At 61.3% G+C, this 57671-nt stretch carries 50 protein-coding genes and 1 pseudogene (1 of these 51 running past the window's edge); 17 read left to right on the forward strand and 34 right to left on the reverse strand.

Translation table 11 applies throughout. The features are described from left to right. The 5 genes from PH605_RS17925 to tssH all read right to left on the reverse strand — a co-directional run. Positions 1-269: contractile injection system protein, VgrG/Pvc8 family (locus PH605_RS17925; protein WP_271040155.1), on the reverse strand; the 269-nt coding region annotated here is incomplete at its 3' end. A gap of 13 nt (positions 270-282) precedes the next feature. After that, positions 283-783: a type VI secretion system amidase effector protein Tae4 gene (locus PH605_RS17930; RefSeq protein WP_059761067.1), complete on the reverse strand. Its 501-nt coding sequence runs from the start codon at positions 781-783 to the stop codon at positions 283-285. 11 nt (positions 784-794) lie between these two features. After that, positions 795-1184 (reverse strand): Rap1a/Tai family immunity protein, encoded by a 390-nt coding sequence (locus PH605_RS17935; RefSeq protein ID WP_142845608.1) that lies wholly within the window; start codon positions 1182-1184, stop codon positions 795-797. Between the two features lie 109 nt (positions 1185-1293). After that, a complete protein-coding gene (locus tag PH605_RS17940; protein ID WP_003504561.1) occupies positions 1294-1770 on the reverse strand; it encodes an Hcp family type VI secretion system effector in 477 nt (158 codons plus the stop codon). Between the two features lie 57 nt (positions 1771-1827). Further along, on the reverse strand, positions 1828-4482 hold the full coding sequence (tssH, locus tag PH605_RS17945; RefSeq protein WP_142845609.1) for a type VI secretion system ATPase TssH: 2655 nt from the start codon (positions 4480-4482) through the stop codon (positions 1828-1830). 220 nt (positions 4483-4702) lie between these two features. Here tssH and tssA point away from each other — a divergent pair, with 220 nt between their 5' ends. The 14 genes from tssA (at position 4703) to PH605_RS18015 (ending at position 23387) form a co-directional block, all read left to right on the forward strand. Next, complete coding sequence (gene tssA, locus PH605_RS17950; RefSeq protein WP_142845610.1) at positions 4703-5758, forward strand: type VI secretion system protein TssA; 1056 nt, start codon at positions 4703-4705, stop codon at positions 5756-5758. A 67-nt stretch (positions 5759-5825) separates the two neighbouring features. After that, positions 5826-6335: a type VI secretion system contractile sheath small subunit gene (gene tssB / locus PH605_RS17955; RefSeq protein ID WP_035263819.1), complete on the forward strand. Its 510-nt coding sequence runs from the start codon at positions 5826-5828 to the stop codon at positions 6333-6335. 99 nt (positions 6336-6434) lie between these two features. Next, a complete protein-coding gene (tssC, locus tag PH605_RS17960) occupies positions 6435-7916 on the forward strand; it encodes a type VI secretion system contractile sheath large subunit (protein ID WP_035263814.1) in 1482 nt (493 codons plus the stop codon). A 55-nt stretch (positions 7917-7971) separates the two neighbouring features. After that, a complete protein-coding gene (gene tssC, locus PH605_RS17965; protein WP_135398345.1) occupies positions 7972-9366 on the forward strand; it encodes a type VI secretion system contractile sheath large subunit in 1395 nt (464 codons plus the stop codon). Then, a complete protein-coding gene (locus PH605_RS17970; RefSeq protein WP_125146542.1) occupies positions 9363-10187 on the forward strand; it encodes a type VI secretion system accessory protein TagJ in 825 nt (274 codons plus the stop codon). Before tssC (PH605_RS17965) ends, PH605_RS17970 begins: the two co-directional genes overlap by 4 nt. Then, positions 10180-10689, forward strand: a complete 510-nt coding sequence (gene tssE / locus PH605_RS17975) for a type VI secretion system baseplate subunit TssE (protein WP_142845611.1) — start codon at positions 10180-10182, stop codon at positions 10687-10689. Before PH605_RS17970 ends, tssE begins: the two co-directional genes overlap by 8 nt. After that, on the forward strand, positions 10682-12463 hold the full coding sequence (gene tssF / locus PH605_RS17980; protein ID WP_142845612.1) for a type VI secretion system baseplate subunit TssF: 1782 nt from the start codon (positions 10682-10684) through the stop codon (positions 12461-12463). The genes tssE and tssF overlap by 8 nt, the downstream gene beginning before the upstream one ends. Positions 12464-12472: 9 nt before the next feature. Further along, complete coding sequence (gene tssG, locus PH605_RS17985; protein ID WP_142845613.1) at positions 12473-13477, forward strand: type VI secretion system baseplate subunit TssG; 1005 nt, start codon at positions 12473-12475, stop codon at positions 13475-13477. Between the two features lie 4 nt (positions 13478-13481). Beyond that, positions 13482-14687, forward strand: coding sequence for a type VI secretion system-associated FHA domain protein (locus PH605_RS17990; protein ID WP_161987941.1), 1206 nt, complete (start codon positions 13482-13484; stop codon positions 14685-14687). Next, complete coding sequence (tssK, locus tag PH605_RS17995) at positions 14677-16017, forward strand: type VI secretion system baseplate subunit TssK (RefSeq protein WP_078052839.1); 1341 nt, start codon at positions 14677-14679, stop codon at positions 16015-16017. Before PH605_RS17990 ends, tssK begins: the two co-directional genes overlap by 11 nt. After that, entirely contained in the window at positions 16014-17516 is a 1503-nt protein-coding gene (gene tssL, locus PH605_RS18000) for a type VI secretion system protein TssL, long form (protein ID WP_142845615.1), read from the forward strand. The genes tssK and tssL overlap by 4 nt, the downstream gene beginning before the upstream one ends. Next, positions 17513-21004, forward strand: a complete 3492-nt coding sequence (tssM, locus tag PH605_RS18005) for a type VI secretion system membrane subunit TssM (protein ID WP_142845616.1) — start codon at positions 17513-17515, stop codon at positions 21002-21004. The genes tssL and tssM overlap by 4 nt, the downstream gene beginning before the upstream one ends. 84 nt (positions 21005-21088) lie before the next feature. Beyond that, positions 21089-22495 carry a type VI secretion system-associated protein TagF gene (tagF, locus tag PH605_RS18010; protein WP_142845617.1) on the forward strand — a complete coding sequence of 469 codons (1407 nt, stop codon included), beginning with the start codon at positions 21089-21091 and terminating at the stop codon, positions 22493-22495. Beyond that, positions 22482-23387: a protein kinase domain-containing protein gene (locus tag PH605_RS18015; protein WP_142845618.1), complete on the forward strand. Its 906-nt coding sequence runs from the start codon at positions 22482-22484 to the stop codon at positions 23385-23387. Before tagF ends, PH605_RS18015 begins: the two co-directional genes overlap by 14 nt. A gap of 11 nt (positions 23388-23398) precedes the next feature. Here PH605_RS18015 and PH605_RS18020 read toward each other — a convergent pair whose 3' ends face one another. Beyond that, entirely contained in the window at positions 23399-24535 is a 1137-nt protein-coding gene (locus tag PH605_RS18020; RefSeq protein ID WP_125146534.1) for a polysaccharide biosynthesis/export family protein, read from the reverse strand. 275 nt (positions 24536-24810) lie between these two features. Here PH605_RS18020 and PH605_RS18025 point away from each other — a divergent pair, with 275 nt between their 5' ends. Then, a complete protein-coding gene (locus PH605_RS18025) occupies positions 24811-25107 on the forward strand; it encodes a PRC-barrel domain-containing protein (RefSeq protein WP_003522015.1) in 297 nt (98 codons plus the stop codon). 95 nt (positions 25108-25202) lie between these two features. Here the strand turns inward: PH605_RS18025 and PH605_RS18030 are convergent, their stop codons facing one another. The 10 genes and pseudogenes from PH605_RS18030 to PH605_RS18075 form a co-directional block, all read right to left on the reverse strand. Further along, complete coding sequence (locus PH605_RS18030; RefSeq protein WP_142845619.1) at positions 25203-25928, reverse strand: SDR family oxidoreductase; 726 nt, start codon at positions 25926-25928, stop codon at positions 25203-25205. Positions 25929-25985: 57 nt separating this feature from the next. Beyond that, entirely contained in the window at positions 25986-27596 is a 1611-nt protein-coding gene (locus PH605_RS18035) for an FGGY-family carbohydrate kinase (RefSeq protein WP_142845620.1), read from the reverse strand. Positions 27597-27685: 89 nt separating this feature from the next. Then, the gene (locus PH605_RS18040; RefSeq protein WP_004438213.1) at positions 27686-28417 is read right to left on the reverse strand and encodes an SDR family oxidoreductase; all 732 of its coding nucleotides are present in this window, start codon (positions 28415-28417) and stop codon (positions 27686-27688) included. A gap of 39 nt (positions 28418-28456) precedes the next feature. Beyond that, positions 28457-29434 (reverse strand): ABC transporter permease, encoded by a 978-nt coding sequence (locus PH605_RS18045; RefSeq protein ID WP_065654941.1) that lies wholly within the window; start codon positions 29432-29434, stop codon positions 28457-28459. Next, positions 29424-30926, reverse strand: a complete 1503-nt coding sequence (locus PH605_RS18050) for a sugar ABC transporter ATP-binding protein (RefSeq protein WP_142845621.1) — start codon at positions 30924-30926, stop codon at positions 29424-29426. Before PH605_RS18050 ends, PH605_RS18045 begins: the two co-directional genes overlap by 11 nt. A 72-nt stretch (positions 30927-30998) precedes the next feature. Next, positions 30999-31909: pseudogene (locus tag PH605_RS18055) on the reverse strand (ABC transporter substrate-binding protein). Between the two features lie 97 nt (positions 31910-32006). Beyond that, positions 32007-32891 (reverse strand): helix-turn-helix domain-containing protein, encoded by an 885-nt coding sequence (locus PH605_RS18060; RefSeq protein WP_142845674.1) that lies wholly within the window; start codon positions 32889-32891, stop codon positions 32007-32009. Positions 32892-33260: 369 nt separating this feature from the next. Continuing rightward, positions 33261-34313: an NAD(P)-dependent alcohol dehydrogenase gene (locus tag PH605_RS18065; RefSeq protein ID WP_080857800.1), complete on the reverse strand. Its 1053-nt coding sequence runs from the start codon at positions 34311-34313 to the stop codon at positions 33261-33263. A 260-nt stretch (positions 34314-34573) separates the two neighbouring features. After that, a complete protein-coding gene (locus PH605_RS18070; protein WP_142845622.1) occupies positions 34574-35023 on the reverse strand; it encodes a DUF1801 domain-containing protein in 450 nt (149 codons plus the stop codon). A 130-nt stretch (positions 35024-35153) separates the two neighbouring features. Then, positions 35154-35747 (reverse strand): TetR/AcrR family transcriptional regulator, encoded by a 594-nt coding sequence (locus PH605_RS18075; RefSeq protein WP_020812322.1) that lies wholly within the window; start codon positions 35745-35747, stop codon positions 35154-35156. 121 nt (positions 35748-35868) lie between these two features. Here PH605_RS18075 and PH605_RS18080 point away from each other — a divergent pair, with 121 nt between their 5' ends. Further along, positions 35869-37098, forward strand: coding sequence for an MFS transporter (locus PH605_RS18080; protein WP_142845623.1), 1230 nt, complete (start codon positions 35869-35871; stop codon positions 37096-37098). A 77-nt stretch (positions 37099-37175) separates the two neighbouring features. On the opposite strand, the gene purU is transcribed toward PH605_RS18080, so the two are convergent. The 6 genes from purU to PH605_RS18110 form a co-directional block, all read right to left on the reverse strand. Next, entirely contained in the window at positions 37176-38060 is an 885-nt protein-coding gene (gene purU, locus PH605_RS18085) for a formyltetrahydrofolate deformylase (RefSeq protein WP_142845624.1), read from the reverse strand. 122 nt (positions 38061-38182) lie between these two features. Continuing rightward, the gene (gene glyA, locus PH605_RS18090; protein WP_142845625.1) at positions 38183-39451 is read right to left on the reverse strand and encodes a serine hydroxymethyltransferase; all 1269 of its coding nucleotides are present in this window, start codon (positions 39449-39451) and stop codon (positions 38183-38185) included. Positions 39452-39468: 17 nt separating this feature from the next. Next, complete coding sequence (locus PH605_RS18095; RefSeq protein WP_161987942.1) at positions 39469-40023, reverse strand: sarcosine oxidase subunit gamma; 555 nt, start codon at positions 40021-40023, stop codon at positions 39469-39471. A gap of 116 nt (positions 40024-40139) precedes the next feature. After that, positions 40140-43130: a sarcosine oxidase subunit alpha gene (locus tag PH605_RS18100; protein WP_142845627.1), complete on the reverse strand. Its 2991-nt coding sequence runs from the start codon at positions 43128-43130 to the stop codon at positions 40140-40142. Further along, positions 43127-43447 carry a sarcosine oxidase subunit delta gene (locus PH605_RS18105; protein ID WP_003504489.1) on the reverse strand — a complete coding sequence of 107 codons (321 nt, stop codon included), beginning with the start codon at positions 43445-43447 and terminating at the stop codon, positions 43127-43129. Before PH605_RS18105 ends, PH605_RS18100 begins: the two co-directional genes overlap by 4 nt. Before the next feature lie 10 nt (positions 43448-43457). Continuing rightward, entirely contained in the window at positions 43458-44711 is a 1254-nt protein-coding gene (locus tag PH605_RS18110; RefSeq protein WP_078052863.1) for a sarcosine oxidase subunit beta family protein, read from the reverse strand. Positions 44712-44796: 85 nt separating this feature from the next. Here PH605_RS18110 and PH605_RS18115 point away from each other — a divergent pair, with 85 nt between their 5' ends. Next, on the forward strand, positions 44797-45843 hold the full coding sequence (locus PH605_RS18115) for a GlxA family transcriptional regulator (RefSeq protein WP_161987943.1): 1047 nt from the start codon (positions 44797-44799) through the stop codon (positions 45841-45843). A 16-nt stretch (positions 45844-45859) separates the two neighbouring features. On the opposite strand, the gene PH605_RS18120 is transcribed toward PH605_RS18115, so the two are convergent. The 12 genes from PH605_RS18120 to PH605_RS18175 all read right to left on the reverse strand — a co-directional run. After that, a complete protein-coding gene (locus PH605_RS18120) occupies positions 45860-46192 on the reverse strand; it encodes a cytochrome C oxidase subunit IV family protein (RefSeq protein ID WP_080857789.1) in 333 nt (110 codons plus the stop codon). A 14-nt stretch (positions 46193-46206) separates the two neighbouring features. Next, on the reverse strand, positions 46207-46932 hold the full coding sequence (locus PH605_RS18125; protein WP_078052865.1) for a heme-copper oxidase subunit III family protein: 726 nt from the start codon (positions 46930-46932) through the stop codon (positions 46207-46209). 12 nt (positions 46933-46944) lie between these two features. After that, the gene (locus PH605_RS18130; protein ID WP_142845629.1) at positions 46945-47649 is read right to left on the reverse strand and encodes a cytochrome c oxidase subunit 3; all 705 of its coding nucleotides are present in this window, start codon (positions 47647-47649) and stop codon (positions 46945-46947) included. Further along, positions 47646-49424, reverse strand: coding sequence for a cytochrome c oxidase subunit I (locus tag PH605_RS18135; protein WP_142845630.1), 1779 nt, complete (start codon positions 49422-49424; stop codon positions 47646-47648). The genes PH605_RS18130 and PH605_RS18135 overlap by 4 nt, the downstream gene beginning before the upstream one ends. 54 nt (positions 49425-49478) lie before the next feature. After that, complete coding sequence (locus PH605_RS18140) at positions 49479-50294, reverse strand: cytochrome c oxidase subunit II (protein WP_142845631.1); 816 nt, start codon at positions 50292-50294, stop codon at positions 49479-49481. A gap of 290 nt (positions 50295-50584) precedes the next feature. Beyond that, entirely contained in the window at positions 50585-51400 is an 816-nt protein-coding gene (locus tag PH605_RS18145) for a DUF2189 domain-containing protein (protein WP_142845632.1), read from the reverse strand. Between the two features lie 142 nt (positions 51401-51542). Next, positions 51543-52988 carry an FGGY family carbohydrate kinase gene (locus tag PH605_RS18150; protein ID WP_142845633.1) on the reverse strand — a complete coding sequence of 482 codons (1446 nt, stop codon included), beginning with the start codon at positions 52986-52988 and terminating at the stop codon, positions 51543-51545. After that, entirely contained in the window at positions 52988-54208 is a 1221-nt protein-coding gene (locus PH605_RS18155; RefSeq protein ID WP_142845634.1) for an NAD(P)/FAD-dependent oxidoreductase, read from the reverse strand. The genes PH605_RS18150 and PH605_RS18155 overlap by 1 nt, the downstream gene beginning before the upstream one ends. Beyond that, complete coding sequence (locus PH605_RS18160; protein WP_142845635.1) at positions 54205-55602, reverse strand: NAD(P)/FAD-dependent oxidoreductase; 1398 nt, start codon at positions 55600-55602, stop codon at positions 54205-54207. The genes PH605_RS18155 and PH605_RS18160 overlap by 4 nt, the downstream gene beginning before the upstream one ends. Before the next feature lie 144 nt (positions 55603-55746). Continuing rightward, a complete protein-coding gene (locus PH605_RS18165; RefSeq protein ID WP_080857782.1) occupies positions 55747-56541 on the reverse strand; it encodes an ABC transporter permease in 795 nt (264 codons plus the stop codon). Positions 56542-56553: 12 nt separating this feature from the next. Next, positions 56554-57432, reverse strand: a complete 879-nt coding sequence (locus PH605_RS18170; protein ID WP_003521979.1) for an ABC transporter permease — start codon at positions 57430-57432, stop codon at positions 56554-56556. Continuing rightward, a protein-coding gene (locus PH605_RS18175) for an ABC transporter ATP-binding protein (protein WP_142845636.1) crosses the window boundary here: on the reverse strand, positions 57429-57671 show its end. 831 nt of this gene lie beyond the right edge of the window; the window shows 243 of its 1074 coding nt (coding positions 832-1074); its start codon lies off the right edge, out of view; its stop codon occupies positions 57429-57431. Before PH605_RS18175 ends, PH605_RS18170 begins: the two co-directional genes overlap by 4 nt.

The following is a 57671-nucleotide window of genomic DNA, read 5'->3' on the forward strand; positions in this document are numbered from 1 at the left end:
ACCAGGCCGTTGAAGGGGCGGCGAACACCGCCGCCATCGCCGTCGCCCTGGCTGATCTCGATGGAGATATCGACCAGCCGTCCGATCAGCTCTTCGGGCTTGACCGCTTCCCTCTTGGCACGCACCGTCAGACGAATGTCGAAGAGCTGCGATACGCCCTCCTCGACGGACAGGCGCTCCGGCAGAAGCTGGTCTTCGCCGAGTGGCGAAGACACCTTCAGAACGCGGCTCGCCTGAACGAAATCGGAAAAAGACGGCTGGTCGTTCATGAGATACTCCTAATCAGGACCCGCGGCTGGACTGCAGGGGCCAGAACCAGATCGTTTCCGAATTGTAGTAGCAGGCCGAAGCGCATTGGGTGGCTTCGGAGCCACCCCGCACAAGATCGATATGACCGCCGCCGGTGTAGCCGGGGATATTGTTGAACGCCACGACACCGTTGCGCGCGCCGATGCCGTTGCGCGCCGTCGCGGGGGTGAAAGGCTCGGGTTCGCCAAGATAGCTCGTCCGCTTCATCAGGCTGGCAAGGCGGCGCATGTTCACCTCTATGCCCTTTCCGGCATAGGGGCCCTTCTGGATGCGGTGCGAGGCGGGCACGATGTTGATGCCCGACTTCACGAAAGCGATGCTGACGCGGATGGCGCAGGTATTGTGATAGTTCGGATTGCCGATGAAATCGTCCCAGCCGATTTCCGTGAACAGATCACGCTGGCTGAGATAGTTCGGATGCGACGGGTCGCTGCTCGGATAATTCTTATAGAGAGTGTCAAAGTTAACGCGCATGGTTCGTCCCACTAGTTACTTTTCTGCTCACAGGGAAAGGAGACCTTGAGCGCCTCCCGCACGAGAGTGGCTGCCTGTTCATCCAGTTTTTCAGCAGGAAGATCGCCGAGATAGGTGTAGATCCGGTCGGTGAGTTCATGGGGCGCCACGGCGCCCGCACCGCACCAGTCCGATCCGCTTGTCAGATCGGCCACACCGGCGATATAGGCGCTCGATTTTGCGACGGAAACCAGCCGCCGCATTTCCGGATCAGACACTTCCGGGGCAAGTTTGCCCTCGATGGCCTGCTTGAGTTCAGCACCGGAGAATATCCAAGTCCGTTCCTCGGCACCCGCCTGCGAAAGACCGGACAGAGCCAGAACAACCGGCACGGAAACAAAAAACGCATATAGGGAGCGCATGAAAAACCCGCCTCGTCCAACGTGGATGAGAAACATCACGACGTGAGCCGCAACACTGCAATGAAAACGTTCCGGTGCCGGCAAATACCGGCACCGGGTCGCGTCGCTATCAAGCGGCCTTCGTCGTCGCCAGATCGTAAGAGGCGATCATCGGAGACTGCGGCGAGTTGTTGTCGTCGAACGGCGTGTACTTCACTTCCATCTTGGTGAAGTTGAGCTTGATGGTTTCCACCGGACGGTCACCGCTGGAATCCACCGAGTAGCTCGCGATGAGCGTGTTCGTCAGCAGATACTCGATATAGGTGTTGCCCGGATTACCCGTAGTCACCAGATGGATGGTTGCGAGCTTGCCAGTGCGGCCGGCGCAGGCTTCCTGGAAAAGCTTGGTGGAAGAAGAATCGCTAACCTTGGTCAGAATGACTTCCGAAATGGTCGGTTCGGATGCTTCGCGGTTTGCAGCAGAACCGGCAGAGGTGTTCATGTTGCGCGCTACGTTCCAGTGAATGGCTTCGATGTCCATCCACTTGCGGTGTTCCTCATGCGTGGCGTCGCCCTGGATACCGTCAATCTGCAGATAAATTGGCATGCTGTAAGCTCCTGTAGCTGAAATGACCTCTTGCTTCGAGGCCGCGTTACCCTTCGTTTAATGCCGCATGCGTCGGGTAGCCCCTTCCGACGCGGCAACTTCATCCACCCCACCCTCTTCGGGCGCGGCGAATTCATCTGTTTCCCCAGCCGCTTCGGCACGAATGCCGAACCTGTTTTCACCAACATCGACGACGATCTTGCCCACGCGTTCTCCCGCGATGAATTTTTCGAGGAAAAAGCTGGAAAGAGGCGGCAGGAGATCCTTGCCGATCATGATTTCGATGGCGCGTGCGCCAATTTCACTTGCACCGGCGCGCGCCACCAACGCATCGCGCGCGGCATCGGAAAGGGTCAGGTCGGCGCCGTATGTTGCGAGCACGCGTTCCCTGATCTTGCCGATCTGCATATCCACGATCCTTGCAAGTTCTTCCGCACCGAGCGGCATGAAGGGCAGGATGATCGTGCGCCCGAGGAATGCGGGCTTGAACTGTCTGGTCAGCTCCGGCATCAGCAGCGCTTCCAGCGCCTCGCCTTCCGGCATCGTATCCGGATCGGCGGAGAGCGCGGCCAGCAGTTCCGAACCGGTATTGGCCGTCATGAAGATCGTGGTGTTCTTGAAATCGACATCGCGGCCTTCGCCATCGCGCAGCACGCCCTTGTCGAACACCTGATAGAAAATATCCTGGACGCCGGGATGGGCCTTGTCGATCTCATCGAGAAGGAGAACGCCGAACGGCCGGCGGCGCACCGCCTCCGTCAACACGCCGCCTTCGCCGAAACCGACATAGCCCGGCGGCGAACCGAGAAGCAGCGAAACCTTGTGCTCCTCCTTGAACTCCGACATGTTGATCGTCGTCAGATGGCTGTTGCCGCCATAAAGCAGATCGGCCAGCGACAGCGCCGTCTCGGTCTTTCCCGTTCCGGACATACCGACGAGGAAGAACACGGCGGGCGGGCGGCGCGGATCGGACAATCCGGCACGGGCGGTGCGCATGGCATCGGCAATGCGGGTAATTGCAGCATCCTGCCCCACAACCCGCTGGCGCATGCGCGCATCCAATGTGCGCGCGCTTTCGATCTGGTCGGCCAGAAGCTTACCGAGCGGAATACCGGTCCAGCGCGATACGACGGATGCAATCGCTTCACGGTCGACCACCGTCGGCACGAGTCTTTCGGCATTTGCCGGTTTGGTCTCAGCCGCAGGCCGCAGGCGCGACACATTCGATGCGCCGTTTTCAACGGGCTGATCTTCGCTGAGTTCAGCCATTTCCGCATCGTAACGGCCGCGCAGATCGTCGATCCCGCTCTCGAGCTTCTCGACTTCGTCGCGTATCGACTGGATACGGCTCTGCACCTCGTCATCCTGCGGTTCACGCAGAAGCCAGTTCAACTCATCGGTCAGAAGACGCCGCTCGCTTTCCATGGCGCGCAGCCGTTCCGGCAGGGTCTGCCGCGCCAGCGAAACGGCAGCCGCGGCCGTATCGAGAAGGCTGACGGCCTTGTCCGGCAATTGCCGCGCCGGCATGTAACGCGCCGATAATTGCACCGCCGCCACAATCGCCTCGTCACGAACCACAACGTTATGATGGCTGACGAAGCTGTCGGCGACACCACGCAACATGCGGATCGCTGTCGTCTCATCCGGCTCGCGCACATGCACGGGCTGGAAACGACGCGTCAGCGCCGCATCCTTTTCGAAATATTTCTTGTATTCGCTCCAGGTCGTGGCCGCGACGGTGCGCACTTCGCCGCGCGCCAGAGCGGGCTTGAGAATATTGGCCGCATCGCCCTGTCCGGCTGCACCGCCGGCGCCGACAAGGCCATGCGCCTCGTCGATGAACAGGATGACCGGCTCGGCCGAGCGTTTTACCGCATCGATCACGCCATGAAGACGGCGCTCGAACTCGCCCTTCACGCCGGCACCGGCCTGCAGCAGCGAAATATCGAGGTTCAACAGGCGGACGTTGCGCAATTTTTCCGGCACATTTCCGGAAGCGATTTCGAGCGCCAGCGCTTCGGCGACCGCCGTTTTGCCAACGCCGGCCTCACCCACCAGAATGGGATTGTTCTGACGACGGCGCGTAAGAATATCAACGAGTTGGCGCAATTCATCATCGCGCCCGATCACCGGATCGACCTTGCCGTTCCGGGCGTCGGCTGTCATGTCCTGGGTGTAAAGGCGCAGAAAATCGTTCTGGCCGGCGGCCGTCGCGGCACCCGCCGCCGCGGCAGGAACTTCTCTTCCGCTGCTGTCTTCAACCGAACTGCGAAGGCGTTCGAGAGCCGCGCGATCCATCGCCTTCAGCGACGGAAATGCCGAGCGGACGAAAGAGCGAAGCGAGGTTTCCTCGTCCATCGCCAGAAGCAGATCGCAAAGCGTCACGCGGTCGCGCCCGGCCTCCAGCGACGCGAGAACCCATGCCTCACGGCCCGCCGTCAGAATGTTCTGTGAGAGCGACAAAGCCTCGCCATCGCCGATCACGGCCTCTTCCAGGCTGCGGCCGATTTCCGCCTGCAATACCGGAAGTGGAATTTTTAATTCCTCGAATGTTTTCGCATAGATACCGGCATCTACAACCGCCAGCAGCCAATGCGGGATATCCACGTACCTGTGCCCCATACGCACCGCAACGGAAGCCGCAGCTTCAAGCGTGACGCGCAGGTCAGGCTCAAGCGCTTCAACGAGGCGATTGAGATCGATATGCGACATGCAATGAGCCTCCTGCCCGGGTTCATTCCACAACGTGACGTGGAATAACTATGATGATGAAACCGGGTTGTCCACCCCGAAGTTTATTTTTTATCGGGTTAGATTAGGCAGTAGACGCCACAATTTAGACACATTTTGAATAAGTCTGTCTGAGGAATAGCCTTACGTAAGGGAAGTAACTACGAAAAATCCATTACTATTTTCTGGGGATAGACTGCTCTTGAACGCGCCGCATGTTAAAAGAGATATAGAGTTTTTTGGAGATTGCGGAGAAAACATCCGCATCGATTCAAGAACGCGTGAAATATACTACAGAATTAAGGATGAAAGAAACCAGGCACGCACAGAAGAGCGCGCCGCGTCCCCACAGGATAACTTAAAGATTTCCAGTAGCTGGGACAGTGTCAGCAATCTTGGATTGCAGATTATATATTCCGAAAGCAAGGACATAGAAATATTGGCGTGGCTTGCCGAAGCAAGCCTGCGGCTGCGCGGCTTTCCTGGATTGCGAGAAATCTATGAGCTTTGTGGCGATCTTTTTTACAACCACTGGGACTCATTGCGCTCCATCAGCGACGATAATGATGAGGAAAAATTTGCACCTTTTGCGGGATTGAACGGCATCGGCACCGAGGGAACGCTTGTGCAGCCGCTCCGGCTTGCGCCGCTGATCCCCGGAGGGAAATTTGGAGAGCACAGCCTCTGGGATTTCCAGCTGGCGCAGCGACCCAACGAGAGCAAACGGCGCGAAGAACTGTATCGGCTGGCGTCGGAAGCAGGCGTTGCCGCCATGTCTTCCCATCTGGCCGAGGTCAACGCCTGTCTCTCGAGCTTCGACGCCATCATGGCGGTTCTTTCCGAACGCTGCGGCCAGTCCGCACCCCCCAGCTCCAACATCCGCAACACGCTCATCGAAGCTGCTGCGGCCATTCGCACGCTGGGCGGGCGCGAGCAGGAGCCGGCACCGGTCGAGCAGGCGGCAGCCGCGGTTCCTGGAACCAACGACAACGGACAACCGGCGATACGAACAGCAGCGACGTCACCGGAAGGCATATCTTCACGCGATGAAGCGTTTGAAACTCTTCTTTCGGTTGCGCGTTACTTTCGCCGGACCGAACCGCATTCGCCGATCTCGCTCTCCATCGAAACGCTGGTTCGCAGGGGACGCATGGATTTTTCCGAACTGCTGGCGGAGCTTTTGCCCGAGGCACAGGCCCGCAATGCAGTTCTGACGGCCGCAGGCATCAAGCCCGGCGGAGACAACAACGGAAAATAACGAGGCAAGGGACGGAGACACCGTCCCGTAACAGTCAGCCATGCCAAGGGGCATCAAGGAGGTTGAAATGGCAAGTGTACACGAAAAGCTGGAACGGGTTCGCAAGCCCCGCGTCCACATCAAATACGAAGTCGAAACCGAAGGCGCGATGGTGGTCAAGGAATTGCCCTTCGTCGTCGGCGTTCTCGGCGATTTCTCGGGCAATCCGACCCAGCCGCTGAAGCCGTTCGGCGAACGTAAATTCGTTCAGATCGACCGCGACAATTTCGATGAGGTGATGCGCCGCATGACGCCTGGCCTCAACATTGCCGTTGCCAACACGCTGCAGAAAGACGGCACGGACATGCAGGTCAACCTGAAGTTCGAAAGCATGGACGATTTCGAACCCGGCGCCGTGGTGCAGCAGGTTCCCGCCCTCAAGGCGCTTCTGGACGCCCGCAACGAGCTGCGCGACCTGCTTTCCAAGGCCGACCGTTCGGAAGATCTGGAGCGGATGCTGGAAGATATTCTGCAGAACAAGACCGATCTCGCAACGCTGGTTTCCGAACTCAAGGAAAAGAACGGCGCGAGCAAATAATCGCCTGTGCGGAGGAAAACCTCCCCGAACGGCCCCGACTGCGGGGCTTCAACTGTTCAAGCGGCATTTTTTCAAAGCCGCATGTGGAAGGACTGAAACATGAGCGCTGAAAGCCTGCTGAAAAACGAAGCACAGGCAACGACCGCCGAAGATCAGGGACTGCTGTCCAAGGTGGTTGCCGCAACCCGCCAGACCGAACCGGACCGCGCGCAAAATCTTCTGCGCACGCTGACAGACCAGGCGCTGAAAGGAACGGTCAAATACGACCGCAACCTCACCGTCACCCTCAACCATGCCATTGCCGAACTGGACCGGACGATTTCCGAACAGCTCGCCGCCATCATGCAGGCGCCGGAATTCGCCAAGCTCGAAGGGACCTGGCGCGGGCTCAACTATCTCGTCAAGAATTCCGAAACGAGCGTCAACCTGAAGATCCGCGTCATGAACGCCGGCAAGCGGGAACTGGCGCGCGATCTGGAAAAGGCCGTGGAATTCGATCAGTCCCGCCTCTTCAAGGCGATCTACGAAGACGAATTCGGCACCCCCGGCGGCGAACCGCTCGGCGCGATCATCGGTGATTACGAATTCGACAATTCCTTCGATGACGTACAGCTGCTTCAGGGGGTTTCATCGATTGCGGCGGCCGCTTTCGCACCTTTCATCTCGGCGGCAAGCCCGCACATGTTCGGTTTCGAGGATTATCGCGATCTCGCCCGTCCGCGCGATCTGGAGAAGATTTTCGATACGGTGGAATATGCCAAGTGGCGCAGCTTCCGCGAAAGCGACGATTCCCGTTTCGTCACGCTCGCTTTGCCGCGTGTTCTGGCGCGCATGCCCTATGGCCCGAAAACCAACCCGATTGACGATTTCGCCTATGACGAAACCAGGGGTGCGGTGAATGGCGATCTGCAACATGACGAATATTGCTGGATGAACGCCGCCTATGTCATGGGCACGAAGCTGACCGACGCTTTTGCAAAAAGCGGCTGGTGCACGGCTATCCGCGGTGCGGAAAATGGCGGCCGGGTGGAAAATCTGCCCATGCACGTCTTCTCCAGCGATGACGGCGATCTCGATCTGAAATGCCCGACCGAAGTGGGCATCACCGACCGCCGCGACGCGGAACTGGGCAAGCTCGGCTTCCTGCCGCTCTGCCACTACAAGAACACCGATTATGCGGTATTCTTCGGCGCCCAGACCGCACATAAGCCGAAGCTCTACGACAAGCCGGAAGCCACGGCCAACGCCGCCGTTTCAGCCCGCCTGCCCTATATCATGGCCACGTCGCGCTTCGCGCATTACCTCAAGGTGATGGGCCGCGATAAGATCGGCTCCTTCATGGAGGCGTCCGATTGCGAAGTGTGGCTCAATCGCTGGATCGCCAACTACGTCAACGCCAATGACGAAGCGGGCGAAGAAAGCCGGGCGAAATATCCGCTGCGCGACGCCAAGGTGACCGTGCAGGAAGTGCCGGGCAAACCCGGCGCCTACAATGCGGTCGCATGGATGCGGCCCTGGTTGCAGATGGAAGAACTGACGACCTCGCTGCGCATGGTCGCCCGTATTCCGTCCAAGAACTGAGCCCGGACCGGGGTGGTCCGCCACCCCGGCCCCGTTCGTCACCCGGAGCCCGCTCATGGCGCATCAGTCCTTTCCGGATGCCCGCATTTTCGCCGACCAGCTCATCGCTCTCATCGACGATGCGCTGACCGGCCAGGTGAACGCCATTCTGCACCACCCTGATTTTCAGGCGATGGAAGCGAGATGGCGCGGTCTGGCCATGGTCGTGCGTGAGGCTGGCCGCGGCGCAGACGTCAAGGTGAAGCTGCTGAACGCCAGCTGGCGCGATCTTGCCCGCAACACGGAACGCGCCACCGACTTCGACCAGAGCCATCTTTTCGAGGTCGTCTATAATCGCGAATTCGGCATGCCGGGCGGCGAGCCGGTCGGCCTGTTGATCGGCGACTACGCCTTTTCCCCCGACGATCTTCAGGGCGCCGATTCCATCACGACGCTGTCGCAGATCGGCATGGTGGCTGCGGCCGCCTTCTGCCCCTTCGTCGCGGCGGCAGCACCTTCCGCCGTCGGCCTGCAGGACTTCGCCGAACTCAGCCGGGTTCACGACTTTTCCTCTCTGAAGCAGGATAAATCGCGGCTGCGGTGGAATGCGCTTCGCGCACGCGACGATTCCCGCTTTGTCGGCCTTGTCGCGCCGCGCGTTTTGCTGCGCTCGCCCTACAGGCCCTATGCGCGGGGGCGGGATGACGGATTTCCATTCCGCGAGCATGTGGCGGAAAGCGGCGAGACCCTGCTGTGGGGCAATGCCGCCTTCGCTTTTGCAACGGTAGTGGTGCGCAATTTCGTCGACTCCGGCTGGTTTGCGGATTTGCGCGGTGTGACGCAGGACGCCGTGGATGGCGGCATGCTCTCTTCCCGGCAATTGCCGCCGCTCGATCTCGGCATCGAAAGCAACGGCCTTTCCGCACAGCCGCCCGTCGAAGTGCAGCTGACGACCGGACAGGAACAGCAATTTTCCGATCTCGGCATCGTACCCGTCTCCACCACCTATCTCTCCGGCATGGCGATCTTCAACGCCAACCAGTCCCTGCATGCGCCCGGCCATTATTCCAGCGAAGCGGCAAGACAGAACGCCCGCCTCGCGGCCATGCTGCAATATGTGCTGTGCGCCTCCCGGTTCTCGCATTACCTCAAGGTCATCATGCGCGACGATATCGGCCAGCTGAGCGATGCCTCGACGATAGAGCGCAAGCTGGAAGGCTGGCTTTCCTCTTACACGCTCGGCAATGACGATGCGGAAGCGGCGCTGCGCACGCGCTACCCGCTGCGTTCTGCCGGCATCAACGTCTTCGAGGTTCCCGGCAAGCCCGGAACATTCTCCTGCACCGTGCGCCTTCAGCCGCATTTCCAGCTCGATGACGTCTCCACGAGCTTCCATCTCATTGCCGAAACCATGATGCCGCCCGCCGCCGCATCCCGGTCTCCGGCCGAGCCGCAAAGGATACCCGCATGACGCTGCGCGACGATATTTCCCGCCTTCTCGACGATGACCGGCTGCAAGAGGCAATCGGGCTTGCGCGCGAACACGTCAAGACGAAGCCCACCGACAAGGATGGCCGCCATTTCTACATTGACCTGCTAGTCCTTGCCGGCGACTACGAGAAGGCCGATGCGCAATGCAATCTGGCCGCAACATTCTCGCCGCAGGAAAGCGTCGGCTTTTCTCTCTTTCGCCATCAGCTCCGCGCCATGGCCGCACGCAATGCGTGGTTCGAAACCGGCGCGGTGCCGGATTTCCCCGGCGGTCCGTCCGAACTCGATCAACTGGCCATCCGGGCTAATATCGCTGCACGCAGCGGCGATGCGGATGCCGCCAGAACCGCACTGGCTGAACTCGATGAAAAACGCGGCAATGTACCAATCGGCCGCAACGGCAAAAGCGCCGGCGATATTCGCGATCTGGACGACCGGATTCCGCATGCGCTGGAGGTGCTGACCAATGGCGGCCGCTACCTGTGGATCGACTACGGCCGCGTAGAAAGCCTCGCCATCGACCCGATGAGCCGCCCGCGCGACCTCGCTTTCCGCGGGGCTGAGCTGACGTTGCGCGACGGCGCGGTCGCCTCCGTGCTGCTTCCGGCCATCTATCACGGTGCGAAGGACGATGTCGGCCTCCTCCTCGGCCGGGAAACCCGATGGAGCGAGGAAGACCAGCCTTTGGCAACCGGGCAAGGCCAGCGCTGCCTGCTGATTGGCGACGATGTGGTGCCGTTCCACGAGATCGGCTCCCTTTCCGCCGCCTCCGACGATGAAAGGCAGATCGCCCGTGGTTGATCCGCTCGAGCAATATCGCGCGCGGCAGAGAACGCTGTCACGCTCCGTTCTGGACCGGCTGCTGGATGACGCGCCGGATGCGGAAACGGATATGCTCGTCAGCCTGAAGGATCAGGCGCGCGAGATGCGCGAGGTGATCCGCCGCGATCTCGAGGCATTGCTCAATACCCGTCGTAACCCCGCCGGTCCGCCGGCGGCGCTGAAGGAACTGTCCGATGCGCTGGTGAGCTATGGCGTGGACGGCATTCTTTCGGCCAATCTGGTGACGGATGCCTCCAAGGCGCGGCTTGCACGCAGCATCGAGCGGCGGATTTCCCTGTTCGAAACCCGCCTTGACGATGTGCATGTGACGATCCTGAAAAACCGCACGGATGGCGACCGGGCGCTTCGCATGCGCATACAGGCAAGTTTCCGCCTTCAGGAAGGCATGCCGCCGATCAGCTTCGAATCCCGGATCGATCCGTCCACGCAGCGTTTCCTGGTGGAGGCGACGAATGGCTGACGGCTTTCTCGAAAAATACAATGATGAACTCTTCGCGCTCCGAAAACGCGCATCGCGTTTTGCGGCGGCGTTTCCGAAGATCGCCGGCCGGCTGCGCATGACGGGCGATGTCGCCGACGATCCGCATGTCGAGCGGCTGATCCAGAGTTTCGCCTATTCCGCCGCCCGTGTGCGCCAGAAGCTGGACGACGAGTTTCCGGAACTGTCGGACAGCCTCCTGGAGACGCTCTACCCGCATTATCTTGCGCCGATCCCGTCCATGAGCGTGGTTCAGTTCACCCCAAGCACGGCGCTCGCAACCGTGCAGACACTTCCCCGGCACAGTGAAATCCTTGCCGAGCCTGTGGGTGGTGAAAGCTGCCGTTTTCGCACCACGCAGGCGGTGGAAATCGCGCCGCTGCAAATCGCAGCCGCAACGCTGTCCGGCCAGCCGATCGACGCGCCTTTTTCGGCCTCGTTTGCCGGCGCCGCCAGCTGCCTGCGGCTTTCGCTGCGCAGCACGGCGCCGCGCGGCGGCACTTTCCCGGAAATGGGCCTGACGAAGCTTCAGATTTTCCTGGCTGCCGCATGGCAGCAGGCCACGGCGCTTTACGAGCTTTTGACCAATCATTGCGTGGGCATGGCGCTTGCGCGGCACGCCGAGGACAAGGAAGCCGTTTTCCTGCCCGCCGGCAATCTCACGCCATCGGGTTATACGCGCGATCAGGCCATGTTGCCCTATCCGGCCAACAGTTTTGACGGATACCGGCTTCTCACGGAATTCTTCGCGCTGCCGCAGAAATTTCTCTTTCTCGATATCGACGGGCTACAAAAATGGAGCGGCGGCGATTGCGAACTTTACATCTATCTGGATGCGGCGGACACGCAGCTTGAGCGCATGGTGTCGGTCCGGGATTTCGTATTGAACGCCTCGCCGGTCATCAACCTGTTCAAACAAAGCTGCGAACCGCTCAGCCTCGATGGTACGCGCACGGAATATCGGCTGCTGCCGGATGCACGGCGGCAGCGGACCCGCGAAATCTATGCCGTCGAGAATGTTCAACTGACCAGCCGTTCCGGACAGACGGAAAAGACCTCCCCGTTTTTCGGCCGCACCCAGCGCAATAACGGCGCGAACGTTTTCTGGCAGATACAGCGCCGTTTCGATGACGACGGTTCTTCCGATACGGACATCGCTTTCGTGGATCATAAGCGCGGACCGCTTGGACCGCTCGACATGGTGGCGAGCATCGATACGCTGTGCATCAATCGTGAACTGCCGAGCCAGCTTCCCTTTGGGGGCGGCCACCCCTTCCTGCTGCTTTCGTCCGGCAATGAGGCTATAAAATCCATCCATGCGCTGATGCCGCCGACGGCGGCGATCCGCGTCAACGAGCGCTCGGCGCGTGAATGGCGGCTGATCTCGCATCTCCTCCTCAACCATCTCTCCCTCACCGACAGCGGCGGCGCGCCGCTGAAGGACATTCTTTCGCTCTATTCCTTCAGGGACAGCCCGGAGACCCGGCAGCTGGTGGAGGCGATCAGCAATGTCGAGGCGCAGAATTCCCACGCCCGGATCGGCTCGGCCATGGTGCCGGGAACGGATATCACCGTGGAGTTCGACCCCGCGCTGATAGCCCGGCCCGCCGCATTTGTTTTCGCCAATGTCCTCAATCATTTCTTCGGGCTCTACACGTCGATCAACAGTTTCACGCGGCTGACGGCAACGATGCGCGGCCACTCCAAACCGATTGCCCGCTGGCCGGCCCGCGCGGCCGACCGGCCGCTGCTCTAGGAGACCGGGATGGAACAGCAGACGCCAACCATGAAAGACCGGCAGGCGGCGCTTCTCAGCGACGATCCCGGCCGTTTTGAGCCCGCCACCGCGTTTCGCGTCGCCCAGCTGGTTTCGGCGGATGACGGGATTGTCGTCGGCGCTCATGGCGGAACACAGCCGACCCCGCTGGCGATCAGCGGTTTCAACCACAAACGCGGCCAGGCCGAACTGAAATCCGCCTTCGCGCCCATTGTCGGGCCGCTCGGTTCGCTGCCGCCGGCCTATGGCGAATTGCTGCAGCGGGAAGAGCGCAATCGCTCCGGCGCGCTGGCGAGCTTCTTCAATCTGTTCGCCGCAAGGTTCAGCGAACTGTTCGTATCCGCGACGGAAAAATACCGCCTTGCAAGGGGATTGCGCTGGTCGGCCGAGCAGAGGGAGAACGGTTTTCGCAAAACCCTGCTTGCACTCACCGGGTTCCGCACAGCCGGTCTGGTGGAAAAGGCGGGCGTGAGCGAAGATGCGCTCCTGCGGTTCAGCGGCCTTCTGGCCGGCCGCAACCGCAATGTCTCGGCCCTCACCTCGATGCTTTGCGAATTCACGGGACTTCCGGTCAATGTCGAACAGTTTCGCCGGCGATGGGTGGCTTTGCCGCTTCACGAACAAAGCCAGCTCGGACAGGCATCCGGGCTGAGGCTCGGACAGAACACGACGGCGGGAAGCGCTGTCGAAGATATGAGCGGCGGCTTCCGGATCGTGATCGGTCCCGTCGCCTATGCGGATTATCTGGCTCTGACGCCCGGATCGAAACGGCTTGCGGAGATATTTTCGCTGACACGCCTGTTCGTCGGAAGCGCCTTGCATTTCGATGTGCAGGTGATCCTGAAAAAGGAGGACATTCCCTTTTGCCGCCTCGGCCAGTCCGATGCCCCCGCCCGCCTCGGCTGGAATAGCTGGGCTCGCGTGGCGCCCGCAGAAAAAGACAGCGCCGATGCTGTGGTGACCGAGCGGGAAGGCTCGGCGATTTCCGCGTGAGGGCATGGATATGAAGCTTGCACTCAAGGACACACGAAATATCGGAGCCGCAAGAGCCAGTCAGTGGAGCTTCGAGCGCGGCCGCCGCGTCATCGGCCGGTCTCGCGATTGCGACTGGCAGATCGACGACAATGAGCGGCGCGTTTCCAAGCTGCACTGCACGCTCAGCCGCGATGGCGAAGGTTTTACGATCCTTGACCAGAGCGCGAACGGCACGCTGGTCGATGGCCGCCTGCTGCTGGAAGGCGAAAGCGCGCGTCTGCGCGACGGTTCGCAAATCAACATTGGCGGGCAGGTTTTCCAGGTCGCCATCAGCGGCAATGCCGAGCTGGATTTTTCCGATCCCGACGCTTCCCTGCGCATGAGTGACGAGCCGCTGACCATTTCGGCGATCCTTGCCGACATCGCCCCGAATGGCCGCTCGGCCGGCGGCGTGATGGGCAACGCCGCCTCCGCCGACGACTGGTCCGAAACATGGCGCGAGGGCGCGAAGCGGAAGGCGAAATCCATTTCGCGAAATGTCGAGATCGGCTGGAGCGAACCGCCCGCAGCGCGCGCAATAGGCGCTGTTCTGCCTGATAACTGGGACGAGGAGCCGGTTGCGAGCAGCGAGCACGAACATACCGACGCGCTGAACACGCCGGTGATGATCTCACGTCCGGTTTCGACCTCAGGTAGCGAGGATTTCGACAGCGTTTTCCCGGAAGCAGACGAAGAGCTGACCCCAGAGGGTGCCTCGGCTGCGGGCGCTTCGACCGCGCAGGAGATCGGCGATCTTCTGACCGCGCTGGAGCAGGAAAGCGCCGATTGTCTGGCCATTCTCGACATTGAAGGCGAGCGCACCGGCCACGGTTCGTCAGCCTCCCTGAGCGAGCGGGTGGAAACACTCATCCGCCAGCAGCGGCGGCTCGCTGTCTCGCTTGAGACCCTGATCCACGGCTGCACGCAAAAACTCGAGCCGAGGCTTCTCGAAGCCTCCGTCGATGCCGGCAACGATCTTCGTGCCAAAATCGAGCGCCGCGACTGGCAGGGGCTGATCATGAAGACCGATTACTGGTCCACTTACAAAAAGCAATTTGAGGAAAACGGCCGTCCATTGCCGGTCAGGCAGTTCCTGCAGCGGGCAGCGCGCGGTGAAGCCGCGCCCACGCAGGAACCTGACGCGATAACGGCCGATGCAAAGGGGGTAAACAACCACGATGAGACATGAGAACCGTGTTGCCTGGAGCGAGGGCATGTTTCTTCGCGTTCAGCATTTTCAGCAATCCGACCGATGGACCGAACGGCTGGTGCGCAACACCACGCGCAACCTCTCGCCCTACCCGTGGGGCATCGCCGAAATCGGCGTGGACCGTAGCGCGCTGTCGATAGGGCAATTCGCCCTGTCGAACCTGCGCGGCGTTCTTCCCGATGGAACGCCCTTCGAGGCGCCGGAGGATTCCGACCTGCCGCCGCCGCTCGATCTCGACGAAAGCGTCAAGAACGCCGTTATCTATCTCGCCCTGCCGGCCCGGCAGCCGGGCAAGGCGGACATGTCCGCCAGCGGCCGCAACGATGCGAACAATGTGCGCTTCACCGCCTCAAGCTATGAGGTCTCCGACACCAATATCGAGACGGACTTCGTGGCCCCCATCGATGTCGGCCGTCTCAGCCTGAAATTCCTGAAAACCGGCGACGATCTTTCCGGTTACGATCTCATCGGCCTTGCAAGGGTCATCGAGGTCCGCTCAGACCGCGCGGTCATTCTTGACCCGGATTTCATTCCTCCGAGCCTGAGCTGCGCGGCGGCGCCCCGCCTCAACGAATTGCTGACGGAGCTTCTGGGGATCGTGCGCCACCGCGCCCAGGCGATTGCCGAACGCATCGGCGATCCGACGATCAGGGGAACGGCGGAAGTGGGCGATTATTTCCTGCTGCAAATCCTCAACCGGGCCGATCCGCTGCTGGCGCATCGCTGCGCCAACGCCACGCGTTTTCACCCCATCCGGTTTTACGAAGACTGCATCCAGCTTGCTGGCGAGCTTGCAACCTTCACCACGGACAAAAAGCGGGCGACGGATTTCCCGCCCTATCGGCACGAGGACTTGAAAGCCACCTTCGCGGCAGTTTTCGACGATCTGCGCACATCGCTGTCAGCGGTCCTGGAACAGGCGGCCGTTGCGATCGAGCTGGTGGAGCGCCGCCACGGCGTCCGCGTCGGCACCATCCACGACCGCACGCTGCTGCGCGATGCCGGCTTCGTGCTTGCGGTGCGCGCGGATATGGCCGCCGAAGACATTCGCCGCCGCCTGCCGGCACAGATCAAGGTTGGGCCGGTGGAGCGGATTTCCGAACTGGTCAACGTGGCGCTGCCCGGCATTCCCGTGCGCTCCCTGCCGGTCCTGCCGCGGCAATTGCCCTATCGGTCCGGCACCGTCTATTTCGAGATCGACACGCAATCACCCCTCTGGAAGCAGCTTGAGACCTCCGGCGCGATTGCCCTGCATCTGGCGGGCGAGTTCCCCGGGCTTGAGATGGAAATGTGGGCGTTACGCGAATGAGCAAGGAAAACCCCTCTTCCTGGCAGGATTTGCCGACGGTGGTTGAAATCACCGAGGAAAGCCGCAGACGCAACCAGAACGCCCGCAACATGGCGGCGATCCTCGAAGACATTGTCGAGACCGATGGGCCGGCCGGGCGACCGAAGGCAAGCGGGGCCGCCATGCCGGTCGATCAGCTGCTCTCCGGTTTCCATTTCGGCGGCGGCGATGTGCCGACGCTCGTGCAATCGGCCGCTCCCCTCCTCAACCTAGCGCATCTCCTGCGCTTCAGCGATGCGGAGCCGGATCCCGATCAGCTTCGCCGCGCCTGCATTGAGGCGATCACCCGCTATGAGCGCGATCTCGCTTCCGCCCGCATCAGCCCCGAGCGGGCAAGAGCGGCGCATTATGTCGTCTGCGCCACGGTGGATGATGTGGTTCTGAGCAAACCCTGGGGCGTGCGGGCAGGCTGGGCGCGCTCCGGCCTTGTCTCCACCTTCCACAACGATGTCACCGGCGGCGACCGGGTTTTCGACATTCTCGACCATTTCCATCAGTCGCCCGGCGCCAGCAAGGATTTGCTGCTGCTGATCTATCTTTGCCTGTCGCTGGCTTTCGAAGGGCGCACCCGCGTTTCGCCAAAGGGTGCGCTGGAGCTTTCGCGCATCCGCGACAGCCTCTACAAGACGCTGATCGGCCAATACGGCACCTTCGAACGGGAGCTTTCTCCGCACTGGAAAGGCGTGGAAGCCCGTCATACGCCATTGCGCACGATGGCCGCGCTGTGGACCCTGCTGTCCCTGATGGCGCTTGCCTTCGCGCTTGGTTATCTCTTCTTCACGCTGTCGCTCAACAACGCATCCGATGTCACTTTCGAGAGGCTCGCCCATCTGCCACCGAACGAGACGCCGAGCGTGCTGATCGCAAGCCCGCCCCAGCCACCGGTGCAGGTCGAAACGCCCAAGGTCGTGGAACCGCCGAAGCCGGTGGAGCCACGGCAACCCTCCCGGCTTGAAAAGCTGATGGCCTTCCTTCAGCCGGAAGTCGAAAAGAAGCTTGTCACGCTGGCGGATGTAAACGGGCGGCTGCGCATTCGCATCAACAATTCGGGCCTGTTCTCCACCGGCAGCGCCGATGTCAGCCCGCAGTTCCGCGATCTCATCCAGCGTATCGGCGGCGCGCTTGCGGCCGAAAAATTCCGCGCCGTCGTCATCGGCTATACCGATACCGTGCCGATCAAGACGGTGGAATTTCCGTCCAACTGGCACCTTTCCGAAGCCCGCGCCAAGGCGGTCGGGGACATTCTTTCACAATTCACCGGCCCGGAAGCGATCCTGACGGAAGGCCGTGCCGACAGCGACCCGATCGCCGACAACAAAACGGAGGAAGGCCGCCAGATCAACCGCAGAACGGAAATCATGGTCCTGACCAATCCCGATGAAAAACTGAGCGACGCCGGCATTCTCTCGCCGACCATAGAGAACAGTTCGGGACAGCAGCCGCAAGAGGCAAAGCCATGAATCCATTGAGCTATTTTTATACGATCCGATCCTATGTCGAGAGCTATGCCGCTCTCATCGGCCGCCGTTTCCTGTCGCTGTTATGGGTGGTCACACTCTGCATCGTCATCTGGTTTTACGGCTATCTGGTCGCGCTGGGCGATTTCAAGCCCTTGGGAACGACGCAGGCCCGGCTCATCGCCATCGGCATCATTGTGGCGATATGGCTGGTCTATATCGCCGTCACCATTTATCGCGGGCGCAAGCAGGACAAGGAACTTGTCGACAGTATCGAGCGCGAGGCTCTTGCCAACCGCCAGGCCGAAGTCGGCGAAATCCAGATGCGTCTCAAGGAAGCGCTGGCGCTGCTGCGGCGGGTCACGAAAAAGCGTTTCGGTTATATTTACGATCTTCCCTGGTACGTGATCTTCGGCGCACCCGGCTCCGGCAAGACGACGGCACTCACCAATTCCGGCCTGCAATTTCCGCTCGGCGATGCGCTCGGCGATGCGCTCGGCGAAAACGCAGTAAAGGGCATCGGCGGCACGCGCAACTGCAACTGGTGGTTCGCCGATGAGGCGATATTGATCGACACCGCCGGCCGTTACACCACGCAGGACGATCTCGATGGCTCATCCAAAGCCGGCTGGGAAGGTTTCCTCGGTCTTCTGAGACGCTATCGCCGGTCGCAGCCGATCAACGGCGCATTGGTGACATTGTCCATCCCCGATCTTCTCACCCGCGATCCCGAGGAACAACGGCAGGAACTGCGCTCCATCCGCCAGCGGCTTTCGGAACTGGACGAATATCTGCACGCCCGCGTTCCAGTCTATATCGTGCTGACCAAGGCCGATCTGCTGCATGGTTTCGTGGAATTCTTCGACGGTTTCAACAAGACCGACCGCCAGCAGGTATGGGGCACCACCTTCAAGCTGGATGAGAGCTATACCGCCGAGAACCTGCCGCAACGCCTGACGGAAGAGTTCGAACTGCTGCAACAACGGGTCGATGCGATGTTGATCGAGCGCCTGCAGCAGGAGCAGAATGCCGAGACGCGCGGGCGCATCTTCCGCTTCCCCGCCGAACTTGCGCGGTTGAAAGACCGGCTCCATGAGGCCCTGACCGAACTTTGCGCACGGTCTCCGCTGATCGAAGCCCCGCTTTTGCGGGGCGTTTATCTCGCTTCGGGAACGCAGCCGGAAACGGAAAGGTCTCCCGCAGCGGCCAGGACCCGCCGAAGCTACTTCCTGTCGCGGCTGTTCAAGGATGTCATCTTCCCCGAAGCCGCGCTGGTGATGCGCGACAAGCGCCTTTCCGGACGGCAATTGCTGGTGCGGCGCATCGCCTATGGTGTTTCGGCCGCCGCAGTCGCCATCGTCTTCACCGGCTGGATTTTCACCTATTTCGCCAATACGCAGGCGCTTGCCGAAGCGGATCGCAAACTTGGCGCCTATGAACAACTCGTTCAGGGCATTCCCGTGCGCGATGTTTCCGACGCCGATTTTCTCCGCATCCTTCCGGCGCTCGACAATCTGCGCGACGTCAATTCCGGCTTTGCCCGCGAGAGAGTGTGGAACGTCAGCTTCGGGCTCGATCAGGAAGACAAGATCGCCGGACGGCAGCGTGACGCCTACCAGCGCGCGCTCAACGCCCTGCTCCTGCCGCGCATGATCGTGCAGCTTCAGAAACAGCTCAAGGATGAAAAGGATGTCACGCGCACCTTCAATTCGCTGAAGCTCTACGGAATGCTTGGCGGCATGGGTACACTGGACCCCGATTTCCTGACCGTGCAGACGCACCAGATGTTCGCATCCCTCTATCCCGGCGATGGAAGGGCGGCGGCCAGAGAAGCGCTCGACCAGCATGCGAAAGCGCTGGCGGACGGCGTGCTCGCCCCGATTGAGCTAGACGCACGGCTCATCGCAACTGCCCGTGAAACCATCCGCGACCAGGCCGCCGGCACGCGCGCCTATGATATTCTCGCCGGTCTTCCGCAGGCGCGGGAACTGATGGAATGGACACCCGCCACGGCCTTCGGCCCGCTGGGAGAGCGTGCCTTCGAGCGGCGCAGCAAAGCGCCGATGGCGGAAGGCATCGAAGGTCTTTTCACGGCGGAAGGATATCGCAGCGTCGTCATTCCGCAGGTCGCCCATGCGGCGCGCATCGCGCTTTCCGAAGGGTGGGTGCGCGGTTCCGATGATGCCATAAGGGGTGCCACGGTCGAGCAGGTGGCGCAGGCCGCGCTGCAAATCTATTTCGACCGTTTCGAGAAAAAATGGGCCGATACGCTGGCCGACCTTCGGGTCAAGCCGTCCCAGACCCTTGGCGACGCGGTGGAAACAACCCGCGCGCTTGCCAATGAACGTAATATCGTGGCGGAGGCTGCCAGATCGATCGCGGAGGCGACCGATCTGCGCCCCGGAGCAAACCCCGCCGCCCTCGCCTCCGCCGCTGAAGGCGACGCGACCGCAGCCGTTCTGGCCGCCACGGTGAACGCGGCCGATCCCTATGCGAGACTGCGCGACATGCTGGCGGCGAAAGGCGCGGCCACAACGGGCGAGCAGGCCAATGGCGGCAAGGCCGGGGGCTCGCCATCGGAACAGTTGCTCGCGCATTTCAAGATGCTGAACGAGCAGCTTGCCCGCTCGGCAACCACCTCCGACGAAGTCGCCAAGGTGTTCGACGTGGATAGTCAACTCACCAAGGCTAATCAGGATCTGTTGCAGCAGGCCCGTGAATTGCCGGCGCCCCTCGATGTGTGGGTGGCGGGCGTGGCGGCGGATGTCGGCTCGCTTGCGGTCAAATCCGCCCGCAGCCGCATTGCCGAACTCTGGGCGGCCGATGCGGCATCGCTCTGCTCTTCCATCGTGACCGGGCGTTATCCTTTCGACAGATCGTCTTCCCGCGATGTCGCCATCGCCGATTTCACCCGTCTCTTCGGGCCGACCGGGGTTTTCCAGTCCTTCTTCAAACAGCGTATGGAAGCCTTTGTCGACAAGACGACCAACCCCTGGAGCTGGAAAGGCACTTTCGGCGCCGCCGGCATTCCAAGCAGCGCCGTCGCCCAGTTCGAAAATGCCGATAAGATTTCGCGTGCCTTTTTCCCGAATGGCAGCGAGACGCCGGCGGTGTCGATCAACGTCAAACCCGTTTCGCTCACCAATGCCTCCAGCGCGGTGATGCTGGAAATCGAAGGCGAGCGGGTGGTTTATTATCACGGCCCCATTCAGGCGAAATCGATCACCTGGCCCTCGCGTGAAAACACGGCGAGCCTGTCGCGCATCGCGTTCCAGCCAGGCGGCTGGCAGCAGGCGAAAACCGAAAACGGCGACTGGTCGCCATTCCGGCTGTTCGACGGCGCCGACATCGAAAACCAGTCGGGTGACCTGCTGCGGGTGCGATTTGCGAATGGCGCTCAGGCTGCCGAATTCGATATTCAGTTCGGCTCGGTTCTCAACCCGTTCAGGCTGGACGCCATCGCCGGCTTTGCCTGCCCCGCGCAATTTTAGCGGCGGGACGGCGCACCGTTTTTTTAAAGGAGGGGGATCTATGATGAAAGCAAAGACGAAAAGCACCGCGGTCAATAACGACTGATGGCCAATCAGGCATCGAGGCCCGCGGAGACCGCAGCGGAAAGTGATCGCATCGGTTTCTTCGGCAAGGTCCCCAGCCATGGCGACTTCATCTCCGACGGGCTTGAACGGGAGCTGATCGGGACATTTGACGACTGGATGCGATCCGGCCTGCACGCCTGCGCGGACCTGTTTTCGGGCCGATGGCCCGAAATATTCACGTCATCGCCGCCCATTCGCTTCATCATCGAAAGCGGTATATGGGGAAACTGCGCCTATGCCGGCGTGCTGGTGCCCAGTGCAGACCGGGTGGGGCGCAAATATCCGCTTGCCATCATTGCCCAGCTCAATAGCTTCCGGAAACATCCGAGAACACTTTATCTCGACGACACCTGGTTCATGGCCGCCGAGGCGCTGGCCGAGACATCCATGACGGGCGATTTCGACATGTCCCGGTTTAACACCTCCGTTAAAAAACTGCGCCTGCCGAAACCACGGGAAGAGGATGACGCGCCGGAAATGGTGCGCGGCCGCGCACCGACCAGCCTCTGGTGGCGCATCGATCCCGTCAGCCGCCGCGCCCGCGGTCTCAAATTCGACGGCAAACCAAAAGCTTCCGATTTCCTGCGCCTCTTCAGCGACATGGCAGGCAAGGGCGAAGAGGACGGCTCGACATCCGTACAGCCGCAGGAAAGTGCGAAACACAAAACTCCGCCGGTGATGACGCAACCGCCCGCGCCGGCAACCGAACAGCCGTCATCGGTCATCTATAGCTATGCCACGCACCCGGGAACACGGCTTTCCCTGAATGCGGATTCGCTCTTCGTTTCCCAGAGCCCTGCCCTCTTTGCCATAGCAGATGGACAGGGCGACACGCACAGCGCCGTGGAAGCAGCGCGTCTGGCCACAAATATTCTTGCCGAGACCCCCGATGCCGAAAGCCCCGAGGTGATGGCGCAGCAGATCAGGGGAAAGCTCGGCACCGTCAACAGCCTGCTTCTTTCCCGACAAGCCATGGGCGCCGACGGCAGGCCGATGGCAAGCGTCATCATTGCCTCCATTATCGGCCGAAGGTTGAGCGTCCTGTGGTCCGGCGACGCGCGCGCCTATCTCCTGAAAAACGGAACCATGCATCAGCTTTCGCGCGATCACGTCGTTGTCGGGATGAAAAGGCAGCTCGCGCAATGTGTTGGCCTTTCCCAGCAGTTCCGCCCGGACATCGTCGGGGAAGACTGGGGTTCGCAGGACAGGCTGCTCCTGTGCAGCTATCCGCTGGTACAAATCCTGAAGGAGCGGGCCATTGCCGAGATTGTCGGCAACACCCCGATCAAGGACTGCGCCAGCGCCCTGATCCAGGAAGCGCTGATCGAGGACGCACGCGAGAATGTCAGCGCCATCGTGATTGGAAACCGCCTTGAGCAAGGGTAAACAACCGGGCGACGGGCCTGCCTATCCGCAGGTTGCCGAGCGCTTCTCCGATCTGTGGCAAAGCATTCGCCATGACGGCACGCGGGAAAGGCCAGCCGAAGAACAGAAAGACCTGATCGATCAGGTCAGAAATGCGCTGGACCGGAAAGTCTCGCATTTTTCCGATGCGAAACCCGACTGGATCGCCGATAGTTTTGCCCTTGAACGGATTGCCTACGAAAGCGAAAACACGCTGCTGCTGCAGGTGCGGCACCGCGATCTCGGCTCCCTTCACGCACTGAAAACCACGCCGCCGGCGTTGAGAAACGACGCGGCGCTGCTGCAAAGATTACGCGAGGAGGCGCAGCTCGGCCTGACATTGCGCCATCCTTGCCTGGTGGAGACATCGGCGCTGCTGAGACTGGCCGATGGCCGGCCGGGCCTGTTACAGCCTTGGTTTTCGCAATCATTGGCGTCGCTTGCATCGCAGCGGCCGGTTAGCGCGCCGCAGGCGATCGCAATCCTTCGCCGCCTGCTGGAAGGGCTGAGCGCCATACATGCACGGGGATATGTCCACTGCGATGTCACGCCAGCCAATATTCTGCTGGAGGACAGCGATTTCGAAACGGGCAGGCTTGGCGATTTCGGCATTGCGCTGGAGATCGGCCAAAAACACGCGGACCGGGGCATGAGCTTTGCCGCCTCGCGCGAATTTGCAGCGCCGGAACGGATGCGGGACGCAACCGCGAAGCCGGATCAGGATATATTCTCCGTGGGGCGGCTTGCCCGGCGGCTTATCGCGACGGATGAGATGCGAACAACGCAAAGGCTGGCGGATTTTGCGGACGCCTGTTGCCAGGACGAACCCGCGTCGCGTCCGCAATCGGCAATGGAAGCGCTACAGCTTCTGTAGCGCTTCACTGGTCAGTTGCCGCTGCCAGGAAGCGGTGCTGCCGCCGTCGGCACGCTCTTCTGGAACACGGTCAGGAGCTTGGCCGAATCCACCAGCGGTGCGTTGCTGGCATAGAGTACATCGCCCTTCTGCATCTGGAAGAGCTGCATGAGCGCAATGCTGGAAGCATCGCGCATATTGACGTGATAAATCACCGGCCGCATGGTCGTGGCCGTCGCGACCGGGCCTTTCGCGCCCGATACGGTTGCCGACGGCACCTGAATGATCTCGTTGCGGAAGACATAGACATTGCGCGCGTCCGCACGGTCATCCAGCAACCCGCCGGCGCGGCCGACAGCCTGAGCGAGGGTCAGTTTTCCGGCTTCGAACTGGAATTCGCCGGCGCTCTTGAAAGCGCCGAGCGCGGTGTAGCTCGCCGCATCGCCATCGATCATGATCTGATCGTCCGGCGACAGGCGGATATTCTGGCGGTCCTCCCGCATGACGCGGTCAAGCGGCGCGCTCGCCCTGTGCGAGCCGCGAACGACGGTAACCGTGGCAGCGCCCGGAGCGACGGTCGGGCCGCCGGCCTGATTGAGCGCATCGAGCACCCGCTCCTGACGGGCGGTGAGCGTTATTTTTCCGGGATTTTTCACCGCACCGCTCAGCATGACGGCGCTCGTCGGCTTGTCAACGACGGTGACGACGGCCTGCGGGTTCACGGCCGATCCCTTGAGCCCGGCAACGACCTGCGATTGCAGCCCCTCGGGCGTCGAATCCACCACCCTCTGTTTGCCGACGAAGGGGATATTCACCGATCCGCTCTGGTCCACCGTAAAGCGTCCGAGATTGAGCGTCTTGCTTTGCGTTGGGGAGAAAAGCCCGTCTTCGCCGGTATCGAGCACGGTGATGTCGATCACGTCGCCGCGACGCAATCTCTGGGCGTTGTAGCCGGTGTTGCGAAGTGCTGTGAGGCCGGGGCCGGAGGCATTCTGCAGGCTTCCGGCGGATACCGTCGCCGCCGGTGCATTCGCCAGCTCGATGACGGGGATTTTTTCGTTGGTTCGAGGGAAGGTCGCAGATCGGATATTGCCTGCGGTCGGTCCGTCAGATGGCTTTGCACATGCGCTCAAAAGAGCCACCAGCAAAACCGCCCCCAACTTTTTCATCCCTCATCCCCTTGATGATTCAACCTGACGCAGAGATAACATCCAGACACGTCATCGCAACAACTTTAGCGGTTGCAATTTAGCGAAAACTTGTCTTCCGAAGAAAAGGTGTGACCATTCCGCAACCTTTTCGGAACCGCCCGTCGCAAACCCCAACAATGTACCGATGAGAAATGACCGGTCCTCAGCGACTGGCACCGGCCCGTCGACATTCGATGGAACGGTTTTGCAGTCGAGGAGTTTGTTTTCTGCAAACCAAGACAGGAGCAAGAACAATGGATCACACCAATCACGTACGCCTGGTTGAAACCGAACTGACGCCCTCCGTTCTTGAAGGCGCCACCGTTTATGGTGCAGACGATCACAAGGTCGGCAAGGTGGATCATGTCCACGGCGTCGGGGCCGGCAGCACCGCCATCATCGATGTCGGCGGCTTTCTTGGTATCGGCGCAAAGCCGGTCGCAGTACCGCTCAGCGATCTTGATTTCATGCGGGATGAGGACGGCGATGTCCACGCGGTCACTTCATGGACCAAGGACCAGCTGAAGGACATGCCCGAGCATCGTCATTAACAGCGTTGTCATTCATTAAGAGGAGCGCCCGGCTGTTTGCCGGGCGTTCTTTTATTTCGGGCAGGCGTTTGCGCGTCAGACTTCCCCTACGCACATCAAACGGCGAGGAAACCGCCATCGACCGGCAATACGGCTCCGGAAATCATGCGGCTATCATCCGACAGGAGCAGCGCTATGCTTTGAGCCACCTCTTCCGCTTCGGCAAACCGGTTGAGCGGATGGCGAACCATCATCGGCTGGCTTTTCGCCGGATCGTTCCATGCTTCCGCGGCCAGTTCGGTGAGGGTGATGGTCGGTGCAACCGCGTTGACGCGGATGCCGTGCGGGCCAAGCTCCTTGGCAAGAACGCGGGTCGCCCCTTCCAGCCCGGCCTTGGAGGCTGCGTAGCAGAGGTGATCCTGAAAACCGCGGTGACCGGCGATGGAGGTGATGTTGACGATGGCGCCGCCGCCGCCCTTTGCAACGCGGGCGCGGGCAAATTCCTGACATGCGACCAAGGCCGCGCGCAGGTTGATGCCGAGAATGGCTTCATAACCCGCATCGCTCATATCCAGCACGCTTTCGAGCACGTTGATGCCGGCGCTGTTGATCAGGAAATCGCAAGGGCCCGCTTCCTTCATGGCGGCGCGGGTGGCCGCGACATCGGCAAGATCGACGCGGATCGAACGGCCGCCGATTTCGCTTTTCAGGCTGTCGAGATCGGACTGGGTGCGGCTGATCGCCACCACTTCCGCACCGCGCGCGGCCATCAGGCGAGCGCAGGCGCGGCCGATGCCTTTGCCTGCGCCGGTGATGATGACGGATTTTCCGGAAAACTGCATGGAATCCTCTTTATTTTGCGGCCATGACGGCCGGATGATCTAAACTTTTGACAGCGCTCAGGAATGGCTGGCAAAACGAATGGCGCGCGCCGCATTTTGCAGCGCCAGAAACGCGTCGTAACGCGCCTGATGAACCTTCTGAAAATCTGGATCTGGCGCAGCACAGCTGTCGATACGCGACATCGCGGGCATGGCGACCATCAGGTCCCGATAGGTTCCGGCGGCGACGGCGCCCAGCATGGCCGAGCCGAGAAGCACCGGCTCCTCGCATTCAGTCAGTTCCACGGGAAGCCCCGTCGCGTCCGCCAGCAGCTGCCGGGCAAGCGGATGCGCACCCGCCCCGCCGCTGACGCTGATGGTTTCCACCGGCGCACCATTGCGGGCCTGCGTTTCGATGATCTGGCGAAGCCCGTAACCGAGGCCGAGAAGGCCGGCCACATAAAGCGCGACAAGGGAATCCACACCCGTCTCCATGCCGTAACCGGCGATGACGGCGCGGGCATGGGGATCGGCAAAGGGCGCGCGGTTACCGAGAAATTCCGGGACCACGTGAAAATCCTCGGCGATCTTTGCGGCAGCGGACGCGGATGCGGCAAGATTGAGCGCCCGGTCAGCGAGCCAAACCGGCAATGCTTTATCTTCCTTAGCGGCAAGCGCCTTCGCCTCTGCATAGGCCGGGTGCAGTTGCACGAGATAATCGATGGCAGCGCCGGCAGCGGACTGGCCGCCTTCATTGAGCCACGCGCCCGGAACCATGGCGGAATAATAGGGTCCCCAGACGCCGGGCACGAAGGCGGGTTCGGTGGTGGTCGTCATGGTGCAGGACGAAGTGCCGAAAACATAACCGAGGCATCGCGACGCATCGCCGCCCGCGGCCACCGTGCCGACGCCGCCGGCATGGGCGTCGATCAGACCTGCCGCAACCGCGGTTCCCGCAACCAGACCCATGGCTTTTGCAGCGTCTTCCGTCAAACCGTTACCCAGCGCCGTGCCGGGATGGACGACACTTTGACCGATGCGGCGAAAACCCTGTTCGGCGAGGTCGCCAAGCCCGATGCGGGTGAAATATTCCGCATCCCAACGGTTCTCATGGGCCAGATAAGTCCATTTGCAGGTCACCGTGCAGGCGGAGCGATCGAGCGCTCCCGAAGCCTTCCACGTCAGAAAGTCCGTGAGGTCGAAGAAGTGCTCTGCCCGGGCATAGATGTCCGGCCTGTTTTCGCTGAGCCACAGCAGTTTCGGCGTCTGCATTTCCGGGGAAATACGGCCGCCGACATATTTCAGCACGGCGTGTTCGCCGGCATTGATGCGCTCCGCCTGTTCGACGGCGCGGTGATCCATCCAGACGATGATGTCGCGCTCGGGATGATCGGGCGCGCCAACCGGCAGGGTCCCGTCTTCCGGTCCACGCACCACCAGCGAGCAGGTGGCATCGAAACCGATACCGGCGACCTCGGCGGGATCGATGCCGGCGCGGGAAACGCTTTCCCGGACGCTGTCGCAAACGGCCTGCCATACTTCGCCGCTCGATTGTTCGGCAATGCCGCCATCCTCGCGATGCATGCCGATCGGGCGTTTGGCGGTGGCGAGAAGCTTGCCCGATACGTCGAAGACACCGGCGCGCGCCGAGCCGGTCCCGACATCGACGCCAATCAGATAGGAAGCCATTTGCGATACTCCTCGGAGCGGATCATCCGGTGCTTGAACAGGGTTGAGCGGCGGGACCGTTTCCGGTTGTCCCGCCGCTCCAGAGATTTTTAAACGCGGTCGAAGTTGGTCGGCAAGACCAGCATGTCGCGGATGGTGACCGTGCGTTTGCGCGTCAGCATGTAGACAACGGCATCGGCCACTTCGCTCGCGTCGATAAGGCTGCCCGATTCCTTGGCCTTGCGGAGGTTTTCCTCCGGCCAGTCCGCCAGAAGTGCGGAAACGACCGGGCCGGGAGACACCTGCGCGACGCGCACGCCGTGCGGGATCATCTGGCGGCGCATGCCCTGCACGAAGCTGGTGATCGCCCATTTCGAGCCCGAATAGACCGGCTCCCAATAGGTGGGGAAGTGGCCGGCAATCGAGCAGGTGACGATGATATCGCCGGTCTTGCGCTCAGACATATGCGGCACGACGGCATGAACATTCTTCATGACGGCGTTGACGTTGAGGTTAAGCATCTTGTCGATGGCTTCCGGCGTCGTTTCGGTGAGATCGCCGCCGATATAGGTGCCGGCATTGCAATAGAGAATGTCGATATGATCGACCTTTTTGAGGATCTCGGGGATCATCGCGTTGCAGCTGTCGGCATCCAACAGATTGGTGACCTGCGGGATGGCGCGGTCGCCGAGCTTGGCGACCAGATCATTCAAGGCTTTCTCATTCCAGTCGACCATGACCACGGTTGCGCCCTGCTCCAGCAGCGCTTCGGTGGTGGCAAGCCCGATGCCGGATGCGGCGCCGGTGATGACCGCAATCTTGCCTTGCAGCGATTCAGACATTTAATTCTCCTGCGTTTATGAAGATGTTTCCGGGCCGGCTCAGCGCCATTCGCGCCCGATATAGATGGCCAGCAGGATGATGCCGCCCTTGATGACATCCTGCAGATAGGGGTTGATGCCCATCAGGTTGAGGCCGTTATTGAGGATGCCGAGCAGCACCGCACCGATGAGCGTGCCGAGGATGAGGCCCCTGCCGCCGGCAATCGCCGTGCCGCCGAGAACCACCGCTGCGATGGCGTCCAGTTCGAAGCCGACGCCAGCATTGGGCTGACCGCTCATGAGGCGACCGGTGAGGATGAGCGCGGCGAAAGCGGCCGTCACACCCGAAATGCCATAGACGGCGAGCTTGACGCGCTGCGTCTTCACGCCCGAAAGGCGGGCCGCCAGTTCGTTTCCGCCGAGAGCATAGACATGGCGGCCGAAAGCCGTGCGCTGCAACAGCACCCAGGCGATGGCATAGATCGCCACCATGATGACGACCGGCACCGGAACGACGCCGATACGGCCGACGCCGAACCAGGAAATCCAGCTCGGAATGCCGCTGACGGGGTAGCCACCGGAATAGATGAGGCCGAGGCCACGCGCCATGCCCATGGTGGCGAGCGTGACAATGATCGCCGGCATCTTGCCCCAGGCGACGAGCGCGCCATTGAAGATGCCGATGCCGAGACCAATGAACAGGCCGGCCGGCAGGGCAATTGCAGGCGAGAGGCCGGTATTCACCATCAGGCCAGCTGACAACGTTCCGATCAGCGCCATGACCGCACCGACCGACAGGTCGATGCCGCCGGTGAGGATGACGAAGGTCATGCCGACGGCGAGGATGCCGACGACAGAAACCTGCCGCAGCACGTTCATGATGTTGTTGAGGCTGAAGAAATTGTCGCTCGCAAGCCCCATGAGGATCGATACGACAATCAGGCCCGCCAGAGGCAGGGCAAGCGGCGAACGCAGCATGGCGCTGAGACTGAAACCGCCCGTTTTCGCGGCAACGCCGGTGTTTGCATCAAGCGACATGTTCAACTCTCCCGGTGGTGGCGTTTGTCATTATTGTTTCTGAATTGATGTCGTCTCCCTCGACCGTGGCGACGATGCCGCCGGAACGGAAGACGCAGACCCTGTCGGACATGCCGATCACTTCCGGCAGCTCCGAGGAGATCATGATGATCGAATGGCCCCTGGCGGCGAATTCCCGCATCAGCGCATAGATTTCCGCCTTAGCGCCGACATCGATGCCGCGTGTCGGCTCATCGAAGATCAGCACGCGCATGTCATGGTTCAGCCAGCGGGCGATGACGATCTTCTGCTGGTTGCCGCCCGATAGCGTGTCGACGCGGGCATAAGGCCCCTGCGCCTTCACCTGCACCTGCGCCATGGCCTTTGTCGTGTGTTCCAGTTCCTTTTTGAGATCGAGGAACCAGTGGGCCTTGCGGTATTTGCGGTAATTGTTGAGCGAAATATTCTGCAGGATGGAGAAGCTGGTAATCAGCCCCTCCTCCTTGCGGCTTTCCGGCAGCAGGCCGATGCCGCGCATCAGCGCTTCATCAGGGCCGGAAAAACGCGTCTCCACACCATCGAGCTTGATCTTGCGACGCGAGGCTGAATGCGCCCCGAGCATGGCGAGAACAGTTTCCGTACGGCCCGAGCCGACAAGCCCGGCAAAACCAAGAATTTCGCCCTTGCGCAGCGCGAAACGCGAGACAGGACCGCCCTTCTTCAATTGCAGCTCTTCCACCTCGATAACCTTTGCGGCGGAAGGATCGAGCTCTGGCTTCGGCGGGAAACTGGCTTCGATGCGCCGGCCGACCATCATCTCGACCAGACGGTCATTATCGACCTCCGACGTCAGGCAGGAGCCGATCAACTCGCCATCGCGCAGGACAGTGATGCGGTCGCAAATCTCGAATATTTCTTCGAGGTGATGCGAAATGAAGATGATAGCCACGCCCTGACGCCGCAGCTCGCGCATGACCTTGAACAGGTGTTCCGTCTCGGAGGGGGTGAGCGTCGCCGTCGGCTCGTCGAGCACGAGAATGCGCGCATCAAGCGACAGCGCCTTGGCGATTTCGACAAATTGCTGCTGGGCGACGGAGAGCCGATGCACCGGCACGTCGAGCGGAACATCCACGGCCAGACGGCTCATGATCTCGGCCGCGCGCTTGCGCATGGCGCCCTTGTTCAAAAGGCGAAGCGGCCCGCGAATTTCGCGGGCAAGGAACATGTTTTCAACGGCGTTGAGATAGGGGATCAGGCTGAATTCCTGAAACACGATGCCGACGCCGGCGGCAATCGCCTCATCGTAATTGGCGAAGCGGCGATCCTTGCCGTCGATGCGGATCGTTCCCTCGGATGGCTGCAAAATGCCGCACAGGATTTTCATCAGCGTCGATTTGCCGGCGCCGTTTTCGCCCAGAAGCGCATGCACCTCACCGGCGCGCGCCTCAAGGTCGACGCCGCGCAGGACTTCGATCTTGCCAAAGCTTTTTCTTATTCCATTCAGTTCCAGCATTTCACCCTCCTCAATGGTCGGGATTTAACCCCGCCCCCATACTAGATGGGGACGGGGCCTGGGAGGAGTTCTTTACCAGCTGAACTCGCCGGCGTTCTTGCTATCGACGACCATGACGTCGATCGGAACTTCCTTCGGCACGACGCGAGCGCCCCACTTCTGGGCGAGCGCCATGGCAAGGCCAACGCGAACCTGGTCACGCGGGAACTGCGCGGTGGTTTCGATGAAAGGACCACCCTCGGCAATCGCCTTCACAGCTTCCGGAGCACCGTCGACCGAGGTCAGCTTGATGTCCTTGCCGGAACCCTGGATCGCAGCCAGAGCGCCCATCGCACCGCCGTCATTCACCGAGAAGATACCGGCGAGGTTCGGACGCGACTGGATCATGTTTTCAACGACGCCGAGAGCAACGGAGCGGTCCTGACGGCCGTTCTGCGTATCGACCAGCTTGATCTCGGGGAATTCGGCGAGAGCTGCCTTGCAGCCTTCGACGCGCTGCAGGATCGGAACGACCGGGATACCGTCGAGGATCGCGACTTCACCCTTGCCGCCGAGCGCGTCACCGAGATGCTTGCACGACTTGTAGCCCGCGTCACGGTTCTTCGAGCCGACGAAGGTGTCGACCGGGCCGTTTGCGTTGGCGTCAACCGCAACGACGATTACGCCAGCAGCCTTGGCAGCGTGAACGGCGGCTTCGATGCCGGCGCTGTCGGTGGGGTTCAGAAGCAGGATATCGATCTTCTGCTGCAGCATGTCTTCGACGTCGGAAATCTGCTTTGCCACATCGTGGCCGGCATCGGTCACGACGACATCTGCGCCGATGCTTGCGGCGGCTTCCTTCAGCGCTTCCTGCATCGACACGAAATAGGGGTTGTTCAGCTCCTGGAAGGTCATGCCGATCTTCAGCTTTTCCTGCGCCAGCGCCGGAGCGGCATCATTGCAATTGCGGCTGTCGCCATCAGAAACTTGGACTTCATTTTCATCTCACTCTTCCTCCCGGTTGGAAAATTGGGGCAACAAGACCCCGTTTCCGGACAGCCCTCTGCCCGAATTCTTAGAAATTGGCGATGTGTCGCTGGTTTAATCCGCCATGACCGCTGCCTTCTGGGCTGCGAATATCGTGCGGAACCTCGACGGCGACATTCCCTTCAATTTCAGGAAATGCCGGTTGAAATTCGAAAGATTGGAGAAGCCCACATCGTAGCAGACCTCCGCCACCTTCACGTCCTGATCCGCCAGCAGCATCTGGCAGGCAAGATCAATGCGTAACTGATTGCGATACCGCACCAGCGTCGTTCCCGTGTGACGCTTGAAGGCGCGGGAAAAGGCGCTCTGGCTCTGGCCCACCATGTCGGCGAGGTCGATTTCCTCGACCTGTTCGGTCAGGTGCTGGCGCAGATGCGACAGCGCGCGGTTGATGCCGCTGTCGCCAATGCCGGTCAGGTCCAGCTCGTAGCTCAGGCTTGCAAGCACCTCGGAAGACGGCGCGTTGACCAGCAGATCGAGAATTTCCCAGAAAAGCGCGAGCCGCGTCAGCCCCTGCGCCTCGATCAGCCGAAGGATCAGCGGACGAACGCGATCGCTTGTCTCATCGTCGAACAGAATGCCGCGGCGGCTGCGGTCCAGCAGCGCACGCACCACCTCCATCTCGGACATGGAGGTGCAGGCATCCTCGATAAAAGCCTCCGGAAACTGGATCACGAGGGAACGTGTCGGCACGATTTCGTCCGGCTCGATCTCGCTGATCCAGTTCTGGGGGAGATTGGGACCGGTCATGATGAGCTGACCGGGGCCGAAACGGCCGACGAAATCACCGATATAAAACGTGCCTGACGTGGCGACGACCAGATGGATTTCGTATTCGGGATGATAATGCCAGCGCACGGTACGGAACGGATAGCCATGCCGCCAGGCGGCGAAAGATTCGCCCTTGCGGATGTGCACCAGTTCCAGATCGGGCTGCATCATAGTTCCTCCCATCAGTCGCGTCCGCCGTATTTGCGGACAGGAGCCATTTCCTCTTTATGGCTCGTCCCAGGCGTTGATGAGGAGCATATGGCGGGCGGCTGCGGTATATCCACATCACGCCGAAGAAATTGCCGATACTTTTTTGACTCTTTTTTGTCGAAAATTGAAGAGTCGCCCGAAAGGGCTGACCATAGACGCGGCGACGAGACCGATTTTTCCGCTCAATTTGGCGTGATGCGCTCAAACAATGCGCAACCAGAAGCGATTTTCGTTGAAATTTTGACGTGTAGCCTGCCGGATGCCGGCAGGCTACACTCATACTTTTCCGCAACGTCTTTGCCGCTCAATCATCAGCGGCTTGCTTCGTTACTGCGGCATCACGATCTGCAGTTTCACATCCGTTTCCCGTGCTTCAACCGCACGGTCGAAACCGGCAATGCTGTCTTCAAAGGGAATGGTCGCGGAAATCAACGGCTTCAGATCAACCTTGCCGGAGGCGATGAGCGCAACTGCCCGGTCGTAAACATTGGCATAACGGAAAACCGTTTCGACCCGCAGTTCCTTGGCCTGCAGGCCGACAATATCGACCGGAACCGGATCGACAGGCATGCCGACCAGCACGATCGCGCCGCCCGGCCGCGCCAGCTTTGCCATGCCGAGCACGGCGGGTGCTGCGCCCGAGCATTCGAAGACGATATCGCAGCCCCAGCCGTCGGTCGCCGCCGAGACGGCCTCGGCGAGATTGCGTTCGCGGATGTTGACGGTTTCGATGCCATCATATGCACCGATGATATCGAGCTTCGGCTGGGCGAGATCGGCAACGATGACCTTGGCGCAACCGCCGGCAAGCGCCGCCAGCGCTACCATCATGCCGATCGGACCTGCCCCCGTGACGACAGCGATATCGCCCGGCTGGATACGTGCCCTAAGCGCCGCCTGCATGCCGATGGCGAAAGGTTCGACCATGGCGCCTTCGGCAAAAGACACGTTATCGGGCAGCTTATAAGTGAAGGCGGCGGGATGAATGACCTCAGGCGTCAGGCAGCCATGGATGGGCGGCGTCGCCCAGAAGCGGACAGCCGGATCGACATTGTAGATGCCGAGCTTGGAGGCGCGCGATGTGGGATCGGGAATGCCGGGCTCCATGCAGACGCGGTCGCCCACCTTCAGATGCGTCACCTCGTCGCCGGTTTCGATCACCGTTCCAGACGCTTCATGGCCGAGCACCATCGGCGCGTTGACGACGAAATGACCGATCTTGCCATGGGTGTAATAATGGACGTCCGAGCCGCAGATACCGACCGTGTGGGTGCGGATGCGCACATCCCTGGGCCCGAGTTCACCGGATCCTGCTCCACCCGGAATGTCAAAATCCCTGAGCGAGAGCTTGCCCTTTTCTTCCAGCACCAGTGCCTTCATCTCATCCTCCGTGGTTTGCGATACGTCTGGCAGCGAATTCAGTGAGCGTGATGGCGTGCAACCCCGGCAAAAGTAAACAGAAATCGGCCGGAACGGCCGGTTTTTCTTCGCTCCGGAAAAACTGTATCGGACAGCCCGCGATTTCTCATCATCCGCGGCGCGACACTATCCTCAAGAGGCAGGAAAACCGGCATGATTCGTCCGCCCATTTCGCGATCATCGCGTGCTTGAAAGCCTCTGGGACCGGTAAACCCGTTCGCTCACATTTTTTCGCCGGGCAACACGCTTGCCTGCCTCACCCACTCCACGAACTGCGCTTCATCGAACGCATCCTCGCGGATATCGAGGTAACGGACTTTCGGATGTTTGGAAGTGCCGGGCGGCAAGGGCTGCAAGGATGCGCCGTTAAGGAAGGTCACCTTGATATATTTCGTGAAGCAGTGAAGGCTGAGGAACCAGATGTCGTCCTCCATGCCGTAAAAGGGCGAATTCCACTTCACAGCCTTGCGCACACCGGGCACGACACCTTCGATCAACCTGTCGATACGGCCACCCACCGCGCTTTTCCAACCCGGCATGGCGGCGATATAGGCCTGCACCGGGGTGTCGCCATATCCTTTTGCAATCTGGGGATTGCCGCCCGACAGAAGCTTCGGCGTCGCAACCGATGGCTCGCTTCCGGAGACTTTGTCTGACTTCTTGCCGACCATCACCTTGGCCTCATGAGTGTCACAACAAGTGCTACCAATAACATGATCTGTGTCTATTCCAGATCTTTCTACACATTTTCCGTGATGATCGCCCAGCCGACGCGGAATAACAGATCGGCAGCTTTGCGGGTCAGTCTTTCCTGACCCGCAATCCCTCCAGAAAGGTTCGGAAACTTCCGACAGCCCGTTTCGAGGTCGTTTCCGGGTCGTCGGAATTGGCTATCCATTGGGCGGCGCTGCTGCTCGCCGCATTGATGAAGCGGGCGCATGCCTCCGGATCGATGTCGCCGATGGTGCCTTCTTCCCGGAGCGCATCCAGGCTTCGGGCGACAGCCGAGATACAGCCATTGGCATTCGGCCAGCGCGACGGATCGCCGAGCACGGCCGGCCCGTCACGAAACATGATCCGCTGGATTTCCGGTTCGAGAGCCATGCGCACATAACCGACATTCTCCTCGACGAAACCCTCCCATCGGGTCGCGGCCCTCGAGGAGATGTCACAGAGCCTCTTCGTCATCTCCGCATCGATCTCGGCCACAACCGCCAGCAACAGGCCTTTCTTGTCGCCGAAATGGTGATAGAGCGCGCCACGGGTGAGACCGGCTTCGGCGGTGAAGTCGTCCATCGACGCTTCCGCATAACCGATGCTGCCAAAGGCCTTGCGGCCGGCAGCCAGAAGCTTCGCCCGCGTCTCGGCAATCATTTCACTGCGAGGTTTGCGCATTTCTTCTCCATTTTCCACATACGACGCGTATATTAGTTGACATACGCGTCGTATGCAATTATCTCATTCACATACGCCACGTATGTATGTGGTGGACACCCTTAGAACAAGGTGCATCCCGATGTCTAATCCATACAGAGAAATTTTCCGGGCTCCAGGCGCAAAAGGCTTTTCCGCCGCCGGTTTCTTCGCCCGCCTTCCCATTGCCATGGCCCCGATCGGCATCGTCGCCATGCTTTCCCAGACTCATGGCGAATATTGGCTGGCCGGCGCCGTCTCGGCAACCTTCGCATTGACCAATGCCGCCCTCTCCCCGCAAATCTCCCGGCTGGTGGACCGCAAGGGGCAGAGCAAGGTCCTCATCCCCGCCACCATCGTCTCGGTCATCGCCTTTGCGGCGCTGATTATCGCGACAAATCAGAGATGGCCCGCCTGGACACTGTTCCTTTCCGCCTTCCTCGCCGCCGCCATGCCGAGCATTCCCGCCATGATGCGCGCCCGCTGGACGGAAATCTTCCGCGACCGGCCGGAGTTGAACACCGCCTTCGCCTTTGAATCCGCCGCCGACGAACTTGTCTACATCTCCGGCGCCTCGCTTTCCGTTGGCCTTGCGGTTTCGCTCTTTCCGGAAGCGGGCATGATGATCAGCACCACCTTCCTGGCGCTTGGCACCTTTGCCTTCCTCCTGCAACGCTCGACCGAGCCCAAGGTGCGACCGGTTGAAAGCGGCCGCCGGCAGCGTTCGGCCATCTTCCTGCGCCCGGTTCAGATCATCACGCTCGCGCTGATCTTCGTCGGCTCCACTTTCGCCACGGCCGAGGTAAGCGCCGTCGCAATCACCAAGGCGCTTGGTCAACCGGAAGCCGCCAGCCTCGTCATCGGCGTCTATGCCATTGGCTCCTTCGTGGTCGGCCTCATTCTCGGCGCGCTCAACCCCAAAATGCCGCTGCAACGGCAATTGCTGATCGCCGTCAGCGTGCTTGCACTCACCGCCCTGCCGCTGCTTGTCGCCAACACCTCGGTAGCACTTCTCGCTTTCGCCGTTTTCCTCAGCGGCGTTGCAATCTCGCCGATTTTCATCACCTCGTTCGGCCTGATAGAACGCCGCGTGCCGGAATCGATGCTGACGGAAGGCGTGACCTGGGTAATGACCGGCATCGGTATCGGCATGGCGCTCGGCGCCTTCGTCTCCGGCTGGGTGATCGACAATTTCGGCCCGGATAACGGTTTCTGGGTGTCCGTCGCCGCAAGCCTTTCGACAGTCGCCATCATCGCGCTCGGGCAGCGCAGCCTCTCCGGAGATCGCATACGGTCCGGCCCGGTAGCTGCAATGCAGCAGCCCGCGGAGTAAGGACAGAGAATCAAGGCCATCCCGGGCGAGAAGCCGCTCGGGATAAACCCGAATTTTCATGGGCTGGAATTGCGCATTCAGCCCATGCGTTCGGACACATGTTCTCCGGGAGACGCGGGAAAGACGACCGTCCTGTTTCCGTTCAGAAAGACCCGGTGATGAATATGGGCGTGGATGGCCCGTGCAAGAACCTGGCTTTCCACATCCCGGCCGAGGCTGACATAATCCATCGCACTCTGGGCATGGGTCACGCGGATCGTATCCTGCTCGATGATCGGCCCTTCATCGAGATCGGCGGTGACGTAGTGGGCGGTCGCGCCGATCAGCCGCACGCCGCGCTCATAGGCCTGCTTGTAAGGGTTGGCGCCCTTGAAAGACGGCAGGAAGGAATGATGGATGTTGATGATACGGCCTGACATTTCCTGACACAGCCGGTCCGACAGGACCTGCATGTAGCGTGCCAGCACGACGAGCTCCGCTCCGGTATCCTGCACCACCTGCAGGATCGCAGCTTCCGCCTCGGGCTTCGTTTCCGGCGTGACACGAATGTGGTGAAAGGGAATATCCTCATTCACCACCTGCTTCTGATAATCAAGATGATTGGAAATTACGGCGACGATCTCGACCGGCAGCGCACCGATGCGGGAGCGATACAGCAGATCGTTCAGGCAATGACCGAATCGCGAGACCATGATGACGACCTTCGTCTTTCGCGAAAGGTCATGAATATCATAATCCATATCGAAATCGGCCGCGACGGGACCGAACCCGTCAAGCAGTGCATCGCGTCCCGATCCCTGTTCGGAAACGAAGCTCAGCCGCATGAAGAAGCGGCCGGTCTCCTGATCGGTGAATTGCGAACTGTCGTTGATGTTGCAGCCGGACCGGGCAAGATAACCGGAGACGGCGGCGACGATGCCTCTGCGCGCCGGACACGCGACTTTCATGATATAGGTGGTCAAATCCTGCTCCCCTGGGTCTTTGCGGCGCGGACGGATCGCCCGCGCTTTCGCGCCGATTGCCGATGAACCGCCGGCCGTGGCCAGGACGGCGATTGAGACTTGCCGAAGCCCGGCAGGGCCGCTTACGAACCGTAGATCGGGAAGGCGTCGCAAAGCGCTGCGACCTGCGCCCGCACGTCGGCCTCGATTGCGGCATCACCCTCGGCATTCGCCGCCAGCGCATCGATGACACGCAGGATCAGCGCACCGATCTGTTCGAATTCGGCGACGCCAAAGCCGCGCGTGGTGCCGGCGGAGCTGCCGAGCCGGATACCCGAGGTGACGAAGGGCTTTTCCGGATCGTTGGGAATGGCGTTCTTGTTGCAGGTGAGCCCCGCCCGTTCCAGCGCGATTTCGGCGATCTTGCCGGTCACGCCTTTCGGGCGCAGATCGACCAGCACCATATGGCTGTCGGTTCCGCCAGAGACGATCCCCAGACCGCCCTTTGTCAGCACGGCGGCAAGCGCCTGCGCATTGGCGATGACCTGACCGGCATAATCCGCGAAGTCCGGGCGCAGCGCCTCACCGAAAGCCACAGCCTTGGCGGCGATGACATGCATCAGCGGACCGCCCTGATTGCCGGGGAATACCGCCGAATTGAGCTTTTTGGCGAGATCGGCATCGTTGGTGAGGATAACGCCGCCGCGCGGACCGCGCAGGGTCTTGTGGGTGGTGGAGGTGACCACATGGGCGTGCGACACAGGGTTCGGATATTTGCCGCCGGCGATCAGCCCCGCATAATGGGCCATGTCCACCATCAGACAAGCGCCGACTTCGTCGGCTATTCTGCGGAAGCCGGCGAAATCGATCTGGCGCGGATAGGCCGATGCGCCGGCCACGATCAGCTTCGGTTTCGTCTCCAGCGCCCGTGCCCGCACCTTCTCCATATCGATCAGATGGGTTTCGGCGTCGACCTCATAGGAGACGACATCGAACCATTTGCCGGACATGGTCACCGGCGAACCATGCGTCAGGTGGCCGCCATGGGCCAGTGAAAGCCCCATGATCCGGTCGCCGGGCTGAAGCAGCGCCAGAAACACCGCCTGATTGGCCTGCGCACCGGAATGCGGCTGCACATTGGCGAATTCCGCGCCGAAGAGCTGCTTCAGCCGGTCGATGGCGACCGCCTCGACCTTATCGACAAATTCGCAGCCGCCGTAATAACGCTTGCCGGGATAGCCCTCGGCATATTTGTTGGTCAGCACCGAGCCTTGCGCCGCCAGAACATCGGCGGAGACGATGTTTTCCGAAGCGATCAGCTCGATCTGCGTCTTCTGGCGGTCGAGTTCCTCGGCGATGGCGTCGGCGATCACCGTGTCCGAAACGGTATTATGCGACAGTCGGTTGAGCATTGTTTCCTCCTTCGAGATCAGGCGATGTCCGCCGCAAGTTCCTTGCAGCCGGTTTCAAGCAGATGGCCAAGATGCGATACGAAACTGTTCCAGATATCCATGCGGAAACGGTTTTCCGCATCGCGCCAGAGCACCACGCTGACGCCATCGAAAATCGTCCGGCGTCCCTCACCGACGGCAATCGTGTCGATGTCGCGGGCGCAGCCCAGCGTCAGCAATTCGGCGGCCTGGGGACCTTCGATCAGGAGCGTCACTTCTCGTCCGGAAATATCGACGAGACTATGCGGATGGCTGGCGTAAACGCCTGCGCAGGCGGCAATCAGCCCGTCGACCGCGCTGACAGGTGCAAGCACGGTCCATTCGTCGGGGCCAAGGCGCAGGACTTCGATGTCGCCTGAAGCGGCGCGGAGGCCGATCCGGTCCGGCAGGGTAAGGCCAAGGGCGGCGCTGAGCGGGGCGAGATCGCCGCGCGCCCGCAGCGACAGCCGCGCCTGCGCGGCCAGAATGCTGACCCGGGCTGCTTTGCTCTCGGCCAGCGTGCCGGGAACGGGGGAGGAAACGCGCATGTTCATTGTCATCTCCTAGAGCATTTCCAGTAAAGGCGAATTCGCCTTTACGTCCGGAAAATGCGCAAAAACAAAGAGTTATAGCATATTTGGCGAACTTGTGTTCGCTGGATATGCGCTAGTCAAATCTTCAGGCGGGTATTTTCGGGATCGACGAAGACCATTCCGGCGATTTTCGCGGCAATGGTGCGGTCCAGCATCGGAATGTAGACGGTCTCGCCCATCCGATCATGGCCGCCCTCAACCAGCGCCAGCGCAATCGGTTGGCCGACGGCGTCCGAGTGATAGGATGATGTAACGTGGCCGACCATTTTCATCGGTATAGGCTGTTTCGCATCGAAGACGATCTGCGCGCCCTCTTCCAGCTTGGAGCGGTCTTCGGTCAGAAGACCGACGAGGTGGCGGCGACCCTTGGCGACGAGATCGGGGCGGGCAAGGCCGCGCTTGCCGACGAAATCCGGCTTGTTCTTGCCCACGGCCCAGCCCATCGCCGCATCATAGGGCGTAACCGTGCCATCGGTGTCCTGGCCGACGATGATGTAACCCTTTTCCGCACGCAGCACATGCATAGTCTCGGTGCCGTAAGGCGTGATGCCATATTGCTGGCCGGCCTCCCACAGGATTTCCCAGAGCTTGCGGCCGAGCGGCGCCGGCACATTGACCTCGAAGCCAATCTCGCCGGTGAAGCTGACGCGGAACAGCCGCGCCGGCATGCCGGCCACGGTGCATTCCATGCAGGACATATGCGGGAAAGCCTCTTCCGTCAGTTCGACGCCTTGCACCAGCGGCGCGAGCAGCTTTGCCGCGTTCGGGCCATTCAGCGCAATGGTCGACCACTGTTCGGTGGTCGAGGTCAGCCAGACATTGAGATCGGGCCATTCGGTCTGGAGGTAATCCTCCATCATGTTCAGCACGCGGGCGGCGCCGCCGGTTGTGGTGGTGACATGGAAACGGTCCTCGGTCATGCGGCCGATGACGCCGTCATCGCGGATGAAGCCATCATCGCCGAGCAGCAGGCCATAACGGCAGCGGCCGGCGGCAAGCTTCGTCCAGGGATTGGTATACATGCGGTTCATGAACTCGACCGCATCGGGACCGACCACCTCGATCTTGCCGAGCGTCGAGGCATCGAAAATGCCAACGCTCTGGCGCACCGCCCGGCATTCAAGGCTGACCGCCGCATCCATGTCTTCGCCCGGCTTCGGGAAATACCAGGCGCGACGCCATTGCCCGACCGGCTCGTAAACCGCGCCGTGCTCCTCAGCCCAACCGTCGATCTGCGTCTTGCGCGTCACTTCGAAATGCGCACCGCGGTGATAACCCGCAAAAGCGCCGAAGGTCGTTGGCGTATAGGGCGGACGGAAGGTGGTCAGCCCCACCTGCGGCTGGCGCTTGCCCAGCGCTTCTGCCGCGATGTTGAGGCCGTTGATGTTGGACATCTTGCCCTGATCGGTCGCCATGCCATTGGTGGTATAGCGCTTGACATGCTCGATGGAACGCATGCCCTCACGCACGGCAAGCCGCAGATCCTTGGCGGTCACGTCATTCTGGTAATCCACGAAGGCCTTGGCCTTGCCGGCATCGCGGTCGCTCGGCAGTTCCGTGTGCGAGACGCCGTTGCCGGTACGGTCATGTTCCACCGCATGGCTGGAACTATTGGCGACCTTGCCGAGTGCGGCGGCGACTTCGCGACCCCGTTCCGCACCGTCCTTCAACGCGGCCTCGATGCCCCACAGCCCTCGCCCGGCCCCGGCAATGACGCAATCCTCGTTAGTGAGGGCAGGAAGGAACGTAGTCCGTTCATCGTCCCAGGCGATCTTGCCCTGCGTATGGGAAAAGAGATGCAGCGACGGCGTCCAGCCGCCCGACATCAGCACCGCATCACAGGCAATCTCCTGTCCCGCACCGACCGACGCGCCATTAACCGCATTGACCCGGACGGACTTGACCCGCAGCCGGCCCGAGGTCGCCGTGACCGTATGCGACAGCTTGACCGGAATGCCGAGCGCGCGCGCTTCGTTCACCAGTTCCTCGCGCACCTTGGCGCGGGTATCGACAATGGCCTGAACACGGGCACCCGCGCCCTGAAGATCGAAGGCGGCATACCAGGCGCTGTCATGGCTCGTCGCCACCACCGGCCGGTTACCGACCTTGACGCCGTAACGGTTGAGATAGGTCTGGGCAGCCCCCGCCAGCATCACGCCCGGACGGTCGTTGCCGTGGAAGACCAGCGGCTTTTCCAGCGCGCCCTGCGCCAGCACCACCTGGCGCGCCCGAACGCGCCACAGGCGCTCGCGCGGCGTATCTTTCGGCACGGTTTCCAGATGGTCGGTCAGCTTTTCGCAAAGGCCGATCATGTTCTGGTGGTAATAGGCAATCGCCGTCGTGCGGGTCATCACCCTGACGCCGCGCTCTTTCAGCGCCTTCAACTCTTCCGCCAGCCAGTTCCATGCGGGCTTGCCGTCGATCTTCGCCTGCGGCTCGGACAGAAGCGTACCGCCGGCTTCGGCATTTTCATCGACCAGCACGACCTTCAGACCATCGACCGCCGCCGCACGCGCTGCCGCGAGACCCGCGGGACCGGCGCCGACGATCAGCACATCGCAATGCAGGTTGCGCGAGGCATAGGTGTCGGGGTCCTCCTCCGTCGGCGAAACGCCGAGACCCGCAGCCGCGCGGATGAAGGGCTCGTAGACCTTGTTCCAGAAGCTCTTCGGCCACATGAAGGTCTTGTAATAGAAGCCCGCCGAAAACAGCATATAGGCCATGTCGTTGACCGCGCCGATATCGAATTTCAGGCTCGGATATTTGTTCTGCGAGGTGGTTTCCAGCCCGTTCCAGATTTCCTGCACCGTGGCGCGGGTGTTCGGTTCGAAACGTCCGGCGCCGCGGCGGGTGCCGATCAGCGCATTCGGCTCCTCGGAACCCGCCGCCACCGGGCCGCGCGGGCGGTGGTATTTGAACGAGCGGCCCATCAGATGCACGCCATTGGCGAGAAGTGCGGAGGCGACCGTATCGCCCTTCACACCGCGATAGGTCTTGCCGTCGAAGGTGAAGCTCACGGAGCGGGCGGCATCCACACGGCCACGGCCGGAAACGCGATAAGAGTTCATTTCGACACCTCGGAACTGGCTGGTGCACGGGTCAGGGAAGAAAGTTCAGGACGCGGCTCGCCCGCCCGATAGGTCGTGAGGAAACGGTCGCTCACCGTGTCGCGCACGGCGTTGAAAAAGCGGCCGCAGCCATGCAGGTGCCGCCAGCGCTCGAAATGCGGGCCCTTGACGTTTTCGCGGATGAACAGGAATTCTTCCCATTGCTCATCGGTCTGCGACGAGGGATCGGCGGCGCGGGTAATATGGGCCTGCCCGGCATAGGTGAATTCGGCTTCCGGCAGTGTTTCGTTGCAATACGGGCAGCGGATCAAAAGCATCGTCGTATCCTCAGTGCGCCACGGCTGCGGCGGCGGCCTCGTCGATCAGGCGGCCGGAACGGAAGCGTTCCAGCGTGAAAGGCGCGTTGATCGGGTGCGGTTCGTTTTTGGCGATGGTCCAGGCGAAGGTATGGGCAGCGCCGGGCGTGGCCTTGAAACCGCCGGTACCCCAGCCGCAATTGACGTAAAGGCCGGCAACCGGCGTCTTGCCGAGAATGGCCGAGCGATCCGGCGTCACATCGACGATGCCGCCCCATTTGCGCAGCATCCGCATGCGGTTGAAGATCGGGAAGATCTCGACGATGGCCGCGATGGTATGCTCGATCAGCGGCAGGCCGCCGCGCTGCGAATAGGAGGTATATTGGTCCGTACCTGAACCGATCACCAGCTCGCCCTTGTCGGACTGGCTGATATAGGCGTGAACCGCGTTCGACATGACCACGCAGGGGAAGATCGGCTTGATCGGCTCCGACACCAGCGCTTGCAACGGATAGCTTTCGAGCGGCAGGCGCACGCCGGCCGTGTCCATGACGACCGAGGTGTGGCCGGCGGCGGAAACCGCGACCTTCTTCGCCTTGATGAAGCCCCTCGCCGTCTCGACGCCCGCGACCGAGCCATCGGCATTGCGGCGAATGGCCGTGACCGGGCAGTTCTGGATGATATCGACGCCGCGGGCGGCAGCGCCGCGCGCATAACCCCAGGCGACCGCATCGTGGCGCGCCGTGCCGGCCCGTTCCTGAAGCGCGCCGCCCATGACCGGATAGCGGGCATTCGGCGCAATGCTGAGCGGCGGGCAGTATTCCTTGCATTCTTCCGGGGTGAGCCAGCGATTGTCGACGCCGTTCAAACGGTTGGAATGGATGTGGCGCTTGAAGCTCTGCACGTCATGGACGTTATGCGCCAGCATCAGCACGCCGCGCCTTGAATACATGACGTTGTAGTTCAATTCCTGGCTCAAATTCTCCCACAGATCGACGGCGTGATCGTAAAGACGGGCGCTCTCGTCATAGAGATAGTTCGAGCGGATGATCGTGGTGTTGCGGCCGGTATTGCCGCCGCCGAGCCAGCCCTTGTCGATGACAGCGACATTGGTGATGCCGTGCTGGCTGGCCAGATAATAGGCAGCGCCCAGACCATGGCCGCCGGCGCCGACGATGACCACGTCATATTCGGCTTTCGGCTGACTGTCGGGCCATTGCTCGTCCCAGTTCTTGTGGCCGGTCACGGCATTCCGCAAAAGATTGAAAGCATTAAAACGCGTCATGAGCGGACCCGATGGTTGGAAAATCTCGTGTCGCAAAAGCTAGGAGCATTTGCCGCGCCCCGGCTGGACAATCGCGTCTGTTTGCATGAATATTTGCGTCATGACCTCATCCCGCGCCAGAAAACGCCTCAGCGTCGCCTTCCTGCTTGCCGACCGCTTCACGCTGTCGGCCTTCGCGAATTTCGTCGATGTGCTGCGCCTTGCGGCCGATGAGGCGGACCGTTCGCGGCCTATCCTGTGCGAATGGTCGGTGCTCTCGGCGACCATGAGCAGCGTACAATCGAGTTGCGGCGTGAAGGTGCAGCCGGATACACGGCTGATGGACGCCGGGCACTACGACTATATCGTCGTTGTCGGCGGTTTGATCAGCGATCACAGCGCCCTGCCGCAGGAGGCGCTGCGCTTCCTGAAGGAACGGGCGGCGGCGGGCGTTCCCATCGTCGGGCTATGCACCGGCGTTTTCATCCTGCACGAGGCCGGCCTGCTCGATGGTTATCGCTGCTGCGTAAGCTGGTTCCACCGTCAGGATTTTCTCGACCGTTTCGATACCGTCCAGATGATCTCCGATCAGATCTTCGTCATCGACCGCGACCGACTGACCTGTTCCGGTGGCCACGGCGCAGCGCATCTGGCAGCCTTCCTCGTCGAGCGTCATGTCGGCCAGTCCGCCGCCATCAAAAGCCTCAACATCATGATGATCGACAGCGCGCTGAGCGGCGAAAAGCCTCAACCCGGCCAGCAGAGCACGCGCAAGGCCAACGATCCCCTCGTCAAAAAAGCAATCCTGCGGATGCAGCAGAATATCGAGGTTCCGAGAACCGTGCTGGAACTGGCGAATGATCTCGGCCTTGGCCGCCGCAGCCTCGAACGGCGTTTCCTGAACGACCTCAGCGCAACGCCTTCGAAGGTCTATCTCGAGCTTCGACTGGATCGCGCTCTGTCGCTGCTGCGCACGACGCGTGACAGCATCACCCAGATTTCGCTCGCCACCGGTTTTTGCGATGCGCCGCACCTTTCCCGCACGCTACGAGCCGAGCGCGGTTTCACCCCCAGCGAATATCGCAAGACTCAGGCCGGCCACGTCGCAACCGAAGAGGAATTCGCCGTCGGCGTGCTGCTTCCACAATCCTGAAAATCTTGCCTCTGTTCTAGGAACCCGCCCCCATGAAGGTCAGCCGGGTAAGAGCCGTATAGCTGGATTCCGAGGCCATCAGGGCTGCGAAGACGAGCACAAGAACCGGCGGAAGCAGGATGGCGTAGACCAGGACCAGCCGTTCCCAGGCCATGTGCATAAAAATCGCCATGATCAGCCCCGCCTTCAGGATCATGAACAGGATGATGAGAGACCATCTCGGATAGCTCTGAATGCCAAGATAATCGACCATATAGGAGAAGGCGCTGAGGACGAAAAGCAGTCCCCAGACCACCATGTAAAGTCTTATCGGATGCTGCTGTCCCTGTTGTGACTGTTGCTGTGCCATAATGCCATCCTCACTCACCACAGATAGAAGAATGCGAAGATAAAGACCCACACCAGATCCACGAAGTGCCAGTAGAGCCCGGTTATCTCGACGATCTCGTATTGCCCCTTGCGGCTGGTGAAGAACCCCCGCCTTTCCTCATCGAAATCTCCCCGCCACACCTTGCGCGCGACGATGAGAAGAAACAGGACGCCGATGGACACATGGGTGCCGTGAAAGCCCGTGATCATGAAGAAAGCCGAACCGAACTGCGCCGCACCCCACGGGTTTTCCCAGGGGCGAACGCCCTCCGCGATCAGCTTGCTCCATTCGAATGCCTGCATTCCCACGAATGTCGCTCCAAGCGCTGCCGTCGCCACCATCAGCGCGGCGGTTTTGCGACGGTCGCGGCGATATGCGAAGTTGACGGCCATGGCCATCGTGCCGCTGCTGCTGATGAGAACAAAGGTCATGATGGCAATCAGGATCAGCGGAATGTGCCTGCCGGCAATCGTGAGCGCGAAAACCTCGCTCGGATTGGGCCAGTCCGCGGTGGCCGACATGCGCGCCGCCATATAGGCCAGCAGGAAACAGCCGAAAATGAAGATATCGCTCAGGATGAATATCCACATCATCGCCTTGCCCCAGGAGACGTTCTTGAACGCCCGCTGGTCCGATGACAGATCGGCGGCGATGCCGCGCAATCCCGCCGGCCGCAGATGCGGATCACTTACCGGTCTTTCCTCCATGGATGCGGCCATGATCGACACTCCTCAGGTGACCAATTGACGGCAGAGATCGACGAAACTGTTCGCCCAGCCGGCGAAAAGCGCAAAAAGAACCAGCCAGACGACCAGCATGAAATGCCAGTAGATGACGCACAGCTCCACACTCAGGAGCATCCTTGCCGACAAGGGCTCGCTCCGGGCACGGATTGCGGTGCGTCCAAGCACGAAAAGCCCGCCCAATATATGCAGGCCGTGCAGGCCGGTGATCATGTAGAAGAAGCTGTTCGATGGGTTATCCGCCAGAACATAGCCTGCGGAGATGAGTTGCCGCCACGCCAGGAATTGACCGGCGACAAAGAAAACAGCCGTCGCAAAGGCTGTCACAAGAGCCGCATTCAGCCTGTCGCGATGATCTGGACGGACTTCGGTTTTCGCCCATTGCAGCGCCAGACTGCTGGCGGCAAGCGCCGCAGTATTCACCCATAACAGTCTGGGGATCGGGATACCCCACCAGTCGGCGCCGCCCATGCGGCCGAGATAGGCGCTGATGAGCAAGGTGAACAACGCACCGACAACCGCCAGAAATATCCCAAGTCCGACTTTCGCAATCGTCGCCGACGATCCCTGCATCTGCTGCGCATCGCCTGCCAAACCGACTTCCAGCCAGGGCTTCGAGGCCAGCCGCTGCCGCGCCATCCACCAGCCGATGATGCCGGCGATCCCGGCCATGAAGACGAGGATGGCGCTCATGACAGGGCCCTTTCGGGAGGCCCGGCAGCCGCCGGCTGGTTTTGCGGCAGGAAGTCCTCAGCCGCGCCGGGCACGCTGTAATCATACGGCCAGCGATAAACGACCGGCAGTTCCTTGCCCCAGTTGCCATGAACCGGCGGGGTCTGCGGCGTCTGCCATTCCAGTGTCGTGGCCCGCCACGGATTGCCGACCGCCTTTTTGCCCCAGCGCAGGCTCCACTCGAGATTGAACACGAACAGCAGTTGAGCCGCACCGACGATGAGCGCGGCCACGGTGATGAATATGTTCAACGTGTGCGCCGAATCTGGAATGAAAGCCGTTTCGCCCAGCTCGTAATAGCGGCGCGGCACCCCCATCAGCCCGAGATAATGCATCGGGAAGAAGATGGCATAGGCACCGAGAAAGGTGATCCAGAAATGGACGTGCCCCATCGCCTCGTTCAGCATCCGGCCCGTGACTTTCGGATACCAGTGGTGAATCGCACCGAAGATCACCATGATCGGCGCGACCCCCATCACCATATGAAAATGGGCGACCACAAACATCGTATCCGAAAGCGGCACATCGACGACGACATTGCCGAGGAAGAGACCCGTCAATCCGCCATTGATGAATGTGACGATGAAGGCGAGCGCAAACAGCATCGGCAGGGTGAGATGGATATCCCCGCGCCAGAGCGTCAGCACCCAGTTATAGACCTTGATCGCCGTCGGCACGGCGATGATCAGCGTCGTGGTTGCGAAAAAGAACCCGAAATTCGGGTTCATGCCGCTGACATACATATGATGCGCCCAGACGACGAAGCTCAGCGCCGCGATGATGACGATCGCCCAGACCATCATGCGGTAGCCGAAGATATTCTTGCGCGCATGGGTGCTGATCAGATCCGAGACGATGCCGAAGGCGGGAAGTGCGACGATATAGACTTCCGGATGGCCGAAGAACCAGAACAGGTGCTGGAACAGGATGGGACTGCCGCCCTCCTGCTTCAATTGTTCGCCCATCTCCACGATGGCCGGCATGAAGAAGCTCGTGCCGAGCAGCCGGTCGAACAGCATCATGACCGCGGCGACGAAGAGCGCCGGGAAAGCGAGCAGCGCCATGGCCGTCGCCGTGAATATGCCCCATATCGTCAATGGCATGCGCATCAGCGTCATGCCCCGCGTGCGTCCCTGCAACACGGTGACGACGTAATTCAGCCCGCCCAAAGTAAAGCCGATGATGAACAGGATCAGCGATGACAGCATCAGGATGATGCCCCAGTCGCGCCCGCCCGGCGTTCCCGAAAGAAGCGCCTGCGGCGGATAGAGCGTCCAGCCGGCGCCCGTCGGCCCGCCGGGTGCGAAGAAACCGGCCACCAGCACAAGGACGGCGGAAAGGTAGAGCCAGTAGCTCAGCATATTGGCATAGGGAAACACCATGTCGCGCGCGCCGAGCATCAGCGGGATCAGGTAGTTGCCGAAACCGCCGAGAAACAATGCAGTCAGCAGGTAGATCACCATGATCATGCCATGCATGGTGATGAACTGATAATAATGTTCCGCATCGATGAAGGAGAAATAGCCGGGAAAAGCGAGCTGCAGCCGCATCAGCCAGGAAAGCACCAGCGCCACCATGCCTATTGCGATGGCTGTCAGGAAATATTGAATGGCAATGATCTTGGCATCCTGGCTGAAGACATATTTCGTCCACCAGCTTTTCGGATGATAAAGCTCGACGTCCTCGACTTCAGCGGGCTGAATGACCTGCCCGGCGCCGGATCCAATCTCGACCATGTTCCATCCTCCCTGTTCTCCCGATGCGGCCTTCCCTTCCAATCTGCACGGCGCTTATCTGGCCGCCGACGTTTCCGCCGAAGCCAGCAGTTTCGAGAAAGTCGGCTGCTGCTGCAGCCAGGCCTGATAATCGGTCTCGGTATCGACGACGACGGTACTGCGCATCTGCGGATGGCCCACACCGCACAGTTCCGCGCAGAGAACCTCGAAAGTTCCCGTCCGGGTCGGCGTAAACCAGTAATAGGTGACCGAGCCGGGGATCATGTCCATTTTGGCCCGGAACTCCGGCACATAGAAATCATGCACGACATCGACCGCGCGCAGCAGCATTTTCACCGGCCTGCCGGCGGGCAGATGCAACTCGCCGCCTTCAATGATGACATCGTCCATTCCGGCGGGATCGTTCCTGTTCAGGCCGAGCGGATTGCCGGGGCCAATAGCGCGCGTATCCGCCCGCCCGAGCCGTCCGTCCGCTCCCGGCAGGCGGAAACTCCATTGCCATTGCTGACCGACGACTTCCACCTCGCTCGCACCGTCCGGTACGGTCACGAACTGGTTCCATACGAAGAGGCCCGGCAGAAGCATTGCAGCCACCCCAACCCCGGTTCCGCCCGCCAGCCACCATTCCAGGCGCTTGTTTTCGGGCTCGTATGCAGCCCGGTTTCCGGCGCGGTGCCTGAAGCGGAACACGCAATAGGCGACGAACAGCACGACGGCCGAGAAAACGAAGCCGGTGATCCAGAAAGTGATGATGATCGTATTGTCGATATAGCTCCAGTTCGAGGCTATCGGCGTCCACCACCACGGGCTTAGCAGGTGGAATACGATCGATCCCACCACCAGCAGAACGAGAATCACAACGACAGCCATCGTCTCCTCCCGTGACCCGGCCACGAATACTTCTACAACCCCATCGCGAAGTATATTAGAATTATCTCATAAATTGATCGGGCGAGCAATTATGGTAGCGCCTGCGGCAGCGTCTCCTTCCTGTGCGCCTGCATCAATCGCGAAGGCAATCGCGAAAAGCAGACAGATCGGAAGAAAACGATACCACATGGCATCCCCGCACTCTCCATGGCCTTCCCAACCGCCGCGGCTCCCCTCGCGGGGCCGCAACGGCAGGGAGGATGATCTACGGATAGATTTCCTCTATGAATTCAGGGCGTACGGCTTGGATAATCGGACACGATCAGTTTCCGATAGAGGTGCCAAGTCGAGTGGCCGAGGATGGGCATGACGACCGCGAGGCCGATAAATACCGGGATCGTGCCGACGACCAGCAAGGCCGCGACGATCAATCCCCAAAGCGCCACCGGAACCGGGTTGGCAAGCGTGGCGCGGACGCTCGCATCCACCGCCGCGACTGCGCCGACATCCCGGTCGAGCAGCAGCGGGAACGCCACCACCGTTGTCGCCAGCACGACGACCGCGAAAACGAAGCCGGCCAGATTGCCCCAGATGATGAGGGAGAGACCTTGTGAGGTCGTCAATACGTCCGACAAAAAGGTGGAGAGCGAAACCGGACCGGTCGCATCGAAAGTCGCAGTGTAGATGCTCTGCGCAACAATCAACCAGACGACGAAAAGCACGAAAAGCATGACGGCGACCGCGATGATCGACGGCAGGGCCGGAGAGTGCCGAACCTCCAGTGCGTGCCGCCAAGAGCTATCCAACCCCTGCTCGCGTCGTCGACTGATTTCATAAAGCCCGATGGCCGCGATCGGACCAATCAGTGCAAAACCCGACATCAGCGGATAAATAACCGGCAGCAGATTGGCGCCGGAACTCCACATCACCAGAAAAACACCGGCGATCGGATACATAAGACAGAGAAAAACATAGTGGGACGGCTTTTCTTTAAAGTCCTCAAGTCCCAGCTTCAACGCATCCACAATATCCGGGATGCCAATCTTGCGGACTTCCGGGCGGGCAAATTCGCCACTCGCACCGGCCATGACATGGAATGCCGTCATAGCACTTCTCCTCCTGCGCCATGATCCGGCTGGCGGTACAGGAACGCTCGGTGACCTCTATCGACGCGTCAAACCGCAACCGGCTGTTTTGTAATTTATCAAATTCTGTCGCCTTTGTCGCCTGTTCTTTAAATTGGAGAAATCAGATGCCCGCTGCCGGCATGGTCGACAGAACCGCACTCGTGCAGGTTTTGGATCGTTGCCAGCTCCGTGCACTGTCTATAGCGCGTGCGAAGCGAGCATGGTCTTTGGCATCGACCGATCCGTCGGGCGCGAATATCTCGGCATCGCCTCGTAGGGCCGCGACATCGACGCCGCACAGTTCCGCCAGGCCGAGCGCCGTCAACTCGCGCATGGCGGGCACGCAGATGGTTCGACCGCTGGCGGCAGCCAGAAAGCGGGCGAAATAGCGGCTGTTCGACAAGCCGCCATCGATGGAGATCGTATCGCCTATGGGGGCGACCGCCGATGCCGCCTCGATCAGCCGCGCCGTCAGCAGGGCAATGCCTTCCAGCACGGCGCGCACCATCTCACGCCGCTCGGTCGCGTGGTCCATGCCGATGAACAAAGGCACGGCCTGCCTGTCCCAATAGGGCGCGGCAAGGCCCGAAAGGGCGGGCACGAAGACAAGGCCGCGGCGAATGGCCGATGGTCCCTCGAAACCGTCGAGTTCGGCATTTTCAGCATAGAGGCCGATCTTTTTCGCCCATTCGAGCGCCGCGCCGGCATCATAGATCCCGCCTTCGATGGCGAAAACCACAGGCGCCCCCTGCATTTGCCAGCCAATGGTCGGCAGAAGCTCTCCTGTCAACGGCCGCCCGTGACCGGCAACGGCCAGCAGAAAGGCTCCGGTTCCGAAGGTTATCTTGCAATCGCCGGCCTTGCGGCAGCCATGCCCATAAAGCGCTGCCTGCTGATCGACGATGGAAACGCGGATAGGAGTTCCGTCAACCGCGCCGAAGCCGCCATCGACAGGACCGATCTTGGGCAGGCAATCCAGCGGCACGCCGTGAAGCGCGCAGAGTTCCGGGCTCCAGTCTCCAGTTGAGAGATCGAGCAGACCCGTGCGCGACGCCGTTGCAAGGTCGGTGCGGAAACAGCCCGTCAGCCGGTCCAGAAAAAAAGCATCGGTGGTGCCCAGCCGCAAACGGCCTGCCGCGCGTGCCTGTGCCACCGCCGGATTGTGCCTGACCAGCCAGGCCAGTTTGCTGGCCGAAAAATAGGGATCGAGCGGCAGCCCGCAAATCGCTTTCGAACGATCCGTTGCCGAAGGCGGCAGGGCGGAGAGCGCTTCGGCGGTGCGGGCATCCTGCCAGACGATGACCGGCGACAGCGCCTCCCCGCTCACGGCATCCCACGCCAGGCAACTCTCGCCCTGATTGGCGATGGCGATGGCATCCACCGGCCCGGCGGCAGCCAGCACTGCGCGGATGTTGCCCAGCAGTTCTTCCGGATCATGTTCCACATGGCCGGCGGCCGGATAAAATTGTGCGTGACGCCGGCTCGCCACGACCTCCGCCGTGCCGCCATCGCTCACCACAAGGCACCGGGTCGATGTCGTTCCCTGATCGATTGCGGCAATGCGCATCAATTGGTCTCCTGAAAGTGAAAAGCAATCCGCCCCGCTTCAAACGCAGCGCCGGGAATGGGCACCAACACACGGCGTTCAGGACGCCAACGGCCGGTCTTGCTCCACACGTCCGTCCCGTCGAGATGCAGCGAAAGCCGGCCTTGAACGGGTCTGGTGAAACGAAGCTGAAAATCGCGAAATGCGGGTCTGTCGAGCCCACCCGGCCGCAACATGGCGGGAACCGCCAGCTTGAGCGGATCGGCGAAGGTGACGGGCACTCCCGGCGCGCTGCATGGTTCCCGGGCGAGATCGTCGGCCACCGCCGCGCCAACCCGACGCCCTTCGCGAAACGCCCAGCCGCCCGTTTCCACGGCTCGCAAGACATTCCCGCCGGCGAAGAATATCGGGTTGGGCATCCGTCCGTCCTGATCGATCAGCGGCCCGGCACTGCCTGCCGCAACATCCACGGCGGATGCATTGAGAAGCGCTGCTTCCGGCGTGAAGCGCCCGGTGAGCAGAACACCGTCGCATTGGACCGTCATGATGCGACCATCCGCCAGACGGATATCGGCCTCCTCCACCCGGCCGCGTCCGCGAATATCCGTAAGTACCGCGCCACAATGAAAGGGCACCTCGGCCAGTCGGGGAAACCATTGAAAAGGCGACCGCGCCAGCGGATGCGGTTCCGGCTCGATCATCGCCACCGGCCGGGCGCGATGCGTCAGGCAGGTTAGAAGCGCGGAAAAGGAAACCAGTTCCGAACCGACGATAAGCGGCCGGCGAAAGGGCATGATGCCGTGAAAGGCGACATAGGATTGCAGCGTGCCGGTGGTGACCACACCCACCGGCCGGTCGCCGGGTAAAAGCCGCGCGGAGCGTGGTTTTTCCCGCGCGCCGGTGGCAAGCACGATACGCCGGGCCTTCAGCGTCTCGACGCCGCGCGCCGACGTCACCAGCAGCGCGCCATCCTGTCCGAGTTCCACCACGGAATGACCGGTGCGGATATCGACACCCGCATCCTGCGCCTGCCGCTGCAGGCGTTGCGCATAGGCCGGGCCGAAATAGACGCGTCCGAACTCACGCATGCCGAAGGGCGAATGCAGGCAATGCCGGGTTGCGCCACCAAGGGCCGGCTCACGCTCGAGGATCATCACGCGGGCGATACCGCGCGCTTTCAGCTCCAGCGCCGCCGACACACCTGCCGGGCCGCCGCCGACCACGATTACATCCGCACTCATCGGTCGCCTCCCTCGTGAACGGCAAGCGGGATCGCCAGGCGGTCGCCCGTCATCGCGGCCAGCCGGGCGTTGCAATAAAAGCCTTGGCAGCGGCCCATGCCGGCGCGGGTGCGGCGCCGCAGCCCACCGAAATCGCCCGGCGGCACCGGGCTTAAAAAGGTCGCCTCAATCTCGCGCCGCGTGACGAGTTCGCAATGACAGACGATTTCGCCGTGATCGGCACGCTGCCAGTCCCGCTCGCAGGTTTCCGTCAGGTTGGGCATCGTCACCTCGGGAGCGGAGGGCGGTGAGACAAAATGCGTGCCGAAACCTTCGTGAAGCCTCAGCGCATGTTGCGCCAGACCGAGGGCGGCGCTGAGGCCCGTGGAGCGAATGCCGCCGAGCGTGGTCGCCCGCCGGTCCGGCCGGGCGGAAATGCGGTAATGCTTCTTTTCAGACGCCGGTCGCAGACCGGCATAAACGGCGGTTACGGAAACGGAAGCAAGCGCCGGAACGATCTCCGCACCGCGCTCCAGCAGTACTTCCAGCGTCGCAGTTTCGACCGTCGCGCGCTCCCGGTCTTCCTGCTCTTCCGCCGTCGGGCCGACGAGAACATTACCGAAGGCGGTGGGGCACACGACGATGCCCTTGGTGATTTCGGTCGGAACGGGCAGGACGATGCGCGGCACATGCCGGCGGGCAGCCTTGTCCAGCACCACGAACTGCCCCTTGCGGGGCTTGATGGCAAAGTCAGGCGAAAGCCCCAGACGCGCGTCGACAATATCGCCGAACAGCCCGGCGGCATTGACAATGCTTGCGGCAAGGATAACGCCGGCCGTCGTCTCGATCCGCCACGCGCCGTCGAACGCACCGGACAGGACTTCCGCGTTGCGCACCAGCTGCGCGCCGAGCGCCACCGCCTGCGTAAGATAGCCAAGCGGTGCGGACCAAGGATCGATGATATGTTCACCCGGAACGTCGAGCGCGGCGACAAGGCGGTCGGACAGGCCCGGCATGGTTTCGCGAGCCTGCCCCGCTGTGAGAAGCTCAAGCCCGGCAATGCCGTTGCGCCGCCCCTGATCGGCAATCGCCTGCAGTTTTTCCGCCTCGTCCGGGTTCCAGGCGCAGACCAGCGCGCCTGTTTCGACGAGGCTGAGGCCCATCTGCGCATGAATGGAGAGATATTCCTCCCGGCCGGCCTTCACCAGTTCCAGTTCCAGACTGCCTTCTGGCGCATCGAAACCGGTATGGAGGATGGCGCTATTGGCCTTGGAGGCGCCGGAGAGGATATCGGGGCCTTTTTCGATGACCACCACCTTCGCACCGGCCAGCGCGAAACGGCGGGCGACCGCGCAACCGACCACACCGGCGCCGATGACGGCGACATCAAATTCCGTGGAGGGGGTTTCAGCCATGGCCTTCCCTTTGCCTTCGTCTTTCAAAGCGAAATCAGCAGGCGCGACGGATCGCGCCGATGCAGCAGCAGCGTTCATAAACGGGAGTGAAATTCGCGCCTGTGCCAGTAGGGGCAGCCAGCGCCAGCCGGCAGCCCCACGACTTTATTTCACGAAAGTTTTGGTCAAGCCCGCCGTGCGGTCGACGATGAGGACGACGGCAAGGGTGAGCACGATCAAGAGAACGGAAATGGCCGCAACGAGCGGATCGGCCTGCGTTTCCACATGCTGATACATGGCGACGGGAAGCGTGGTGATGCGCGGGCCGGTGAGGAACAGCGAAATTACCGCTTCATCGAACGACACCAGAAAGGAAAGTGCCGCCGTCGCCACGACACCCGGCGCGATCATCGGCATGGTCACGCGTCGGAAGACCGTGAGCGGCGATGCCCCGAGTGTCGAAGCAGCCTCCTCGAAAATCAGCGGCAGGCCGGCAAGCGAGGTGGTGAGAACACGCAGCGCATAGGGCAGCACGATGATGAGATGGGCGATCACCAGACCGGTGAAGGTGCCTAGCAGGCCGGCACCGGCAAAGACGATCAGGATCGCGAGGCCGAGAACGATGGTCGGCAGCAGCAGCGGCGCGGTGAAGAAGGCGAGAAGCGCATCCGCCCCGATCACCCGCATGCGCACGATGGCATAGGAGGCCGGCAGCGCGATCAGCATGGAGAGCGCAGTGACGATGATGGCGAGAAGGGTGCTGGTGCCCAGCGCTCCCATCATCTTGGAATTATGCATGAGATCGACATACCAGCGCAGGCTCCAGCCGGAGGGCGGAAAGGTCATGTAGCTGTCGGCCGAAAATGAGATCGGCACGACGAGAACCACGGGCGCCAGCAGGAAAAGGAACATGATGAAGGCGACGATTTTCAGCGCCAGCGGAGCGGGACGTTCTTCCATCTTCGATCTCCTTTAAAGAATGGCCCGCAGAAGCCGGGAATAGAGCACCAGGGCAGCGCCGAAAATAACGAGAATGATCATCGACAGGGTCGCGGCGAGCGGCCAGTTGAGCGTCACGATGGCCTGATCGTAGATTTCCGTCGCGAGAAGGAAGACGCGCCCGCCGCCAAGCAGCTTGGGGGTAATGAACGAACTGACGGCGAGAACGAAGGAAAGCAGGCAACCGAGCGCGACGCCGGGCATGGTGAGCGGCACGATGATCCGCCAGAATACCTTCCAGGGCGATGCGCCGAGCGTTTCCGCCGCCTCTTCGACACGCGGATCGAGCCTGCCGAAACCGGCAAGCAGCGCCAGGATCATATAGGGCATCAGGATTTCGGTTAGCCCGATGACGACGCCGACCTTGTTGAACAGCAACCGCACGCCGCTTTCGGCACCGAGCGCTAAGAGGATGTTGTTGATGAGGCCGTCATCGGCAAGGATCGCGATCCAGCCATAGGTGCGCACCACGGCCGATGTGAGCAACGGCGAAATGACGAGCACCAGCAGCAGCGTCTTCCAGCGGCCCTGCGCCCGGTGAAGATAAAGCGCGATGGGATAGGAGGCGATGAGTGTGAGAACCGTGATCAGAAGACTGGTCAGGATGCTCTGGCCGATCAGTTCAATATAAAAACCGTCGGTCAGGGTGGACGACCAGTTGTCGAGCGTGTGGGCTTCGCCAAGACCGCCGCCGCCAAGGCTTTCACGGAAGGAAAGCAGGAGCAGGTTGAACACGGGCATGACGAAGGCCAGCCCATTGACCGCAATGATCGGCCCGAGAAGAAGCGTTGCTAGAAACACCATGGAGGATGTGCGGCTGCCGGGAGCCGTGATCATGACCGCCGCTGTCATTGGCCTGCTCCGAAGACCAGCGTGTCCTCCACCCGCCAGACTAGGCTGACCGCGCTGCCCGCCGCCACAGGTGTTTCCCCGCCGGAAGTCGCGCGCTCCACCGACAATGTCTGTCCGCCCGCAGCGATCTCGTAGTGAAGGATATCGCCTGCATAATAGACATCGCGAACCTCACCGGCGATGCGATTGACCGGCGCTCCGTCGAAATCGGGTGCGGCGTCACCGGCAACCGTCATGGC

Source organism: Agrobacterium sp. CFBP 3001, from assembly GCF_027871605.1.
Taxonomy (GTDB): domain Bacteria; phylum Pseudomonadota; class Alphaproteobacteria; order Rhizobiales; family Rhizobiaceae; genus Agrobacterium; species Agrobacterium leguminum.

What these genes read in the sequence shown, in the direction of transcription:
- PH605_RS18145 (WP_142845632.1), bottom strand. Translation starts at nt 51,400, where the DNA reads ATGACGGCATTCCATGTCATGGCCGGTGCGAGTGGCGAATTTGCCCGC.
- glyA (WP_142845625.1), bottom strand. Translation starts at nt 39,451, where the DNA reads ATGCTCAACCGACTGTCGCATAATACCGTTTCGGACACGGTGATCGCC.
- PH605_RS18095 (WP_161987942.1), bottom strand. Translation starts at nt 40,023, where the DNA reads ATGAACATGCGCGTTTCCTCCCCCGTTCCCGGCACGCTGGCCGAGAGC.
- PH605_RS18025 (WP_003522015.1), top strand. Translation starts at nt 24,811, where the DNA reads ATGGATCACACCAATCACGTACGCCTGGTTGAAACCGAACTGACGCCC.
- PH605_RS18155 (WP_142845634.1), bottom strand. Translation starts at nt 54,208, where the DNA reads ATGAGTGCGGATGTAATCGTGGTCGGCGGCGGCCCGGCAGGTGTGTCG.
- PH605_RS18150 (WP_142845633.1), bottom strand. Translation starts at nt 52,988, where the DNA reads ATGCGCATTGCCGCAATCGATCAGGGAACGACATCGACCCGGTGCCTT.
- PH605_RS18110 (WP_078052863.1), bottom strand. Translation starts at nt 44,711, where the DNA reads ATGACGCGTTTTAATGCTTTCAATCTTTTGCGGAATGCCGTGACCGGC.
- PH605_RS18080 (WP_142845623.1), top strand. Translation starts at nt 35,869, where the DNA reads ATGTCTAATCCATACAGAGAAATTTTCCGGGCTCCAGGCGCAAAAGGC.
- tssC (WP_035263814.1), top strand. Translation starts at nt 6,435, where the DNA reads ATGAGCGCTGAAAGCCTGCTGAAAAACGAAGCACAGGCAACGACCGCC.
- tssG (WP_142845613.1), top strand. Translation starts at nt 12,473, where the DNA reads ATGGAACAGCAGACGCCAACCATGAAAGACCGGCAGGCGGCGCTTCTC.
- PH605_RS18130 (WP_142845629.1), bottom strand. Translation starts at nt 47,649, where the DNA reads ATGAGCGCCATCCTCGTCTTCATGGCCGGGATCGCCGGCATCATCGGC.
- PH605_RS18105 (WP_003504489.1), bottom strand. Translation starts at nt 43,447, where the DNA reads ATGCTTTTGATCCGCTGCCCGTATTGCAACGAAACACTGCCGGAAGCC.
- tssM (WP_142845616.1), top strand. Translation starts at nt 17,513, where the DNA reads ATGAATCCATTGAGCTATTTTTATACGATCCGATCCTATGTCGAGAGC.
- PH605_RS18165 (WP_080857782.1), bottom strand. Translation starts at nt 56,541, where the DNA reads ATGGAAGAACGTCCCGCTCCGCTGGCGCTGAAAATCGTCGCCTTCATC.
- PH605_RS18125 (WP_078052865.1), bottom strand. Translation starts at nt 46,932, where the DNA reads ATGGCCGCATCCATGGAGGAAAGACCGGTAAGTGATCCGCATCTGCGG.
- PH605_RS18075 (WP_020812322.1), bottom strand. Translation starts at nt 35,747, where the DNA reads ATGCGCAAACCTCGCAGTGAAATGATTGCCGAGACGCGGGCGAAGCTT.
- PH605_RS18100 (WP_142845627.1), bottom strand. Translation starts at nt 43,130, where the DNA reads ATGAACTCTTATCGCGTTTCCGGCCGTGGCCGTGTGGATGCCGCCCGC.
- PH605_RS18135 (WP_142845630.1), bottom strand. Translation starts at nt 49,424, where the DNA reads ATGGTCGAGATTGGATCCGGCGCCGGGCAGGTCATTCAGCCCGCTGAA.
- PH605_RS17990 (WP_161987941.1), top strand. Translation starts at nt 13,482, where the DNA reads ATGGATATGAAGCTTGCACTCAAGGACACACGAAATATCGGAGCCGCA.
- PH605_RS18060 (WP_142845674.1), bottom strand. Translation starts at nt 32,891, where the DNA reads ATGCAGCCCGATCTGGAACTGGTGCACATCCGCAAGGGCGAATCTTTC.
- PH605_RS18040 (WP_004438213.1), bottom strand. Translation starts at nt 28,417, where the DNA reads ATGTCTGAATCGCTGCAAGGCAAGATTGCGGTCATCACCGGCGCCGCA.
- PH605_RS18065 (WP_080857800.1), bottom strand. Translation starts at nt 34,313, where the DNA reads ATGAAGGCACTGGTGCTGGAAGAAAAGGGCAAGCTCTCGCTCAGGGAT.
- PH605_RS18160 (WP_142845635.1), bottom strand. Translation starts at nt 55,602, where the DNA reads ATGGCTGAAACCCCCTCCACGGAATTTGATGTCGCCGTCATCGGCGCC.
- PH605_RS18045 (WP_065654941.1), bottom strand. Translation starts at nt 29,434, where the DNA reads ATGTCGCTTGATGCAAACACCGGCGTTGCCGCGAAAACGGGCGGTTTC.
- tssK (WP_078052839.1), top strand. Translation starts at nt 14,677, where the DNA reads ATGAGACATGAGAACCGTGTTGCCTGGAGCGAGGGCATGTTTCTTCGC.
- PH605_RS18030 (WP_142845619.1), bottom strand. Translation starts at nt 25,928, where the DNA reads ATGCAGTTTTCCGGAAAATCCGTCATCATCACCGGCGCAGGCAAAGGC.
- PH605_RS17930 (WP_059761067.1), bottom strand. Translation starts at nt 783, where the DNA reads ATGCGCGTTAACTTTGACACTCTCTATAAGAATTATCCGAGCAGCGAC.
- PH605_RS18050 (WP_142845621.1), bottom strand. Translation starts at nt 30,926, where the DNA reads ATGCTGGAACTGAATGGAATAAGAAAAAGCTTTGGCAAGATCGAAGTC.
- PH605_RS18035 (WP_142845620.1), bottom strand. Translation starts at nt 27,596, where the DNA reads ATGGCTTCCTATCTGATTGGCGTCGATGTCGGGACCGGCTCGGCGCGC.
- tagF (WP_142845617.1), top strand. Translation starts at nt 21,089, where the DNA reads ATGGCCAATCAGGCATCGAGGCCCGCGGAGACCGCAGCGGAAAGTGAT.
- PH605_RS17935 (WP_142845608.1), bottom strand. Translation starts at nt 1,184, where the DNA reads ATGCGCTCCCTATATGCGTTTTTTGTTTCCGTGCCGGTTGTTCTGGCT.
- tssC (WP_135398345.1), top strand. Translation starts at nt 7,972, where the DNA reads ATGGCGCATCAGTCCTTTCCGGATGCCCGCATTTTCGCCGACCAGCTC.
- PH605_RS18140 (WP_142845631.1), bottom strand. Translation starts at nt 50,294, where the DNA reads ATGGCTGTCGTTGTGATTCTCGTTCTGCTGGTGGTGGGATCGATCGTA.
- tssB (WP_035263819.1), top strand. Translation starts at nt 5,826, where the DNA reads ATGGCAAGTGTACACGAAAAGCTGGAACGGGTTCGCAAGCCCCGCGTC.
- PH605_RS18070 (WP_142845622.1), bottom strand. Translation starts at nt 35,023, where the DNA reads ATGGTCGGCAAGAAGTCAGACAAAGTCTCCGGAAGCGAGCCATCGGTT.
- PH605_RS18120 (WP_080857789.1), bottom strand. Translation starts at nt 46,192, where the DNA reads ATGGCACAGCAACAGTCACAACAGGGACAGCAGCATCCGATAAGACTT.
- PH605_RS18115 (WP_161987943.1), top strand. Translation starts at nt 44,797, where the DNA reads ATGAATATTTGCGTCATGACCTCATCCCGCGCCAGAAAACGCCTCAGC.
- tssL (WP_142845615.1), top strand. Translation starts at nt 16,014, where the DNA reads ATGAGCAAGGAAAACCCCTCTTCCTGGCAGGATTTGCCGACGGTGGTT.
- PH605_RS18020 (WP_125146534.1), bottom strand. Translation starts at nt 24,535, where the DNA reads ATGAAAAAGTTGGGGGCGGTTTTGCTGGTGGCTCTTTTGAGCGCATGT.
- tssH (WP_142845609.1), bottom strand. Translation starts at nt 4,482, where the DNA reads ATGTCGCATATCGATCTCAATCGCCTCGTTGAAGCGCTTGAGCCTGAC.
- tssF (WP_142845612.1), top strand. Translation starts at nt 10,682, where the DNA reads ATGGCTGACGGCTTTCTCGAAAAATACAATGATGAACTCTTCGCGCTC.
- PH605_RS17940 (WP_003504561.1), bottom strand. Translation starts at nt 1,770, where the DNA reads ATGCCAATTTATCTGCAGATTGACGGTATCCAGGGCGACGCCACGCAT.
- PH605_RS18170 (WP_003521979.1), bottom strand. Translation starts at nt 57,432, where the DNA reads ATGACAGCGGCGGTCATGATCACGGCTCCCGGCAGCCGCACATCCTCC.
- PH605_RS17970 (WP_125146542.1), top strand. Translation starts at nt 9,363, where the DNA reads ATGACGCTGCGCGACGATATTTCCCGCCTTCTCGACGATGACCGGCTG.